Source organism: Franzmannia pantelleriensis (genome assembly GCF_900102875.1).
In the GTDB taxonomy this organism is placed as follows: domain Bacteria; phylum Pseudomonadota; class Gammaproteobacteria; order Pseudomonadales; family Halomonadaceae; genus Franzmannia; species Franzmannia pantelleriensis.
The window spans coordinates 1-55,363 of sequence record NZ_FNGH01000011.1; the positions used below are offsets into that span (position 1 = coordinate 1).

The 55,363-nt window shown below is 65.4% G+C and carries 54 protein-coding genes (1 of these 54 cut by a window edge); 28 read left to right on the forward strand and 26 right to left on the reverse strand.

The genetic code is table 11. From position 1 onward, the window contains the following. From BLT16_RS14145 to pqqA, 7 genes are all read right to left on the reverse strand, one after another. Positions 1-1,049: S-(hydroxymethyl)glutathione dehydrogenase/class III alcohol dehydrogenase (locus BLT16_RS14145; protein WP_089659164.1), on the reverse strand; the 1,049-nt coding region annotated here is incomplete at its 3' end. A gap of 191 nt (positions 1,050-1,240) precedes the next feature. Beyond that, complete coding sequence (locus BLT16_RS14150) at positions 1,241-3,688, reverse strand: insulinase family protein (RefSeq protein WP_176817242.1); 2,448 nt, start codon at positions 3,686-3,688, stop codon at positions 1,241-1,243. Positions 3,689-3,701: 13 nt separating this feature from the next. Further along, positions 3,702-4,853: a pyrroloquinoline quinone biosynthesis protein PqqE gene (gene pqqE, locus BLT16_RS14155; protein WP_089659166.1), complete on the reverse strand. Its 1,152-nt coding sequence runs from the start codon at positions 4,851-4,853 to the stop codon at positions 3,702-3,704. Next, positions 4,846-5,133, reverse strand: coding sequence for a pyrroloquinoline quinone biosynthesis peptide chaperone PqqD (gene pqqD, locus BLT16_RS14160; RefSeq protein WP_089659167.1), 288 nt, complete (start codon positions 5,131-5,133; stop codon positions 4,846-4,848). Before pqqD ends, pqqE begins: the two co-directional genes overlap by 8 nt. Then, positions 5,130-5,909 carry a pyrroloquinoline-quinone synthase PqqC gene (pqqC, locus tag BLT16_RS14165; RefSeq protein WP_089659168.1) on the reverse strand — a complete coding sequence of 260 codons (780 nt, stop codon included), beginning with the start codon at positions 5,907-5,909 and terminating at the stop codon, positions 5,130-5,132. The genes pqqD and pqqC overlap by 4 nt, the downstream gene beginning before the upstream one ends. A 60-nt stretch (positions 5,910-5,969) precedes the next feature. Continuing rightward, positions 5,970-6,899 carry a pyrroloquinoline quinone biosynthesis protein PqqB gene (gene pqqB / locus BLT16_RS14170; protein WP_089659169.1) on the reverse strand — a complete coding sequence of 310 codons (930 nt, stop codon included), beginning with the start codon at positions 6,897-6,899 and terminating at the stop codon, positions 5,970-5,972. Between the two features lie 154 nt (positions 6,900-7,053). Next, positions 7,054-7,125: a pyrroloquinoline quinone precursor peptide PqqA gene (gene pqqA / locus BLT16_RS20690; protein WP_076750166.1), complete on the reverse strand. Its 72-nt coding sequence runs from the start codon at positions 7,123-7,125 to the stop codon at positions 7,054-7,056. 387 nt (positions 7,126-7,512) lie between these two features. Here pqqA and BLT16_RS14180 point away from each other — a divergent pair, with 387 nt between their 5' ends. The 8 genes from BLT16_RS14180 (at position 7,513) to BLT16_RS14215 (ending at position 15,453) form a co-directional block, all read left to right on the forward strand. Next, on the forward strand, positions 7,513-9,345 hold the full coding sequence (locus tag BLT16_RS14180) for a methanol/ethanol family PQQ-dependent dehydrogenase (RefSeq protein ID WP_089659171.1): 1,833 nt from the start codon (positions 7,513-7,515) through the stop codon (positions 9,343-9,345). A gap of 165 nt (positions 9,346-9,510) precedes the next feature. Then, positions 9,511-10,056, forward strand: a complete 546-nt coding sequence (locus tag BLT16_RS14185; RefSeq protein ID WP_089659172.1) for a c-type cytochrome — start codon at positions 9,511-9,513, stop codon at positions 10,054-10,056. A gap of 55 nt (positions 10,057-10,111) precedes the next feature. Next, the gene (locus tag BLT16_RS14190; protein WP_176817243.1) at positions 10,112-10,963 is read left to right on the forward strand and encodes a quinoprotein dehydrogenase-associated putative ABC transporter substrate-binding protein; all 852 of its coding nucleotides are present in this window, start codon (positions 10,112-10,114) and stop codon (positions 10,961-10,963) included. Next, positions 10,960-11,610 carry a hypothetical protein gene (locus BLT16_RS14195; protein WP_089659174.1) on the forward strand — a complete coding sequence of 217 codons (651 nt, stop codon included), beginning with the start codon at positions 10,960-10,962 and terminating at the stop codon, positions 11,608-11,610. The genes BLT16_RS14190 and BLT16_RS14195 overlap by 4 nt, the downstream gene beginning before the upstream one ends. A gap of 60 nt (positions 11,611-11,670) precedes the next feature. Further along, positions 11,671-12,900 carry an ABC transporter substrate-binding protein gene (locus BLT16_RS14200; protein ID WP_089659175.1) on the forward strand — a complete coding sequence of 410 codons (1,230 nt, stop codon included), beginning with the start codon at positions 11,671-11,673 and terminating at the stop codon, positions 12,898-12,900. Next, the gene (locus BLT16_RS14205; protein ID WP_089659176.1) at positions 12,888-13,892 is read left to right on the forward strand and encodes a PQQ-dependent catabolism-associated beta-propeller protein; all 1,005 of its coding nucleotides are present in this window, start codon (positions 12,888-12,890) and stop codon (positions 13,890-13,892) included. The genes BLT16_RS14200 and BLT16_RS14205 overlap by 13 nt, the downstream gene beginning before the upstream one ends. Then, entirely contained in the window at positions 13,889-14,653 is a 765-nt protein-coding gene (locus BLT16_RS14210; RefSeq protein ID WP_089659177.1) for an ABC transporter ATP-binding protein, read from the forward strand. Before BLT16_RS14205 ends, BLT16_RS14210 begins: the two co-directional genes overlap by 4 nt. Further along, complete coding sequence (locus tag BLT16_RS14215; RefSeq protein WP_089659178.1) at positions 14,650-15,453, forward strand: ABC transporter permease; 804 nt, start codon at positions 14,650-14,652, stop codon at positions 15,451-15,453. The genes BLT16_RS14210 and BLT16_RS14215 overlap by 4 nt, the downstream gene beginning before the upstream one ends. A gap of 6 nt (positions 15,454-15,459) precedes the next feature. On the opposite strand, the gene BLT16_RS14220 is transcribed toward BLT16_RS14215, so the two are convergent. The 6 genes from BLT16_RS14220 to BLT16_RS14245 all read right to left on the reverse strand — a co-directional run bounded on the left by BLT16_RS14220 (position 15,460) and on the right by BLT16_RS14245 (position 18,778). Beyond that, a complete protein-coding gene (locus BLT16_RS14220) occupies positions 15,460-15,849 on the reverse strand; it encodes a c-type cytochrome (RefSeq protein ID WP_089659179.1) in 390 nt (129 codons plus the stop codon). Between the two features lie 20 nt (positions 15,850-15,869). Beyond that, positions 15,870-16,238 (reverse strand): hypothetical protein, encoded by a 369-nt coding sequence (locus BLT16_RS14225; RefSeq protein WP_245701681.1) that lies wholly within the window; start codon positions 16,236-16,238, stop codon positions 15,870-15,872. A 111-nt stretch (positions 16,239-16,349) separates the two neighbouring features. Then, positions 16,350-16,697: a hypothetical protein gene (locus tag BLT16_RS14230; RefSeq protein ID WP_089659180.1), complete on the reverse strand. Its 348-nt coding sequence runs from the start codon at positions 16,695-16,697 to the stop codon at positions 16,350-16,352. A gap of 73 nt (positions 16,698-16,770) precedes the next feature. Beyond that, entirely contained in the window at positions 16,771-17,079 is a 309-nt protein-coding gene (locus BLT16_RS14235) for an AzlD family protein (RefSeq protein ID WP_089659181.1), read from the reverse strand. Then, positions 17,076-17,786: an AzlC family ABC transporter permease gene (locus tag BLT16_RS14240; RefSeq protein ID WP_089659182.1), complete on the reverse strand. Its 711-nt coding sequence runs from the start codon at positions 17,784-17,786 to the stop codon at positions 17,076-17,078. The genes BLT16_RS14235 and BLT16_RS14240 overlap by 4 nt, the downstream gene beginning before the upstream one ends. Further along, on the reverse strand, positions 17,783-18,778 hold the full coding sequence (locus BLT16_RS14245; protein WP_089659183.1) for an LLM class flavin-dependent oxidoreductase: 996 nt from the start codon (positions 18,776-18,778) through the stop codon (positions 17,783-17,785). Before BLT16_RS14245 ends, BLT16_RS14240 begins: the two co-directional genes overlap by 4 nt. 219 nt (positions 18,779-18,997) lie before the next feature. On the opposite strand from BLT16_RS14245, the gene BLT16_RS14250 reads away from it, so the two are divergent. Both BLT16_RS14250 and BLT16_RS20695 read left to right on the forward strand, forming a co-directional pair. Beyond that, positions 18,998-20,629: a BCCT family transporter gene (locus tag BLT16_RS14250; protein ID WP_089659184.1), complete on the forward strand. Its 1,632-nt coding sequence runs from the start codon at positions 18,998-19,000 to the stop codon at positions 20,627-20,629. A 109-nt stretch (positions 20,630-20,738) separates the two neighbouring features. Next, on the forward strand, positions 20,739-20,918 hold the full coding sequence (locus BLT16_RS20695; RefSeq protein WP_143025080.1) for a hypothetical protein: 180 nt from the start codon (positions 20,739-20,741) through the stop codon (positions 20,916-20,918). Between the two features lie 2 nt (positions 20,919-20,920). Here the strand turns inward: BLT16_RS20695 and BLT16_RS14260 are convergent, their stop codons facing one another. Together BLT16_RS14260 and BLT16_RS14265 are read right to left on the reverse strand one after the other, a co-directional pair. Further along, complete coding sequence (locus BLT16_RS14260; RefSeq protein ID WP_089659186.1) at positions 20,921-22,894, reverse strand: aconitate hydratase; 1,974 nt, start codon at positions 22,892-22,894, stop codon at positions 20,921-20,923. Between the two features lie 40 nt (positions 22,895-22,934). Next, a complete protein-coding gene (locus BLT16_RS14265; RefSeq protein WP_089659187.1) occupies positions 22,935-23,576 on the reverse strand; it encodes a GntR family transcriptional regulator in 642 nt (213 codons plus the stop codon). A gap of 310 nt (positions 23,577-23,886) precedes the next feature. Here BLT16_RS14265 and BLT16_RS14270 point away from each other — a divergent pair, with 310 nt between their 5' ends. The 8 genes from BLT16_RS14270 (at position 23,887) to BLT16_RS14305 (ending at position 32,017) form a co-directional block, all read left to right on the forward strand. Beyond that, complete coding sequence (locus BLT16_RS14270; protein ID WP_089659188.1) at positions 23,887-24,618, forward strand: haloacid dehalogenase type II; 732 nt, start codon at positions 23,887-23,889, stop codon at positions 24,616-24,618. 14 nt (positions 24,619-24,632) lie between these two features. Then, positions 24,633-25,553 carry a LysR family transcriptional regulator gene (locus BLT16_RS14275; RefSeq protein WP_089659189.1) on the forward strand — a complete coding sequence of 307 codons (921 nt, stop codon included), beginning with the start codon at positions 24,633-24,635 and terminating at the stop codon, positions 25,551-25,553. A gap of 222 nt (positions 25,554-25,775) precedes the next feature. Next, the gene (locus BLT16_RS14280) at positions 25,776-26,768 is read left to right on the forward strand and encodes a TAXI family TRAP transporter solute-binding subunit (protein ID WP_089659190.1); all 993 of its coding nucleotides are present in this window, start codon (positions 25,776-25,778) and stop codon (positions 26,766-26,768) included. Positions 26,769-26,870: 102 nt separating this feature from the next. Further along, on the forward strand, positions 26,871-28,829 hold the full coding sequence (locus BLT16_RS14285; protein ID WP_089659191.1) for a TRAP transporter permease: 1,959 nt from the start codon (positions 26,871-26,873) through the stop codon (positions 28,827-28,829). Then, positions 28,826-29,749 carry a D-2-hydroxyacid dehydrogenase family protein gene (locus BLT16_RS14290; RefSeq protein WP_089659192.1) on the forward strand — a complete coding sequence of 308 codons (924 nt, stop codon included), beginning with the start codon at positions 28,826-28,828 and terminating at the stop codon, positions 29,747-29,749. The genes BLT16_RS14285 and BLT16_RS14290 overlap by 4 nt, the downstream gene beginning before the upstream one ends. Positions 29,750-29,760: 11 nt before the next feature. Continuing rightward, on the forward strand, positions 29,761-30,165 hold the full coding sequence (locus BLT16_RS14295; protein WP_089659193.1) for a carboxymuconolactone decarboxylase family protein: 405 nt from the start codon (positions 29,761-29,763) through the stop codon (positions 30,163-30,165). 42 nt (positions 30,166-30,207) lie between these two features. Continuing rightward, entirely contained in the window at positions 30,208-31,197 is a 990-nt protein-coding gene (locus BLT16_RS14300) for a TAXI family TRAP transporter solute-binding subunit (RefSeq protein WP_089659194.1), read from the forward strand. 121 nt (positions 31,198-31,318) lie between these two features. Continuing rightward, on the forward strand, positions 31,319-32,017 hold the full coding sequence (locus tag BLT16_RS14305; protein ID WP_089659195.1) for an extensin-like domain-containing protein: 699 nt from the start codon (positions 31,319-31,321) through the stop codon (positions 32,015-32,017). 100 nt (positions 32,018-32,117) lie between these two features. Here the strand turns inward: BLT16_RS14305 and BLT16_RS14310 are convergent, their stop codons facing one another. The 5 genes from BLT16_RS14310 to BLT16_RS14330 all read right to left on the reverse strand — a co-directional run bounded on the left by BLT16_RS14310 (position 32,118) and on the right by BLT16_RS14330 (position 38,150). Next, positions 32,118-32,915, reverse strand: coding sequence for a helix-turn-helix transcriptional regulator (locus BLT16_RS14310; RefSeq protein WP_176817244.1), 798 nt, complete (start codon positions 32,913-32,915; stop codon positions 32,118-32,120). A gap of 26 nt (positions 32,916-32,941) precedes the next feature. Beyond that, entirely contained in the window at positions 32,942-34,045 is a 1,104-nt protein-coding gene (locus BLT16_RS14315; RefSeq protein ID WP_089659197.1) for a class II histone deacetylase, read from the reverse strand. An 11-nt stretch (positions 34,046-34,056) separates the two neighbouring features. Continuing rightward, a complete protein-coding gene (locus BLT16_RS14320) occupies positions 34,057-35,514 on the reverse strand; it encodes a Na+/H+ antiporter NhaC family protein (RefSeq protein ID WP_089659198.1) in 1,458 nt (485 codons plus the stop codon). 87 nt (positions 35,515-35,601) lie between these two features. Beyond that, the gene (gene aguA, locus BLT16_RS14325; RefSeq protein WP_089659199.1) at positions 35,602-36,717 is read right to left on the reverse strand and encodes an agmatine deiminase; all 1,116 of its coding nucleotides are present in this window, start codon (positions 36,715-36,717) and stop codon (positions 35,602-35,604) included. 8 nt (positions 36,718-36,725) lie between these two features. After that, positions 36,726-38,150 carry an aminotransferase gene (locus tag BLT16_RS14330; RefSeq protein ID WP_089659200.1) on the reverse strand — a complete coding sequence of 475 codons (1,425 nt, stop codon included), beginning with the start codon at positions 38,148-38,150 and terminating at the stop codon, positions 36,726-36,728. A gap of 150 nt (positions 38,151-38,300) precedes the next feature. On the opposite strand from BLT16_RS14330, the gene BLT16_RS14335 reads away from it, so the two are divergent. Then, on the forward strand, positions 38,301-39,536 hold the full coding sequence (locus BLT16_RS14335; RefSeq protein WP_089659201.1) for a M20 family metallo-hydrolase: 1,236 nt from the start codon (positions 38,301-38,303) through the stop codon (positions 39,534-39,536). Between the two features lie 68 nt (positions 39,537-39,604). Here BLT16_RS14335 and BLT16_RS14340 read toward each other — a convergent pair whose 3' ends face one another. Both BLT16_RS14340 and BLT16_RS14345 read right to left on the reverse strand, forming a co-directional pair. Then, positions 39,605-40,576: a Bug family tripartite tricarboxylate transporter substrate binding protein gene (locus tag BLT16_RS14340; protein ID WP_245701683.1), complete on the reverse strand. Its 972-nt coding sequence runs from the start codon at positions 40,574-40,576 to the stop codon at positions 39,605-39,607. A gap of 190 nt (positions 40,577-40,766) precedes the next feature. Next, a complete protein-coding gene (locus BLT16_RS14345) occupies positions 40,767-41,591 on the reverse strand; it encodes a response regulator transcription factor (RefSeq protein ID WP_089659203.1) in 825 nt (274 codons plus the stop codon). A 126-nt stretch (positions 41,592-41,717) separates the two neighbouring features. Between BLT16_RS14345 and BLT16_RS14350 the strand changes: the two genes are divergently transcribed. Together BLT16_RS14350 and BLT16_RS14355 are read left to right on the forward strand one after the other, a co-directional pair. Continuing rightward, on the forward strand, positions 41,718-42,659 hold the full coding sequence (locus BLT16_RS14350) for a cobyrinic acid a,c-diamide synthase (protein ID WP_089659204.1): 942 nt from the start codon (positions 41,718-41,720) through the stop codon (positions 42,657-42,659). Positions 42,660-42,700: 41 nt separating this feature from the next. Next, complete coding sequence (locus BLT16_RS14355; protein WP_089659205.1) at positions 42,701-43,915, forward strand: toxic anion resistance protein; 1,215 nt, start codon at positions 42,701-42,703, stop codon at positions 43,913-43,915. Positions 43,916-43,918: 3 nt separating this feature from the next. Here BLT16_RS14355 and BLT16_RS14360 read toward each other — a convergent pair whose 3' ends face one another. Then, the gene (locus BLT16_RS14360) at positions 43,919-44,212 is read right to left on the reverse strand and encodes a sll1863 family stress response protein (protein WP_089659206.1); all 294 of its coding nucleotides are present in this window, start codon (positions 44,210-44,212) and stop codon (positions 43,919-43,921) included. A gap of 111 nt (positions 44,213-44,323) precedes the next feature. Between BLT16_RS14360 and BLT16_RS14365 the strand changes: the two genes are divergently transcribed. Further along, complete coding sequence (locus BLT16_RS14365; protein ID WP_089659207.1) at positions 44,324-44,734, forward strand: VOC family protein; 411 nt, start codon at positions 44,324-44,326, stop codon at positions 44,732-44,734. A 2-nt stretch (positions 44,735-44,736) separates the two neighbouring features. Here the strand turns inward: BLT16_RS14365 and BLT16_RS14370 are convergent, their stop codons facing one another. Together BLT16_RS14370 and BLT16_RS21045 are read right to left on the reverse strand one after the other, a co-directional pair. Continuing rightward, complete coding sequence (locus BLT16_RS14370; protein ID WP_089659208.1) at positions 44,737-45,972, reverse strand: GGDEF domain-containing protein; 1,236 nt, start codon at positions 45,970-45,972, stop codon at positions 44,737-44,739. Further along, the gene (locus tag BLT16_RS21045) at positions 45,972-47,375 is read right to left on the reverse strand and encodes a substrate-binding periplasmic protein (RefSeq protein ID WP_089659209.1); all 1,404 of its coding nucleotides are present in this window, start codon (positions 47,373-47,375) and stop codon (positions 45,972-45,974) included. The genes BLT16_RS14370 and BLT16_RS21045 overlap by 1 nt, the downstream gene beginning before the upstream one ends. Positions 47,376-47,616: 241 nt before the next feature. Between BLT16_RS21045 and BLT16_RS14380 the strand changes: the two genes are divergently transcribed. The 3 genes from BLT16_RS14380 (at position 47,617) to BLT16_RS14390 (ending at position 51,695) form a co-directional block, all read left to right on the forward strand. Continuing rightward, entirely contained in the window at positions 47,617-48,969 is a 1,353-nt protein-coding gene (locus tag BLT16_RS14380) for an MFS transporter (protein WP_245701685.1), read from the forward strand. Beyond that, complete coding sequence (locus BLT16_RS14385; RefSeq protein WP_089659210.1) at positions 48,966-49,697, forward strand: sulfite exporter TauE/SafE family protein; 732 nt, start codon at positions 48,966-48,968, stop codon at positions 49,695-49,697. The genes BLT16_RS14380 and BLT16_RS14385 overlap by 4 nt, the downstream gene beginning before the upstream one ends. Before the next feature lie 141 nt (positions 49,698-49,838). After that, the gene (locus BLT16_RS14390) at positions 49,839-51,695 is read left to right on the forward strand and encodes a bifunctional diguanylate cyclase/phosphodiesterase (protein WP_143025081.1); all 1,857 of its coding nucleotides are present in this window, start codon (positions 49,839-49,841) and stop codon (positions 51,693-51,695) included. Here the strand turns inward: BLT16_RS14390 and BLT16_RS14395 are convergent. Further along, the gene (locus tag BLT16_RS14395) at positions 51,679-52,293 is read right to left on the reverse strand and encodes a flavin reductase family protein (protein WP_089659212.1); all 615 of its coding nucleotides are present in this window, start codon (positions 52,291-52,293) and stop codon (positions 51,679-51,681) included. The two genes, BLT16_RS14390 and BLT16_RS14395, sit on opposite strands and share 17 nt — an antisense overlap. A 175-nt stretch (positions 52,294-52,468) precedes the next feature. Between BLT16_RS14395 and BLT16_RS14400 the strand changes: the two genes are divergently transcribed. From BLT16_RS14400 to BLT16_RS14410, 3 genes are all read left to right on the forward strand, one after another. Beyond that, positions 52,469-52,990, forward strand: coding sequence for a retropepsin-like aspartic protease family protein (locus BLT16_RS14400; RefSeq protein WP_089659213.1), 522 nt, complete (start codon positions 52,469-52,471; stop codon positions 52,988-52,990). Positions 52,991-53,019: 29 nt separating this feature from the next. Beyond that, entirely contained in the window at positions 53,020-53,997 is a 978-nt protein-coding gene (locus tag BLT16_RS14405) for a YihY/virulence factor BrkB family protein (RefSeq protein ID WP_245701687.1), read from the forward strand. Between the two features lie 90 nt (positions 53,998-54,087). Next, positions 54,088-55,363, forward strand: partial view of a VRR-NUC domain-containing protein gene (locus BLT16_RS14410; protein ID WP_089659214.1) — the 5' portion only. The gene runs 434 nt beyond the window's last position; only the first 1,276 of its 1,710 coding nucleotides appear in the window; the start codon lies at positions 54,088-54,090; its stop codon lies off the right edge, out of view.

Below are 55,363 nucleotides of genomic sequence, written 5' to 3' on the forward strand. Positions count from 1 at the left end.
ATCTGCTCGAACGGCATGTCGTGGGTGACGAACTCATCGATCTTCAGCTCGCCGTTCATGTAGCGCTCCACGTAGCCCGGCAGCTCCGTGCGACCCTTGACCCCGCCGAACGCCGAGCCCTTCCAGACCCGCCCGGTGACCAGCTGGAACGGCCGCGTCGAGATCTCCTCGCCGGCCCCGGCCACGCCGATGATGATCGACTCGCCCCAGCCCTTGTGGCAGCACTCCAGCGCCGAGCGCATCACGTTGACGTTGCCGATGCACTCGAAGGAGTAGTCGACGCCGCCGTCGGTGAGGTCGACGATCACCTGCTGGATCGGGTCCGCGTAGTCCTTGGGATTGACGAACTCGATGGCGCCGAACTGCTCGGCCAGCTTGAACTTGTCGGGATTGACGTCGATGGCAATGATCCGCGAGGCCTTGGCCATCTGCGCGCCCTGGATCACCGCCAGGCCGATGGCGCCGAGGCCGAACACCGCGACGGTGGAACCCGGCTCGACCTTGGCGGTGTTGAGCACCGCGCCGATGCCGGTGGTCACGCCGCAGCCGAGCAGGCAGATCTTGTCCAGCGGCGCCTGCTTGGAGACCTTGGCCAAAGAGACCTCGGGCAGCACGGTGTACTCCGAGAAGGTCGAGCAGCCCATGTAGTGGTGCAGCATCTGGCCGTCCAGCGAGAAGCGGCTGGTGCCGTCGGGCATCAGCCCCTTGCCCTGGGTGGCACGCACGCTGCCGCACAGGTTGGTCTTGCCGGAGAGGCAGAACTTGCACTTGCCGCACTCGGCGGTATAGAGCGGGATGACGTGGTCGCCGACGGCCAGCGAGGTGACGCCCTCGCCGACCTCCTCGACGATGCCGGCCCCCTCGTGGCCGAGCACCGCCGGGAAGTTGCCCTCGGGGTCGGCGCCGGACAGGGTGTAGGCGTCGGTGTGGCAGACGCTGGTGGCCTTGATGCGCACCAGCACCTCGCCGGCCTTGGGCCCTTCGACGTCGACCTCGGTGACCTCCAGCGGCTTGCCGGCTTCAAGTGCGACTGCGGCGCGTGACTTCATTGGCGGACTCCTGTTGTTGTTATGCAAGGGGGCGAACGACCCATATAGAGTGGCTAATGCAGCAGTGAACGTTGATCACAGTCTAGGTGAGCTTCGGAGGGGGGATTGTGCGGCAGCGGAATAACTGCGTTGCCGAGGGGCAATATTGCTGACTGGCAATAGTGGTGGGGGATCAGCCGTGCTGGCCAGGCTCAGTCGGCCGGGCGGTGATACCACCAGCGTCGCGGCAGGCGGCCCGCGCGCAAGGCCTCGGCTGTCCCGAGCAGGTCCTCGGGGAGCACGTCGGCAAGGCGCTGTGCTGCTTGCTGCCAGGGGCTGCCGAGGTGCCGTGGCAGCACCGATTTGCCCGCCGGGGGCGGTGCTTGGCGCAGCGTCTGCCATACCTGCTCGAGGGCGGCCGGGTAGGTCTCGGGTGGGCCATGGCGGGCCAGCAGTCCGCGGCGCTGGACGTCCAGCGCCGCAACCGAGATATTCGCCAGCGGTACCGCCTCGGCGCTAATGAAGGCGTCGATGGCGGCGCGCAGCGTGTCGCTATCGGCATGTGGCGACTGCACCACATAGCCGAGTCGCGGCCAGCCCGCCGCCTCGCGGTAGCGCACCGCGGCGGCGTAGCCAAGCCCCTGGCGCTGGCGCAGTGCCTGCTGGAAGGCGGCATCATGGCACTGACCGAGCAGGCGCAGTAGCCAGCGGCTGCGCGAGCTGGCATCCATGCCCATCACCTCGAGCATCACCGCGTGATCGCTGGCCTGGGGAGCGAGCCAGATCGTGTCGCTCGGTTCGGCGGGCGGCTTCGGCGTGCCCGGCAGTGCCGGGCACCGCGCCAGCAGGTCGCCGGGGCTGGCGGCGTCACTGGCCCAGCACAAGGGCGCGAACGCCGTGTGGTCGTTGGCCGGCGATGGGGCGCTTTCCAGCCGGCCGAGCAGTCGCTGAGCAATCAGCCCGACGGTGGGTGAGTCGGCGGCATGGTCACGCTCGTCAGCCGGCCAGGCGGCCAGGGCCTGCTCGGCCAGGCCGCGCACCTGGGCCGGCGTGCCGCTGGCGATCAGCCAGTCGCCGAGGCGGTCGCCGCCGAGCTGCAGCCTTGCGCCCTGTGCCCTGGCCGCCTGCCCCAGGGCCAGGCAGCGCCGACGCCAGTGGGTCAGTCGGGGGGAGGAGTCGGGCGCTGGCCAGCTCAGGGCGCAGTGGCTGATGGCTTGGGCCTCGCGTTCGGCCACTGGCCAGGGCGGCCGACCGAGCCAGTATGCGCCGCTGGGCGTGCCGGCTGGCGCTACGTCGAGTCGCGGTGCCTGGCGCGGCGCTGGGGCGAACGCTGGGCTGGCCGCTGGCAGCACGAGGCGCGCGACCCGTGTGGCGGTCTCCTCGAGGAGGCGCCAGTCGGATGCCTGCCGTGCTACCGCCGGCCGCTGCCACAGCAGCCGGCACTGATCCGGCGCCAGCCAGGCGGCCAGGGCTGCCTGGCCGTCACTTCGCACCGAGGCCGGTGGCTTGGCGGCCTGCCCGGCGAGGCGCCGGGCTTGGCGTCGCGGCCACTGGTCGAGTGCTGCGGTGCTGTTAGCGGCAAGGCAAGTGGTGGGAGAAAGGGGATCCCGCAGGGCTGCGTTCAGAGCCGGGTAGAGGCAAGCCAGCAATTCGCTCAGTGGCGGAGGAGGAGAGGCGAAATCCAGACGTAGCGACAGCGCCGGGCCACTGCCGGCCGGCTCGCTGGTGACCTGCATATCCCGCAGCGTTGCTGCCTGGCCAAGGGTCTCGGCCAGGGCGCCGTCGGCGAGGCGTGCTGCCACGCCGTCGAGGTAGGCCCGGTAGGCGTTGGCCAGGTCGGCAGGCAGCGGCCATAGCAGCTCTAGGCAGTGGTGCGAGTGGTCCGCCTCTGCGGCTGGGACGGGCAGCTGCCAGGCCATGCCGCCCGGTTCGGCCCAGCGCCACTCGCGTGCTGGTGTCGGGGGTGGAGCGCCATGGTCGAGCGTGGCGGCATGCTGCGCCAGCAGCGCGAGCTGCTCCTCGAGTGGCTGAGGGCCGAGCATCGCCAGTGCCATGCGCCGGGGGCGGTAGTGGCGATGCAGCGCGCGCAGCTCGGCGGCCAGGCCTTCGCCGCTTCCGGCCAGGCTGGCAGCGTGGCCGGCGTGGCAGCGCCGGGCGCTATGTCCCGGTCGGCACAGCTCGCCGAGTGCCGCCAGCCGGTGCAGCTCGGGGTCGGCTAGCCGGGCGTGAAACTCGGCGTCGAGTACCGCCACTTCGCGCTCGACCAGCGCCGGATCGAAGCAGGGCCTGGCCAGTAGCTCGCAGAGGTGCGCAAGGCCCGCCCCGGCAGCAGCAGGCGGCAGCTGCAGGTGCACGTCGGTGGCGATGTCGCCGGTATAGGCGTTGTAGCGGCCGCCCTGCTCGCCGACCCAGCGGCTCAGGGCATCGGGCTCGGGGCAGCGCTGGCTGCCGAGGAACAGGCTGTGTTCGAGCAGGTGAGCGAGGCCGGGACGCGTCGCGGGCTCGTCGAGATAGCCGAGATCGACGGCGCCGACCAGGCGGGCAAGGTGGGCGCTGGGCACCTCGGCGGCGATCAGCCACAGGCCGCTGGCGTGCCGCTGTACGCGGCACCGGCTACCCACTGGCAGGCCCTGGCTCAGGTCGCTGTCATTCTGTCGCATGCTGCATCCTCGCCTAGGTGCGACAGAATACCTGCGACTCCCGTGCATTGCGCAGCGTCAGCGCCTGCGCCGAGCGGCTGTCGTCGGCGGCCTCGCGGCGCGCCGCTTCGATCAGGTGGTGGTCCGGCGACAGGTCGCAGACCGGATCGGTGGCCGCCGGATCGCCGGTCAGCATATAGGCCTGGCAGCGGCAGCCGCCGACGTCCTTGTGGCGCTCGTCGCAGCTGCGGCAGGGCTCCTGCATCCAGTCGTCGCCGCGATAGCGGTTGAAGGCGGCGCTGTCGTACCAGATCTCCTGCAGCGGGTGTTCGCGGGCGTTGGGGAAATCCATCGGCAGCATGCGGGCGCTGTGGCAGGGCAGGACCGCACCGTCGGGGGCGACGGTCATGAAGATCGAACCCCAGCCGCCCATGCACGCCTTGGGGCGATCGGCGTAGTAGTCGGGCACCACGAACAGTAGGCGCATGTCGCGGTCGCGCTCGGCGAGGCGCTGCCGCCAGCGGTTAGTGGTGGCCTCGGCGGCCTCGAGCTGGGCCTGGCTCGGCAGCAGCCCGGCGCGGTTGAGGTGAGCCCAGCCGTAGAGCTGGCAGTTGGCGAGCTCCACGGCGTCGGCGCCCAGGTCGTCGCACAGTGCGATGATGGTGTCGAGTTGGTCGATGTTGTGGCGGTGCAGCACCACGTTGAGCACCATCGGATAGCCGGCCTCCTTGACCGCTCGGGCCATGGCCAGCTTCTTGGCGTGGGCCTTGGCCGAGCCGGCCACTGCGGCGGCGACGTCGGGATCGGAGGCCTGCAGGCTGATCTGGATATGGTCGAGGCCGGCGTCGCGCAGGGCGTGGATGCGCGCCTCGTCGAGCCCCAGCGCCGAGGTGATCAGGTTGGTATAGAAGCCCAGCCGCCGCGCTTCGGCGACCAGCGTTTCGAGGTCTTTGCGCACCAGCGGCTCGCCGCCGGAGAAGCCCAGCTGCACCGCGCCCATGGCCCTCGCCTGGGTCAGCACGTCGATCCACTCGTCGGTGGTCAGCTCCTGCTTGACCGCGGCGAAGTCCAGCGGGTTCGAACAGTAGGAGCACTGCAGCGGGCAGCGGTAGGTGAGCTCGGCGAGCAGCCACAGCGGTGCGCCGGGGCTACCGTTGGCAGTGGCGGTATCGGTGTGATCAGTCATGCTGGATCCAGCCCTGTTGCTGGGCGTCGACGAGAAAGGCGTGTACGTCCTCGGCGATCGCCCCATCGGGAGCCTCGGGGAACTGCGCCTGCAGCCGCTCGATCAGCGTGGCGACATCGCGTTGGCCATCGAGCTGGCCGAGAATTGCGCCGGCGCTGTCGTTGAGTTTGACCATGCCCTCGGGGTAAAGCAGCACGTGGCGCTGCTGGGCCTCTTCCCACTGTAGTCGCCAGCCGGGGCGCAGGCGATAGACGAGCGTGTCGATGCCGGTCTGATTCATGACAGCCCCCGATGATAGACGCGCTGGTCGGTGACGGTGTGGTAGGGCGGCCGCTCGAGCTGATAGGCCAGGGTCATGGCGTCGAGCATGCTCCACAGCACGTCGAGCTTGAACTGCAGGATCTCCAGCGCGCGCTCTTGTGCAGCGCGGGTGGTGCATACGGCGAGTGCCACCTCGAGACCGTGGTCGACATCGCGGCGGGCTTCCTTGAGGCGCTTGCGGAAGTAGCCGTAGCCGGCCTCGTCGATCCACGGGTAGTGGGTCGGCCAGGTATCCAGGCGGCTCTTGTGGGCCTCGGGCGCGAACAGCTCGGTGAGCGACGAGATCGCCGCTTCGCGCCAGTCGGCGCGGCGCACGAAGTTGAGGTAAGCGTCCACCGCGAAGCGCACCCCGGGCAGCACGTGCTCCTGGGACCATAGCTCATCCCGCGACAGGCCGACCGCCTCGCCGAGGGTCAGCCAGGCCTCGATACCGCCGCCGTCGTCATCGTGGCCGTCGTGATCTAGCAGACGCTGGATCCAGCGGCGCCGGGTCGCGGCGTCCGGGCAGTTGGCCAGCAGCGCGGCGTCCTTCTGGGGAATATTGATCTGATAGTAGAAGCGGTTAGCCACCCAGCCGCGCAGCTGTTCGGGCGTGGCGCGGCCCGCCGCCATATCGACCTGGTAGGGGTGATGGATATGGTAGTAGTCGCCCTTGGCCAGCAGCGCCTGACGAAAGGCGTCGGGGCTCATGGCCTCAACTGACGTGTCGCTTAGCGGCGATGCGATGGCGGTCATAGACGGCTCCCTGGCATGATCAACAGCGTTGTTATTGTGACGCGGCTCGCGGGCGTGGGTTCACACCTCCAGGCGCATGCCGTCGAAGGCGACCTCGATGCCCTGTGCGGTAAGAGCAGCGCGCTGCTCGGAGCGCTCATCGAGAATCGGGTTGGTGTTGTTGATATGGATCAGCACGCGCCGGGTGGTCTCGGGCAGGGCATCGAGCTCGCCGAGCAGGCCATGCTCGCCGGACAGTGCCAGATGGCCCATGTCGCGGCCGGTGGCGCGGCCGACCCCGGCTTGGATCAGCTCATCGTCCTGCCACAGGGTGCCGTCGACCATGATGCAGTCGGCGTGCTGCAGGTAGCCGCGGGTGCGTTCGTCGAGTTCGCCGAGCCCAGGGGCGTAGAACAGCCGCGTGCCGCGGGTGGTGTCTTCGACCATCAGGCCAATATTGTCGCCCGGCGTGGGTGCGCCGCGACGCGGCGAATAGGGCGGCGCGTTGCTGGTCAGGGCCACGGCGGTAAAGGTCAGCCCCGGGCAGGCCGGCACCTTGAACTCGGCCTCCCAGTGGCCGTCGTCGATGCCGATGCGCTGCCACGCGAGCCCGCCCTGCCAGTGCTCCAGCATGCGAAATAGCGGGAAGCCGGTGCTCAGGTCCTGATGCACATTGGGCGTGCACCATACCTCGAACGGGCAGCCCTCACGCAGCGATAGCAGGCCGGTGGCGTGGTCGATCTGGGCATCCATCAGCACCACCCCGGAGATGCCGCTGTCGCGCGGGATACGCTTGGGGTGCAGCTCGGGGTTAGCGGCCAGCTGGGCACGAATGTCGGGGGAGGCATTGCACAGCAGCCAGTGCTCTCCATCACTGCTGATGGCGATCGATGACTGGGTACGCGGGGTCGCCTTGATGCTGCCATCGCGTACGCCGCGGCACATCCGGCAGTTGCAGTTCCACTGCGGAAAGCCGCCGCCTGCCGCCGCCCCGAGTACCAGTATCTGCATGCCGCCTCCTAGCCTATTCCTGCGTGCTTCACCATCATTCAAGCGGTGCGCCGTCGTTATGGTGTTTTATAAGGTAATCATCAAATGTCGCCATTTAATACCCACCAAAAGCAAGACGCCCCGAAACTCGGAGCGTCTTACCAGTAGGCCGTGATCAGCGGTTGGCGATGTAGAGCGTGACTTCGAAGCCTAGGCGCAGATCCTGGTAGGTCGGTTTGGTCCACATAGGAACACTCCTGTCGACAGTGGGTTGGCACTTCCAATGACCAGTAAAGCACGTCATGGGTTCCGCGCCTTGCTACCTAAGTCGCATATGGCGTCATCGGGGCCGGCTAGCGAATGCGCCACATGGTGTGCTATCCCGGTATTGCTTATAAAGCATGGCATTACGGCGATTTTCCGGTGAGGCGGGATACTTTTCTTCGATTATGCCGCCACAGCAAAAGTCTTTTGACCATTTTGGGAGACGAAAACCCACCCGGTAGCACCGGTGCAAGGCCGGTTCTTGTGCTAGACCTTCAATGTGCTGTTAGGAAAACCATAACAATGAAAGATGCATCCGTGGCCCAGTCCCGGGCGAGGGGATGCACCTTCAGTGCTAGGAGACAACGCCATGCATCTCAAGACGAGCTGCGCACTCGCAGCTGCGGGGCTTCTGGCTGTTACAGCGGCGACTACCCACGCCAATGACAGCCTGATGGAACTACTCGAAAATGATGACCTATGGGCCACCCAACTCGGTAACTACCACGGCCACCGCTACAGCAAACTCAGCGATATCAACCGCGACAACGTCAGCAACCTGCGACCTGCCTGGCAGTTCTCAACCGGCGTGCTGCGCGGCCATGAAGGCGGGCCGCTATACGTTGGCGACGGGCGGCTCTACATCCACACGCCTTTCCCCAATAAGGTATTTGCGCTCGATCTGGAACAGGACGGCCGGCTGGTCTGGTCTTATGAGCCGGATCAGGATTCACGCGTCATTCCGGTAATGTGCTGCGATACCGTCAACCGCGGCGTGGCCTACGCCGACGGCAAGATCTTCCTCAACCAGGCCGACAACACCGTGGTGGCGCTCAACGCTGAAGATGGCGAGGTGCTGTGGGAAGTCAGTAACGGTGACCATACCCAGGGCGAGACCATGACCATGTCGCCACTGGTGGTGCATGACAAGGTTATCGTCGGGGTCAGCGGCGGCGAGTACGGCATCCGCGGCCACCTCACCGCCTACGACATCGAGACCGGCGAGATGGCCTGGCGTGGCTACTCCCAAGGGCCTGACTCCGAGGTGCTGATCGACCCCGAGACCACCCTGATGATGGGCGAGCCGATTGGCGAGGCCGACCTCGGCGTAACCACCTGGCCTGACGGCGAGTGGGAACGCGGCGGCGGTGCGCCCTGGGGCTGGGTGACCTACGACCCCGAGCTTGATCTGATCTACTACGGCACCGGCAACCCGGGGACCTGGAACCCCGATCAGCGCGCCATCGACGGCGAGCCGGCGGATAACAAGTGGGGCATCACGGTGTTCGCCCGCGATCCCAGCACCGGCGAGACCAAGTGGGTCTACCAGAAGGTGCCCTTCGATGAGTGGGACTACGACGGCGTCAACGAGAACGTGCTGATCGACGTCGAGGTCGACGGCGAGATGCGCAAGGGCCTGTCGATCATCGACCGCACCGGCTTCGGTTTCCTGATGGATCGCGAGACCGGCGAACTGATCACCGTCGAGAAATTCGCCCCGGAAACCAACTGGGCCACTCACTATGACATGGAGACCGGGCGTCCGGTCGTTGATGAGGAGTTCAGCCCCTTCACCCAGGGGGTGAATGTCAACACCACCGATATCTGTCCCACCGCGATGGGCGCCAAGAACATGCAGCCGAGCTCGTTCTCGCCGGAGACCGGGCTGATCTATGCCGGTATCAACCGCATCTGCATGAACTATGAGCCCTTCGAGACCGACTATGTGGCGGGCCAGCCCTACGTCGGTGCGACCCTGACCATGATGCCGGCACCGGTGGAGAACGGTGGCATGGAAGGTCGCATGGGCAGCTTCATCGCCTGGGACCCGGTTGCCGGGGAAGTGGTGTGGGAAGTCGACGAGCGCTTCGCGGTCTGGAGCGGCGCGCTGACCACCGCCGGTAATCTGGCCTTCTACGGGACCCTCGAGGGCTACGTGAAGGCGGTCGACATCGACAACGGCGAGGAGCTGTGGCGCTTCAAGACCCCGTCCGGGATCATCGGTAACGTCAACACCTTCCGCCATGAGGGCAAGCAGTATATCGCCGTGCTCTCCGGGGTTGGTGGCTGGGCCGGTATCGGGCTTGCAGCAGGGCTCGAGGATCCCGAGGAAGGCCTCGGGGCGGTAGGCGTGTTCTCTGCTCTGTCGGACTACACCGAACTGGGCGGCGTACTGACCGTGTTCGAACTGCCTGACGCCTGAACGGAGTGATTGCCATGGCGCCTCGGCGCCATGGCAGCTCTCCCCTGCAAGGAGCGGCAAGTCCCTGACAGCAATACAGTGACAATTGGCGCCGGGCACTACCCGGTCAGATAACGAGCGCTGCCGCGACTCTCGCGACAGCGCTCGAACAGTAAGGGCACGCACATGATGAGAGTCTTCACGTCACGCCAGACGTCCCGTTTTGCCACACCCTCGCTGGTCGCCGCCCTGATGGCAGCCGGCCTGAGCATATCCACGTTGGCCCTGGCCGGCGGTGACAACGATAAAGAGAACGGTGACACCGTCGATACCAGCGCCGCCGGGGAGTATCTGGTCGAGGACGGTAAGGTCGACCCCGACACCTACGACGGTTATATCGCCTATACCCGCTCCTGTCAGGCTTGCCACGGGCCCGATGGGCTGGGTTCCTCCTTTGCACCCAATCTGGTGCGTGCTTCGGAGCGGCGTGATTTCGCCGAGTTTGCGCGGACCATTGCCGGTGGCCGTGAAGTGCAGCCGGGTCAAGTCATGCCGGCGTTTGCCGACGATCCTTACGTGCTGGGCAATCTCGAGAACATCTACAGCTATATGCGTGGCCGTGCGGCGGGCGACATCGGCCGCGGGAGGCCGCAGATCATCGAGCGCCTGGAAGAGCAGGTCAGCGATGAGACGCTGGAGGCCGAAGAAGAACGCGAAGACGAGGAATCTTGACGCGGCGGGCGCTGAGACCGCCATCCCACCTGCACCCTGGCAAGCGGAGAGCGTCATGAGGTTACGCGGTTCACTGATATGTGTGACGGCAGCCGCCTGGCTGCTGTTCCAGGGCATCGGTGCGGTCTATGCCGACCTGCCCGAGCTGTACGAGCGCGACCAGCTGCGGGTCTGCGCCGACGGCAACAACCTGCCGTTTACCAATAGCGCCGGTGAGGGCTTCGAGAACCGCATTGCCGAGCTGATGGCCGACGATCTGGGCGTGCCGCTGCGCTACGTCTGGGCGCCGCAGGTCATGGGCTTCGTGCGCAATACCCTCGAACTGCGCGTCTGCGATGTAATGATCGGGGTGGTGGCGGGCTACGAGCACCTCCAGAACACCAATGAATACTACCGGTCGGTGTATTCGCTGGTGGTGCCGGAGGATTTCGAGCATGAGATCACCCGCCTCGATGACCCGGCACTCGAGGGGCTGGATATCGGCGTGGTCGCCGAGACGCCGCCCATCGTGCCGCTGCGGCGCAGCGGTGCCACGGTGCGCAACTACCTGCTGCAGGTCGATACCCGCGAGCGCGCCCCAGTGCGTGATGCGGTCGATGATGTGGCCAGCGGCACTTTGGATGGCGCGGTGATCTGGGGGCCGATGGCCGGCTACTTCGCCGCGCGTCACGATCCCCCTCTCAAGGTACTGCCGCTGCATGAAGATGACAGCGATGTGCGCCTGGACTTCCGCATTACCATGGGCATCCGCCGCGGCGAGCCGCAGTGGAAGGACTGGATCAACGACTTCATCGCCCGCCATCAGGACGAGATCAATGCCATTCTGGTGGAGTATCAGGTGCCGCTGCTCGATCGTCGCGGGGCGCTGATCGATCCGACCACGCTTGACGCGGAGGAGGCATCATGAACAGCTCCCGTCCCTCCGCACTGATACTCAGCCTGCCGTTGGGCCTGCTGCTGGCGCTGGCATCGCCGCCCCCCGCTGAGGCCCAGCGTGCCGCTACCGGTCCTCCCGACTGGCCCTGCGTACAGCGCCTGGTGCCGGAGCTGGCCTGGGGCACTATCTGGACCGGACCTTCGCTGGATGAGGTCGAGGAGGCGTGGTACGACGACGAGGAGGTGGGCCGCGTGGTGCGCTATGCCATGGCCCGCGAGACCCGCAGCGACGACGCCATGCAGAGGGTAAGCGAGTTCGTCGATAGCCTCGCCGCCGACGACCCCGCCGAACGCGAGGCGCGCCTGACGCTGCTGTTCTCGGGCCTCTTCGAACTCACCCAGCGCGAGCGTAGCCGCACCATCGAGCGTATTCGGGGCGCGTCCCGCGCTCAGGTCGCGCGGCTCGAGAAGGTTGCCGAAATGGTCGACGAGCTCGAGGCACTGCGCGGCGAAGATGACATGGATCTGCAGCAGGAGGAGGAGCTTTCCAAGGCGCTGTTCTGGGAGCAGCGTACTTTCCAGACACGCCAGCAGTCGCTGCCGGCGCTGTGCGAGCAGCCCTATCTGCTCGAGGAACGGCTCGGCCAGATGGTACGCATCATCGACGCCGGGATGTAAGGCCGCCAAGGCGCGCTAACAACGACAATAGACGCGGGCGATCCCCGCTAGGGAGTGCATATGTGGGCTGATAACGTAGGGGCTCGCCCGCTGGCGGGCTGGCTGGTGGCGGGCTCGCTGGCCGCCAGCGTGGCGCTGGCGGGGCCGGTGCTGGCGCAGGACGAGGAGGTCGCCACCATCACCCTGGGCTACCTGGGCATGGAGCGACCCGACGATCTCGAGCCGCTCTCGGTGCTCGACCCGGTGATCGACGATGACGGCGTGCAGGGCGCGCGCCTGGCGGTCAATGATAACAACGCCACCGGCCAGTTTCTCGGCCAGGAGTTCGTGCTGGTCGAGGCGATGGTGGAGCCGGGCGGGGATGTGGCCGCCGGCCTCGAACAGCTGATCGAACAGGGCGCCGACTGGATTATCAGCGGGTTGAGTGCCGATGATCTCGGCACTGTGCTCGAGCACCAGTCGCTCGGCGAGCGGGTGGTGTTCAACGCCGCGGCACGCGATAACCACCTGCGCGGTGAGTCGTGCCACCCTCAGTTGTTCCACAGCGTGCCCAGCCGGCGCATGCTGGCCGATGCCCTGTCGCAGTTCCTTGGCTACAAGCAGTGGGACCGCTGGGGGCTGGTCTACGGCAACACCGATCAGGATCGGCTGTTCGCCGAGACCCTGCGCGAGTCCGCCGAACGCTACGGCCATGAGGTGGTCAGCGAGAAGATGTGGCCCTACGAGGCCATGGCGCGACGCTCCGAGGGCGGCTTTCACGATATCCAACGCGAGATTCCGGTGTTCCTCCAGGAGTTCGCCGAGCACGACGTGCTGGTGATCTCCGACGAGACCGACTACTTCGGCGAGTTCTTCCCCAACCAGACCTGGCTGCCGCGGCCGGTGGCCGGTACCCAGGGGCTAATGGCCACCGCCTGGCACCGCTCCCATGAATCCTGGGGGGCGGTGCAGCTGCAGCGGCGCTTCGAGCGGCTCGCCGAGCGCTGGATGACGCCTCAGGACTTCGGCGCCTGGCTGGCGGTTCGCTCGCTGGGCGAGGCCGCCGCGCGCACCGGCTCGGTGGAACGCGCCGAGGTGATCGACTATATGCTCAGCGACGAGTTCGAGCTGGCCGGCTACCTGGGCTTCCCGGTCAGCTACCGCACCTGGAACCACCAGCTGCGCCAGCCGATCCTGATCAGCGGGCCGCGCATGGTGGCCTCGGTCTCGCCCCAGGAGGGCTATCTGCATCCGCGCACGCCGCTGGATGCCATGGGTGTCGACGAGGGGGAATCACAATGCCAATTCTAAGCCGCGAGACTGCCGCCATGTTCAAACCGACGCTCCTCGGGCTGGCGCTGGGCGCCCTGGCGCTGACCCCGCTGGTCGCCAGCGCCGAGCGTATCTTCGTCTCCAACGAGAAGGACAACACCATTTCGGTGATCGACGGCGCGAGCCTCGAGGTCATCGAGACCATCGACGTCGGCCGCCGGCCGCGCTCGATGGCCTTCAGCAGCGACGGCAGCGAGCTGTTCGTCGCCGTGGGCGACGACGAGGCGATCGACATGATCGATCTCGAGACGCTGCAGGTAGTGCGCAGCCAGGCCTCCGGCGAGGATCCCGAGGTGATCCGCGTCGACCCCAACCGACCCTACATCTACGTCTCCAATGAGGACGACAACATCGTCTCGGTGCTCGACTACGAGCGGCGCACCCTGGTTACCGAGATTCCGGTGGGCGTAGAGCCGGAGGGCCTCGGCATCAGCCCCGACGGCCGCTGGCTGGTCTCCACCACTGAGACCTCCAACATGGCGCATATCATCGACACCGAACTGATGGAGACCGTGCACCACCGGCTGGTGGGAGCGCGTCCGCGCCACGCCGAGTTCACCCACGACGGCAGCGAGGCCTGGGTCTCGGCGGAGATCGCCGCCACGGTGTCGATCATCGACATGGTCGACAGCTTCGACGTCGAGCACACCATTCGCTTCGATGTGCCCGGCGTGCCGCGTGAGACCGTGCAGGCGGTGGGCATCCAGCTTACCTCCGACGGTCGCTACGGCTTTGTCGCGCTGGGCCCCTCCAATCGCGTGGCGGTGGTCGACCAGCAGACCTACGAGGTGCTCGACTATATCCTGGTCGGTCAGCGGGTCTGGCACCTGGCGCTCAACGAGGACGAGACGCGGCTCTACACCACCAACGGCGTCAGCGGCGATGTCACGGTGATCGATGTAGAGAGCCTCACCGCGCTGCAGTCGATACCGGTAGGGCGCTTCCCGTGGGGGGTGATCGTCCAGCCATGACGGTGGGCGAGAGCACAGAGGTTCCCGCGCTCGAGGTGGAAGGGCTGAGCTTCAGCTACAGCGGCAAGCCGGTGTTGCAGGAGGTTGGCCTGCGCCTCGAGGCGGGGCAGTTCACGGTCTTGCTGGGCCCCAACGGGGCCGGCAAGACCACCCTGTTTTCGCTGATCACGCGGCTCTACGACCGCCGCGTGGGCAGCATTCGCGTCGGCGGCTTCGAGCTGCGGCGGGATGCCGTGGCGGCCCACGCGCGGATGGGCGTGGTGTTCCAGCAGCCGACCCTGGATCTCGATCTCACGGTGCGACAGAACCTCACCTATCACGCCGCCCTGCACGGCATGGGCCCTCGTGAGGCGCGGCGGCGTGCCGAGGAGCAGTTGCAGCGGGTGGGGTTGGGCGAGGCGCTCAAGACGCGGGTGCGCCAGCTCTCCGGCGGCCAGCGGCGGCGGGTGGAGATTGCCCGTGGCCTGCTGCACCGACCGCGCCTGCTGCTGCTGGATGAGCCCACCGTGGGGCTGGATATTGCCGCGCGCCGCGATCTGGTCGAGCGGGTCCACCGGCTGTGCGTGGACGAGGGCGTGGCGGTGCTGTGGGCCACCCACCTGATCGACGAGGTCTACCCGGACGACCGTGTGGTGGTGCTCGACGCCGGACGGGTGCGCGCCAGCGGCAGCGTCAGCGAGGTGCTGGCATCCAGCGGTGCCACCAGTATCGGCGAGGCCTTCGACACCCTGACCCGCGGTCCCACCGAGGTGGCCACATGAACCGCTACCTGCACTGCCTGCGCGGCGTGGTCAGCCGCGAATTGCTGCGCTTCCTGCACCAGCGCACGCGCTTCGTGGCGGCGCTGGTGCGGCCGCTGATCTGGCTGTTCGTGTTCGCCGCCGGCTTTCGCATGGCGCTGGGCGTGGCGATGACCGACCCCTACAAGACCTACATCCTGTATGAGGTCTATATCATCCCCGGCCTGGTGGGCATGATTCAGCTGTTCAACGGCATGCAGAGTTCGCTGTCGATGGTCTACGACCGCGAGATGGGCAGCATGCGCGTGCTGCTAGTCAGCCCCTTCCCGCGCTGGTACCTGCTGCTGTGCAAGCTACTGGCGGGGACCATGGTGTCGATCGTGCAGGTCTATGTGTTCCTGACTATCGCCTGGTTCTACGGCATCAAGGCGCCGCCGATGGGCTACCTGTGGATCCTGCCGGCGCTGGTGGTCACCGGCTTCATGGTCGGCGCCCTGGGCATGCTGCTGTCGACCTTCGTCAAGCAGCTGGAGAACTTCGCCGGGGTGATGAACTTCGTAATCTTTCCGATGTTCTTCCTCTCCTCGGCGCTCTATCCGCTGTGGCGGATCCGCGAGGGCAGCTATCTGGTCTATCAGATCGCTTCGCTCAACCCCTTCACCTACGCTGTGGAGATGATTCGCTTCGCGCTCTATGAGCAGCTCAACGTTGATGCGGTGCTGATCGTGGCGGCCACGACCCTGGTGCTATTGGCGCTGGCGATTCTGGGCTATAACCCGGCACGGGGCATGATGGCGCGCAAGGGTGGCGGCGGAGAGTAAGAGTGACTATTGCGCTTCCTGCTGGGCTTCGAGATAGCGGATCACCGCCTGGCGCGGGGCCTCATCCAGCCCCCACAGCACCATGCGGTTACCCGGCAGCAGCCCCTCGGGGTCGGCCAGGAAGGCGTCCAGCATCTCGGCATCCCAGTGGAAGTCTTGCGCGTCCAGCGCGGTGGAGTAGTCGAAATCCTCGAGGCCGCCTACCGGGCGGCCGATCACCTCGAACAGGCTTGGGCCGGCGCGATGTACGCCCTCCTGCAGCGCATGGCAGCCGAAGCAGTGGTTGCGGAAGACGCGTTCGCCTTCGCGAACATCGTCGGCCAGCGCCGGCAGCGCTGCGCTGGCGGTCAGCACGGCAAGCGGCAGCCAGGCACCCGGGCAGCGGGATAGGGGCATCGCGTCAGCGCTCCTTGGGGTCAGAAGCAGCGCAGGTCGGCTTCGGCCTGGGCACTGCGGAACTGGCGCACCTGATCCTGTAGGCCGCGCTCGGTGCGGAATAGCACGCCGAGCTCGCCGCGCTGGTCGTTCATGCGCATCACGGTTTCGACGGACTCGTACTCTTCATAGGGAATCAGCTCGGCGATCACGTCGATGCTGCATGAGCACTGTTGCATTACCAGATGGTTCTGGCCGTTGGCGGCCATACAACCGAGCACGTAGTCGACGCGGGTCGAGGTGGGATAGTCGTTGGCCATTGCCAGCGGCGCGGCAAACAGCAGCCCAGCAAGCAGCGCGAACGCTGCAGGCCGTGATGTGGCGTGGCGCATCTTGTTGTTATGGCGCATGCAGTACCTCGGGTGAGTGGCGTGATATCACCCTTTAACGTTATGTCAGGCGCGGCGCTTTCGCCAGCGTCGATCACTCACCGAGGAGACCTGGCGCTTAGGCACTATCGCCTAGCGTGACCGCCGCTGCTCGGGCGCGTCCTTGACCTCGTAGTCGCCCTCCAGCACCTGCTGATGGTGCGTATGCCGTTCGGCTCGGCCGCTGCCAATGTCCTGGGCCTGTTCGGCGCGCATGCGCTCCATGCGTTTCTTCATGCGGTGGCGCATAAACGGCAGCATGGCCCAGCCGACCAGCAGGAAGAACAGGCCGATGACGGTACCCACGATCATCAGGGTGCCGAACAGCAGCCAGGTGAAGAACAGGCGCAGGCCGCTGGGCCGGCCCTGGCGGGCGCGTTCCCGCCACTGCTGGGCGGCCTGCCAGGCGGGGTTGTCGCGCGGGTCTCGAGAGTTGGGCATTAGCGGCTCCGGAAAAGCATCAAGTTGAGCGTGTGGCTATTGGAAGTCACCCGCCGCGGATCGTTCCGCACAGCTAGATAAGCCGCCAGCCGGCGGCGGTGGCGATACCGGCGGCAATCGCCAGCAGCGGCTTGCGACTGGCGAGCATCACGACGAAGGTGGCAACCAGCGCCAGCCGGGCGCCCCAGTCGCCATAGACGGCCATCGGCGTGATCACCGCCACCAGCACCGAGCCAGCCATGGCGTTGATAAAGCGCTCGACCCGCGGGCCGATGGGCACCCGCGACATCACCAGCACCCCGCCGCTACGTGTTAGGTAGGTGACCAGTGACATGATCAGGATGGCCAATATGGCGCCGAGTGGCGTTAGCGGCAGGCTCATGGCGAGCCCTCCTTGGGTTTGCTGCGCGGCGGTATCAGCAACCCGGCGATGCCGCCGGCCAGGGCGCCGACGATGACATGGGAGTTCTCAGGCAGCCAGGCCAATGCAGCGAGGGCGGCCAGCGCCGCAGCAGCCCAGGGCACCAGCACGCCGAGGTCGAGCTTGCCGCCCACCAGCATCGCCAGCAGGAAGCAGCCCATGATCACGTCGAGGCCGAAGCGTTCGGGCTCGCTGATACCGCTCCCGAACACCACGCCGAGCAGGGTGCCGAGCATCCACGCCAGCCACAGCGCGATACCGCCGCCCACCAGCATGCCGACATTGGTCTCGCCGCGGCGGTAATCGGCGGCGGCCATGGCCCAGTTGGAGTCGCTCATCAGTGCCAGGCTGGCGTAGCGCTGGCGCACCGGCAGATGACGCAGCCAGGGGTAAAGGGCGGCGCCCATCAGCAGGTGGCGGGCGTTGATGGCGAAGGTTGAAGCGATCAGTGCGATCAGCGGAATCTGTGGCCCCCACAGCTCGAGGGCGGCGAACTGCGAGGCGCCGGCGAATACCATGCCGCTCATCAGCAGCGTCTCGAGTCCTGACAGCCCGCGCTGGATCGCTGCCACGCCAAACGCCAGGCCGAAAGCGATCACGAACAGCGACAGCGGCGCCATGCGCTTAAGGCCCTTGAGGGTGCCCGGCCAGTCGAGCCGGGCGCTCATGCCTGCCAGGCCTCGGCGACCAGCGACAGGCTGTGCAGGCGGTCCTCCTGGGCGTAGACATCGGTGGTCATGATCAGCTCGTCGGCGCCGGTGCGGGCGACGAACTCGCTGAGCTGCTCGCGGACTGTCTCGGGGCCGCCGATCACCGCGGCCCCCAGGAACTGGCTCACCTGGGCCTGCTCCATGGGCGACCAGTCGAGCTGCTCCTGGGGTGGCTGGGCGCGAGTGCTGCGGCCGCGGATCAGATTGAGGAACTTCTGCCGCGCGGTGCTGGCCAGGTAGTCGGCATAGGCGTCGCTCTCGGCGGCGATCACCGGCAGACCAACCATCGCGTAAGGCGCGTCGAGCACCGCCGAGGGGCGGAAGTTGTCGCGGTAAAGGCGCAGTGCCTCGTGCAGGTAGCCGGGGGCGAACTGCGCGGCAAAGGCGAACGGCAGCCCCAGCTTGGCGGCCAGCTGGGCGCTGTAGCCGCTGGAGCCGAGCAGCCACAGCGGTACCCGGGTGCCCTGACCGGGAATCGCCCGCACCCGCTGGCCGGGCTGGGCGTCGTCCAGGTAGCCGGCGAGCTCTTCGAGGCGCTGAGGGAAGTCGTCGACCCCGGCGTGGGAGTGGCGGCGCAGAGCGGCCATGGTGGCGCCGTCGGAGCCCGGCGCACGGCCCAGCCCGAGGTCGATGCGCCCGGGGTAGAGCGTCTCCAGGGTGCCGAACTGCTCGGCGACCACCAGCGGCGGGTGGTTGGGCAGCATGATGCCGCCGCTGCCGACGCGGATGTGCTGGGTCGCCCCGGCAATATGACCAATCAGCACCGCGGTCGCGGCGCTGGCGATACCGTCGATGCTGTGGTGTTCGGCGAGCCAGTAGCGGGTGAAACCGAGCGCCTCGGCGTGTCGGGCGGTGGCCACGCTGTCCGCGAAGCTGTCGGCGATGCTGCCGCCGTGGCGAATCGCCGCCAGGTCGAGCACCGAGAGGCGGGTGGTGGCGAGTTGGCTCATGGGTCCCCCGGGAAAGTCATTAGCGTGCTTGCTATCTATTACCTCCTTATGGGGGTGGCCGATATATTTTGCAAATGCTTTGTGTCTCGGCCTGCCCCTGGCGTCCCTCGCGCGATTGGCCGGGGACGACTTCTTGCGGCACCTCGGCGGCGGGTGTTACTGCTAGAGGGGTATGCTAGGTTGTACAGAAATGTGACAAATCGATAGGGAGTGTCGTATATGGCCAACCCCGGAGGGCAGCGGGTCTTCTCGGTGTCAGCGGTAATCATCGTTGCGCTGGTGGCGGTGGGCGCCATCTTCCCCGAGCGATTTGGTGCCGGCGCTGAAGCGGCGCTGGCCAATGTGACCCAGCTGTTCGGCTGGTTCTATCTGTTTTCTGTATTCGGTTTCGTGGTGTTCCTGCTGGGGCTGGCGTTCAGCAAGTATGGCAAGATCCGCCTGGGCCCTCAGGACAGCTCGCCGAGCTATACCTTCTTCTCCTGGGTCAGCATGCTGCTGGCCGCCGGCTTCGGCGTCGGCCTGGTGTTCTACGGCATGGCCGAGCCGATGTTCCACTATATCGACCCGCCCTACGGTGACGTCGAGGCCGAGACTACCGACGCTGCGCGCTATGCCATCCAGTACAGCTACTTCAACTGGGGCATCCACCAGTGGGCGGCCTTCTCGCTGGTCGGCCTGATCATCGCCTACTTCCAGTTCCGCAAGGGGCAGGCCGGGCTGGTCTCGTCGGTGCTCTCCTCGGTGACCGCCAAATATCCCAAGGCTCGGCCCTATGCGCCGGCACTGGATGTGTTCGCGGTGGTGGCCACGGTGATGGGCGTGGCGACCTCGCTGGGGCTTGGCGTGCTGCAGATGAACGGTGGTCTGAATGCGGTCTTCGGCCTGCCCGAAGGGGTGCTGTGGCAGTTCATCATTCTATTGGTGATGTTCCTAGCCTATATGGCGTCGACCTGGTCGGGTCTCGACAAGGGCATCAAGCGGCTCTCCAACCTCAATATGATCCTGTGCATCGGGCTGATGTTGTATGTGCTGGTCACCGGCCCGACCCTGGCGATTCTCGAGACTATCACCCTGGGCATTGGCGACTACCTTCAGAACTTTATCGGCATGAGCTTGCGCATCTCTCCCTACAGCGATAACACTTGGGCGAGCTCCTGGACGATCTTCTACTGGGCCTGGGTGATCGCCTGGTCGCCGTTCGTCGGCACCTTCGTGGCGCGGGTGTCTCGCGGTCGTACCATCAAGGAGTACGTGTTCGGCGTGCTGCTGGTGCCGCCGCTGCTGGCCTGCCTGTGGATCGGCGTGTTTGGGGGCGCGGCGCTCAACATGGAGCTCGGCGGCGATGTCGGTCTGGCTGCGGCGACTGAAGCCAACATCACCGTGGCGCTGTTCGAGATGTTTGCGCTGATGCCGTTTACCCCGGTGCTGTCGATCATCGCCATGTGCCTGATCTTCATCTTCCTGGTGACCTCGGCGGACTCGGCGTCCTATATCGTTGCTCAGATGACCGACAACGGCTCGATCAATCCGCCGCTCTACAAGCGGGTGGCGTGGGGCGTGCTGATCGCCGCTATCTGTCTGACGCTGATCGCCGCCGGTGGTCTCACTGGCCTGCAGTCGGCCGCGGTGCTCTCGGCGCTGCCGTTCACCTTTATCCTCTACGGCATGGTCTATGTGCTGATCAAGGAGCTTCGCGCCGACCGCAAGGCGCTGCTGACCCAGCTCTACCGCCGCCACGGCGAGACGCCGGTAGGCGCCGACGCCTTCGAGGCCGAGATGCTCAGCGAAGAGGAGCGCGTACGCCGGGCACCGAACGTGATCAATCGTCGTATCAATACCCGCGATAACTGAGAGGAGCGTGATGGGTGCCGCGCTCGCGTCTGACATGGCAGATGCGAGCGCGGCGTTTTATGATGGTGCTCGGAGTCATTACGACAATAACGGGAGCACCGCGCTGACCATGCCGCTGTTCAGGAAGCGCCGCTTCGGCTCGCGACGCTCACACGGGGCAACGCCGCGATTGATGCCAATGCGGCGTCATTCACGCTTCGACGACTGGTTGAATCGCTGCGTCGACATCGCCGTCACCCTGGCGCTGCTGGTGGGAGGCGTGGCGCTGGCGGTACACCTGCTGCTTTGACATCATCCGCTGCGCCTATCCGCAGGCCGTGCCTTGAGATAGTTGATCACGCCGCCGGCAGCCAGCAGTGCGCGCTGCCGCTGGCTGAGCCCATGGTGCAGCCGTATCTCGCCCTTGCCGACGACCTCGGCGGAGAGCGTGGCGCTGGCGGCCAGCTGGGCATGCAGGTCACGGATGATAATGCGGTCATCCTGCGCCAGGCGCTCGGCGTCTGCGTCGTCGATGAAGGTCAGCGGCAGCGCCCCAAAGCACACCAGATTCTGCCAGTGGATGCGTGCGAAGCTTCTGGCCAGTACCACCTGCAATCCCAGGTAGCGCGGTACCAGGGCGGCGTTCTCGCGACTCGAGCCCTGGCCGTAGTTGTGGCCGCCGACGATGGCATGGCCGCCGCGCGTGCGGGTCGCCTCGGCACGCGCCGCGTAGTCGGGGTCGACCGCCTCGAAGGTGAACGGCGCCGAGGCGTAGACGCTGCTCCAGTAGGGCATCACCCGCTGGCCCGCCGGCATGATGTCGTCGGTGGAGATATTGTCCCCAGTGATGAGCAGCACCGGCACCTCCAGGGTGTCGGGCAGCGCAGCGAGCTCCGGCAGCGCCGGGGTGTTGTCGGTCTTCTGCAGCGGCTTGAGGCGTGCCTCGGCGGGTGGCAGCGGCGCCGTGAAGAGGTCGCGATTGATCACCATGCGCGGCGGTTCGGCGATTCGCGGGTAGGCCATGTCGAGGCTGCGTGGATCGGTGATCACTCCTGCCAGGGCCGAGGCGGTGGCGGTCTCGGGGCTGCACAGGAAGACGCTGTCCTCGCGGGTGCCGGAGCGGCCCGGGAAGTTACGCGGCACGGTGCGCAGGCTATTAAGGCCCGCCGCCGGGGCCTGGCCCATGCCGATGCAGCCGTTACAACCGGTCTGATGGAGGCGCGCGCCGCAAGCGACCAGGTCGGCCAGGTAACCCTCGTTAATCAAGGTGGTCAGCACCTGACGCGATGACGGGTTGATGTCCAGCGAAACACCGTCGGCGACGCGGCGTCCGCGCACCATTTCTGCCACCACCGCGAAGTCACGATAGCCCGGATTGCCCGAGGAGCCGATGTAGGCCTGGTGCAGCGGCTCGCCGGCTACCTCGCGCACCGCTACCACCTTGTCGGGGCTCGAGGGCAGCGCGATCAGTGGCTCCAGGCTGGACAGGTCGAGGGTCTCCTCACGGTCGTAGGTGCAGCCCGGCTCGGCGGCGAGCGGTTGCCAATCCGCCTCGCGTCCACGCGCTGCCAGGAAGCGGCGGGTCTCTTCGTCGCTGGGAAATACCGTGGCGGTGGCGCCCATCTCGGTCCCCATATTGGCCAACACGTGGCGGTCCATGGCGGAGAGATGCGCCAGGCCCGGCCCGTGGTATTCGATGATGGAGTTCTTGCCGCCGGCCACGCCGTGGCGGCGCAGTAGCTCGAGCACTGCATCCTTGGCCGAGACCCAGTCGGGCAGGCGCCCCTCGAGGCGGATACCCCAGATCTCCGGCATGGTCAGGTAGAGCGGCTCGCCGGCCATGGCCATGGCCACCTCGATGCCGCCAGCGCCGATGGCCAGCATGCCCAGCGAGCCGGCCGCCGTGGTGTGGCTGTCGCAGCCGACGATGGATTGGCCCGGCACCCCGAAATGCTCCATGTGTACCGGATGGCTGATGCCGTTGCCGGGGCCGGAGTACCAGACCCCGAAGCGTTCGCAGGCGCTCTTCAGGAACAGGTAGGTCTCGGCGTTGAGCTGGTCGGCCTGGACCAGACCGTGGTCGATGTACTGCACGCTAGGCGAGGTGTGTACTCGATCCAGGCCCATGGCTTCGAGCTCGAGCATCACCAGGGTGCCTAGCACGTCCTGCAGCAGGGCCTGGTCGATGCGCAGTGCGATCTCGCTGCCAGGCGTCAGGTCGCCTTCGATGAGGTGGGCGTGAATCAGCTGTTGGGCGAGGTTGAACGGGGAGTGGGGTGTGGTCATGGACGCTGCCTCTGGCGTGTTGTTGTCGTGGTTGATTGGTCTAGCGCGCTGGTGGGTGCAACTGTGCGGCGCGGGCGGCAAGGATGTGCGCACGCATCACCGATGCAGCCCATTCGCCGTCGCCGGCGGCCAGTGCGCGGATGATCTCGCGGTGGTGGCGCATGCTGCTGTGAAGCTCTTCACCGCTGTAGTGATGGAAGCTGCGACGTGACACCGGGACTTGGACGATGGCCTCGAGCAGGCGCTGCAGTCGCGGGCTATCGGCGGCGGTGATCAATTCCGCGTGAAAGCGATTGTTGAGTCCCGCGATCTCGTCGATGGCCAGGTCGTCGCCACGCTCGCACAGCTGCTCCATGTGGCAGGCCAGCTCGCCCAGCGAGTCGAGCCGCGAAGGATCGATGCGCGAGGCCGCGCGCCTGACCACCTGCGGCTCGAGCAGCACTCGCAGCTCGAAGACCTCTTCCACGTCGCGCTGGGTCCAGGACACCACTCGCGCGCCATGGTGGGGGATCACCTCGACCCAGCCGTCAGACACCAGCCGGCGCAGGGCTTCGCGAATCGGCGTACGGCTGAGTTCCAGCTCCTGGCCGATAGTGGCCTCACGGATATAGCTGTTGGCGGGATACTGCCCATCCAGGATGCGCTGCTTGATGATGGCGTAGACGCGGTCTGCGGCGGTCATGGGCTGACTCTTTTCAGGGCACGGGACGACGAGGGCGAAAACTGACGGCGCTCGCCGATCTTACGTGCATAGCCTAAGGTCGTAGCGGTAATTGTGTACCATTATTTGAAATATCGCACAATATAGGCCTATATTGGCGTCGAAACGAGAAGAGTTGTATACCATTTTAGGTTAAGCCCGATCTCTTCCATAACGATAACGCTGAGACCGCCATGACCACGTGCCCCACCCGAGTCGTCACGCTCGTGCCCAGTCCCAGAGCCGCCACCCGTGCCGATATGCCGGCCATGCGGTGCGCCGGAGATAAACCATGAGCCTATCTGCCGCGGAATTGGCAGGGGTCAGGGCGTTGACCTTCGATGTCTTCGGCACCGTTGTCGATTGGCGCAGCAGCGTGATTCGCGAAGGCCAGGCGCTGGGCGCGGCGCGGGGGTTGAACGTCGACTGGCCCGCCTTTGCCGATGCCTGGCGCGGTGGCTATGCGCCGGCCATGAACCGCGTGCGCCACGGTGAACTGCCATGGACGCGCCTCGATGAGCTGCATCGCATGACGCTCGACAGGCTACTCGACGAATTTTCTATCCACTCGCTGAGTGAAGCCGACAAGCAGCATCTCAACTGCGTCTGGCACCGGCTGACGCCTTGGGATGATAGCGTCGAGGGCCTGCATCGCCTGCGCCAGGGGTTTGTTCTCGCCACCCTCTCCAACGGTAATGTGTCGCTGCTGGTCAATATGGCCAAGCATGCTGGCTTGCCGTGGGACTGCATCCTCTCGGCGGAACTGGCCGGGCACTATAAGCGCGATCCCGAGGTCTATCAGATGGCGGCACGCTTGCTCGACCTGCGCCCCGAGCAGATCATGCTGGTCGCCGCCCATCAGGACGACCTGCAGGCCGCCCACCATGAAGGCTACCGTACCGCCTTCGTGATGCGCCCGCTGGAGCACGGCCCCGACGCTGAGCCTGATCTGAGCATCGATCCAGTGTTCGATTACGTGGCGCATGACTTTCACGACCTGGCTGACCAATTGATGCGGGTCTGAAGCGAGACACTGCCATGAAGCTTGATACCACCTCACTCAAGCTGTTCGTCAGGGTCGCCGAAAAGGGCACTATTGCCGGTGCTGCCGAGGCCGAATTCATCGCCACCTCGGCGGTGAGCAAGCGCATCAGTGAGCTGGAAGAGGTGTTCAATACCCCGCTTTTGACACGTACTAACAAGGGTGTAGAGCTGACCGCGGCGGGTATCGCCTTGCTCAATATGGCACGAGGCGTGCTGCATAATCTCGATGATATTTTCGTTCAGATGCGTGAGTATTCCAGCGGTTTGCGCGGCAATGTGCGCGTCTATGCCAACATGTCGGCCATTACCCAATACTTGCCCGGCGAGATACAATCTTTTTTTCTGGAACATCCAGAAATCAATATCCACCTGGAAGAGAAAGTCAGCCCTATCATTACCCGTGAGGTGGCCAGTAACGGTGCAGATGTGGGCGTGTGTGCCCTGCTTCCGCACGGTCATAGCCTGGAAACTTTTCCCTATCATACCGACGAGCTGGTGGTAGTGGCCCCCCGTGATCACCCGCTGGCGATCCATGACAGCATCTATTTCGACGAAACCCTGGGGCACGCCTATGTCGGGCTTCAGTCGGCGAGTGCCATCAATCTCGAACTGATCAAGGCCTCCAGCCTGGCCAATCGGCCGCTGAATATCCGCATTCAAGTGACTAGCTATGACGCCCTTTGTGTGATGGTGGAAGCGGGCTTGGGGATTGGTGTGGTGCCGCGAGGTGCGCTGCGCCCATATGCCGGGGGGATCGGGATAAAAGTGATTTCCCTGCGCGATGAGTGGGCAAGACGCAAGCTGGCCATCTTCGTCAATTCATTCGAATCCCTGCCCATGGCGGCACGTCTTTTTGTCAAACATTTGATGGAATCTTCACAAAAAAGTCAGCATATGGCGCTGAATAGTGTCTGACCGTTCTTGCCATCGTATTTCGCGATGGCAGGGTCATCAATCACTATTGCCTGAGGGCCATTCTTACTTTCAACTGCCCAATGAGCTCCACTATATTCTGGTCTAGGGCAGGTCGCTGCCCAAGGAGGCATTCACGCCAAACAGAATGGACGTCGAGGCAATACTACGGCATGGATCCCACTACTGTACGTGCCTTATAACAACACAATCGAGGTAATCCGGATGAACGCTACGCTCAAGACCTTCCGCAAGGCCCGCCGGCTGCTACCGATTTCGGTGCTGGCGATCGGCAGTATCACCGCTGGTTTCGCCCAGGCCCAGGAGTCACTCAACATCGGCGCCGTACCCACCGGCACTGGCTGGTTCTTTGGCATCTCTGAAGGCGCCCGGGTGATAAGCGCCAACACCCCCTACGAGATCTCCGTTCGCGAGACGGGCGGCACCCGCGAGAATGCCATCCGCCTGGGACGTGATGAACTGGACCTGGCCTTCACTGAGGCACTGGTCGGCTACGAGATGTACAACGGCGTTGGCCGCTTTGAGGATACGCCCAACGAGAATGCCCGCCTGATCTACTGGATTGCGCCCTCGACCATGCACTGGGCGGTGCGCCAGGACTCCAATATCGAGACCTTCGAAGACCTCAATGGCCAGCGCTTCAACCCCAGCAGCATCGGCGGCGGCGGTGAGTACATCACCGAGCTGGTGTTCGATATCCTCGGTGTCGAGCCTGACTTCCAGCGCATGCGCATCGACGACGCCGCCGAAGGCGTGATCGATGGGCGTCTGGTGGGCTTCAGCTACAATGGCGTGCCGCCGATCCCGGCCTTCACCGAGGTGCATTCTTCGCGGCCGCTGCAGCTGCTGTCGCTGTCTCAGGAGCAGCTCGACATGGTCACCGAGGAGCTGCCGTTCCTGGCACCGTCGGTGATTCCGGCCGGTACCTATCGCGACATGGAAGAGGCCACCTCGTTGGGCATCTACATGGGTGTGGCCGCCAATGCCAGCCTCGGCGACGATATCGTCTATGAGATCACCAAGGCTTACTGGGAGAACCATGAGCAGGTGGCGTCGTCCTTTGCCCCCGCCGATGGGGTGACCCCACAGGACGTGATCGACAATGCGACCTTCCCGCTGCATGCCGGCGCCCTGCGCTACTATCAGGAACTCGGGCTGGAGATCCCTGATGAGGTGATCCCACCCGAGGCGCAGTAAACGCCACCACTGCTTCGTCGACGGCATGGCCGTCGGCGGGGTTCGCTTGATCACATCCATTCGTCGTCGGCGGCCCAGGGCCGCCGGCGTAGGAGTTGGTTAATGGATACGCCTCGAGAGCAGCAGGTTGTCGAGAAATATTCCGAGGATTCCGGTAAGCGCAAGCTGACCGGCATCTGGTTCCTGGTCATGCGCATCACAGCCGTGTCCATGGCACTGTTTCATCTTTATGCGGCGGTCACCGGTGCCGTCAATACCCAGAATGCCATCCACTTGATGTTCGCCATTCCGCTGATTTTCCTGGCCTACACCTGCCGGGTGAGGGACAGCGAGCGGCTACCATGGTATGACGTGATCCCGGTGGTGATGGGGGTGGCGATCAGCGCCTACTACATCTATCACTTTGACCGCATTCTCTACGATCTCGGCTATTTGATGCCGACGACTGCGGATCTGTTCTTCGGTATCGCCGCCATCCTGTTGCTGCTGGAAGCGTGTCGGCGGGCCATCGGGCTGGCATTCCCGATACTGGTGCTGGTAGCGCTTGCATACGCTTATTTCGGGCGCTATCTGCCCGGCGTGTGGGGCCACGGCGGCTACGGCTGGGCAGACCTGGTGGCGACCTTCTACATGAGTCCCACCGGCATCTACGGCAGCTTGATGCGCACCTCGTCGACGGTGATCGTGATCTTCATCATGTTCGGCGCGCTGCTGGTCACCACCGGCGGCGGCGATACCTTCATGCGCCTCTCCAATGCCGCCACCGGGCGCATGTCCGGTGGGCCGGCCAAGGCGGCGACCCTGTGCAGTGCGCTGTTCGGCAGCATCAGTGGCAGTACCGCAGCCAACGTGGCCACCACCGGGGTGTTCACCATTCCGCTGATGAAGAACAACGGCTATAGCCCGCGCTTTGCCGCGGCCACCGAGGCGTCGGCGTCCACCGGCGGGCAGATCCTGCCACCGATCATGGGCGCGGCGGCCTTTGTCATGGCCGACGTGATCTCCACCAGCTACCTCGAGATCATCGGCGCGGCACTGATCCCGGCGCTGCTGTTCTATCTGGCGATCTGGATGAGCGTGCACTTCGAAGCCAAGCGGCTGGGCCTCAATCCGGTTCCCAAGTCGCAGCGGCCGACCCTGCGCGAGGGGCTGTTCAATATCGAGACCCTGGTGGTGCCGATTGCCGTGCTGGTGACCATGCTGGTGCTGCGCTATACCCCGACCACCGCGGCAGTGGCCGCCTACTTCACGGCGGTGTTCATCTATCTCTTCTCGTGGCGCAGCCCGGGCACGCTATGGGAGCGCATCAAGTCGCTGCCGGCGGCACTCGAGGCCGGGGCAATGACCGCAGCCATGATCGCGGTGATCATCGGCAGCGTGGCGATCATCGCCTCGGTGATCAGCCTTACCGGCCTGGGGCTCAAGGTCTCCTCGGTGATCCTGGTGGTCAGCGGCGGCGATGTCTTGATCACCCTGGTCCTGGCGATGGTGGTGGCGATCATTCTCGGCATGGGGCTACCCACGGTGGCTGCCTATATGCTGGCGGCCTCGGTAGTGGCGGCGGCGTTCATCGAAGCCGGCTTGCCGAGTCTCTCGTCTCATCTGTTCATCCTCTACTTCGCGATTCTCTCCGGGGTGACGCCGCCGGTGGCGTTGGCGGCCTATATCGGCGGGGCGATCGCGGGGTCGCACTGGTTCAAGACCGCGCTGACGGCCACCAAGATCTCGCTGGGCGGCTTCCTGATTCCCTATATGTTCATTTACCACCCGCCGCTGCTGGGCAACGGCACGCCGCTGGAGATCGCGCTGGCGGTTGGTTCCGGGGTATTGGGGATCATCGCCCTGGCCGGCTCGACCATCGGCTACTTCCTGCGGCCCTGCAGTTGGCTCGAGCGCGGGCTGCTGTTGGCCGCGGCGCTGATGTTGATCACCGGCCAGCTGGTCACCGACGTGATCGGCATCGTGCTGATCGTTGGCCTGTTTGGCTGGCAATATCGCCACCATCGGGCGACGCTATCTCGCTCCTCCTCACCAGCAGCCGGCAAGGAACCCGCGCAATGAAGATCGTGATCCCCGACGACTATCAAGACGTAGTACGCACCCTGAACGCCTTCGGCAAGCTCGAGGGCCATGAGGTGACGATCCACCACGACACCCTGACCGATCTCGATGCGTTGGCCGAGCGCTTCAAGGACGCCGAGGCGCTGGTGTTGATCCGTGAGCGGACCTGGATCACCGAGGCGCTGCTGGCCAGGCTGCCCAAGCTGCGCTACATCAGCCAGACCGGCGGTGGGGCGGCGCATATCGATCAAGACGCCTGCGCGCGCCACGGGGTCAAGGTAGTGACCGGTACCGGCTCGCCGGTGGCCGCTGCCGAACTGACCTGGGGGCTAGTGATGGCGGCGACACGGCATATTCCGCAAGAGGTCGAGAACCTCAAGGCGGGGCGCTGGCAGCGCACCCTGGGCACTGGCCTCAAGGGGCGCACCCTGGGTATTTTCGGCTATGGCAAGATTGGCAAGCTGGTGGCTGGCTACGGCCAGGCCTTCGGTATGCCCGTGCTGGTGTGGGGCCGTGAGGGCACCCGCCAGCGTGCCGCCGAGGCGGGGCTCGAGGTTGCCACCAGCCAGGACGAGCTGTTCGCCCGCAGCGACGTGCTCAGCCTGCATCTGCGTCTCAACGACGACACCCGCGGCATCGTCGGCGCGGAGCATCTTGCGCTGATGCCCCCCGAGGCGGTGTTGATCAACACCAGCCGCGCCGAGCTGATCGCCTCCGGGGCGCTGGAGGCAGCGCTGCGCGCTGGCCGTCCCGGACGCGCCGGCATCGATGTCTTCGAGCAGGAACCGCTGTTCGAGCATCCCATGCTGGCCCTGCCGGGGCTGGTGGCCACGCCGCACCTGGGCTACGTCGAGAAGGATAGTTACGAGCTCTACTTCGGCGATGCCTTCGACAACCTGCTGGCCGCCGCCAACCAGTGAGGAGGGGCACCATGAGCCATCGCAACGACCGTCTCGATCCCCAGGGAATCGCCGCACGCCGCGAGGTGCTGGGGGATGCCTACGTCGACCGTTCGCTGGACGGCGCCGACGACTTCAGCTGGCCGCTGCAGGAGTTGGTGACCCGCAACTGCTGGGGCGACATCTGGACCCGTGAGGGCCTGCCGCGGCAAACCCGCAGCCTGGTCAACCTGGGCATGATGGTGGCCCTCAATCGCCCCCATGAGCTCAAGATTCACCTCAAAGGCGCGCTCAATAACGGCTGCACGCCAGCGGAGATCCGCGAGGTGCTGCTGCAGAGCGCCGCCTACTGTGGCTTCCCGGCGGCCATCGACGGCTTTCGGGTGGCCCGCGAGGTACTCGCCGAGGAGGGCATTGAGTTTCGCGACGGTGAGTGATCTAGTGCGTCTACAACAACCAACGCTAATAGGAGATCGCCTATGCACCTCACAGCATTCCCGCAGCGGCTACGTCGCCACCTGGGCACGGCGCTGATGTCCACGGCCCTGGTCGCCGCTACGCCGGCGCTGGCCGGCGAGTCATTGAGTATCGGCGTGGCGCCCAGCGCCAGCGGCTGGTACTTCGGCTATTCCGAAGTGTCGCGTATCGTCAGCGCTGCCACCGACCACGAGATCTCGGTACGCGAGACCGGCGGCTCGCGGGAGAACGCCATTCGCCTGCTCGGCGGTGAGATCGACCTGGCGCTGATCGATGCCATTGGCGCCTACGAGGGCTATCACGGCGAAGGCCAGCAGACCGACCACCACAACCCGGACATGCGGGTGATCACCTGGGTGGCACCCTCGACCATGCACTGGGCGGTGCGCCAGGATCGCAATATCGACACCTTCGAGGACCTCGAGGGCGAGCGCTTCAACCCCAGCAGCATCGGCGGCGGCGGCGAGTACATCACCGACATGGTGTTCGAAGTGCTCGGCATCCAGCCGGATTTCCAGCGCATGCGCATGGATGATGCCGCCGAGGCGGTGGTCGACGGGCGTATCGTCGGCTTCAGCTATAACGGCGTGCCACCGATCCCAGCCTTTACCGAGGTGCACTCGTCGCGGCCGCTGCATATCCTGTCGTTCAGCGACGAACAGCTCGAGGCGGTAACCGAGGCGCTGCCGTTCCTGTCACCGGCCACCATCCCCGCCGAGACCTATCGTGACATGCCCGAGGCCACTACCCTGGGCACCTTTATCGGCATCGTCGCCAACAGCAGCATGAGCGAGGAGACCGCCTACGACCTGACCCGTGCCTACTGGGAGAACGTCGAGGCCATCGCCGAGAGCTTTGCGCCGGTGGAGGGCATGACCGCGCAGATCGCCCTCGACAACACCACCACACCGCTGCACCCCGGTGCGCTGCGCTACTATCAGGAGGCCGGTCTGGAGATTCCCGACGCGGCCATGCCTCCCGAAGCCCAGTAAGCTGCTCACCTCCCGTCGACCGCAGCAGGCCGCCTTTGGGCGGCCTGCTGCTATCCGGGGTTATCGCAGCGGGTCGATGTAGCGCTTAGGCTTGTCGCAAGCGTCTGGCCGGTAGGGAAGCATGGGCAAGTTCATTGTGTTGTTGATCATCGCTGTGGCGGTGTCCGCGGTGCATCAGCGCGTCTGGGAGGCAGTGCCTGCGCACTGGGCGCCTTGGGATCCCCTGGCGGTGGATGATCCGCTGACGCCGGTCAGCAAATGGAAGCTGCGCCAGCTGGCCGACGACCGCCAAGGCTGCCTGGCGGCGCTGGAGACGGTGCCGGATGGCGAGTTCGCCTATACCGCGCTGGACGATCATGAGCCGGTGGAGGGGTGTCCGCTGGAAAACGTGGTGCGGGTACAGAGCAGCAGCGTCGACTTCAATGCCAGCTTCGTGGCGACCTGTCCGTTGGCGCTGGCCTGGGTGATCTATGAGCGGCAGCGACTGCAGCCCGCCGCCGAGGAGGTGTTCGGCAGCCAGCTGACCAGTGTCGAGCACTACGGCAGCTACAGCTGCCGCAACGTCTACGGCCGCGAAACCGGGCGCCTGAGCGAGCATGCCACCGCCGAGGCGCTCGACGTGGCAGGATTCGGGTTTGCCGATGGGCGACGAGTGACGCTGCTAGGCGACTGGGACGACGACGACGAGGCGGGGGCCTTTCTGCGCGAGGCACGGGACGGCGCCTGCGACATCTTCGGCAACGTGCTGGGGCCGGACTACAACGCCGCGCATGCCGACCATTTTCATTTCGGCATGCGCGGCTTCCGGCTGTGCCGCTAGGGCGATCCTAGCGGGGGTTACTGGCGGAGATCGATATCCTCCTTGCTCATGGTGTGCCCTCTACACCTTTGAGGAGATTAAGCGGCGAGACAATGAACGATCACGCCGGCGGCTGCTGAAATAGCATGAACTGGCGGAAGAGCTCTGCCTGGCTGCTGATGTTGAGACGTGTGTAGAGGCGCTTGCGGTGGTTCTTGACCGTGCCCTGGGTAATGCCCAGCTGGCGGGCGATTTCCGGTGAGCTGTGCCCCCGCAGGATCAGCCAGGCCACCTCGCGCTCACGGTCGCTGAGCACGTCGCGACCGAAATCGTGCAACTGGCTGGGCGCCTGGTCGTCGGCGCTTGGGAGATGCAGGCTGCTGGCCAGCCAGAACTGCCCGATCAGCGACTCCAGCAGGGGGAAGAGATAGGTCAGCAGGGCCAGGACCTCTTCCGCTGCCGGCGCCGGCGACGGACGATAGAAGCCGAACGAGAGCGACAGGCACGCCTGTTCGGTGAGTGGAAAGAAGGCACCCGCCTCGTCGTGGAGGCCCAAATCCCGATAGTAGGTCGCGAAGTAGTCGCTGTCGCGAAAGCCGCTGGGGGCCAGCTCGTCAAGCGACCATACGCCACTGGCGCGGTGCCGCTCCCAATGCTGGAAGATCGGATCAAGCAGGTACATGCGCTCCACGTAAGGCACCAGCACGCGCTGATAGCGGGTGGCCTCCAGGTTATGAGCCAGTATCGAGGGGCGGCCCTGGGCGGAGAAGTGGAACACCGCATGGCTGATGCCGGGGAAGTAGGCGGCCAGTACCTCGCCAAGACCGTCGAGAAAGTCCGGCGAACGCACCTGTGCCGCCAGCTTGGCGACGGGGGCCAGGCTGGCGGGCGGCGTGGCCGGGTGACGGGAGGCGTTCATGGCGCCTGCAGGGGGTAGCCCGGCATCTAGCGAATGTCCTCGAGGAGCGCGGCGGCCTGGTCGAGCCATGCTTGCTGGTGCGTCTGCAGCGTCTGTTGCCCCCAGCGGGCGATTTCGTCGTTCATCGGGTCGTGGGCCTCGGTCTGACTGCCGGCCAGGGTCTGGATGACCGCATGGCCGCAGAAGGGCACATAGCCTGCCGAATAGCCGCCCTCATGGACCATGACCAGGCGCCCGGCGCAGAGGCGTTCGGCGCTATCCAACAGCTTCTGGGTCATGGTCGCATAGGTGCTGCTATTGAGCAGCATGCAGCCGAGGGGGTCCATGGCGCTGGCGTCGAAGCCGCAGGCCACCACGATCAGCTCGGGACGATAGCGCTCCAAGGCCGGGATCACCACCTGGTCGAGGGTGGCCAGGTAGGTGCCGATGCCGCTACCCGCGGGCAGCGGCACGTTGAGGGTATAGCCGACCCCGGCGCCTTGGCCGCGCTCGCTGCGGTGACCGCTGTCGGGAGGGTAGTTGTTGTCGTGGTGCAGCGAGATGGCCAGCACGTCGTCGCGTGCCCAGAAGGCCTGCTGGGTGCCATTGCCGTGGTGAACGTCCCAGTCGATCACCGCTACCCGGCGCAGCGGATGGCGCGCCATCATCGCCATGATCGCCACCGGGATATTGCCGAGCAGGCAGAAGCCCCGACCGCGGTCGCGCTCGGCATGGTGGCCGGGGGGGCGGCACAATGCATAGGCGTTGTCGCAGCGGCCGCTGAGCACCGCGTCCATGGCGATCATCGCCTGCCCGGTGGAGCGCCGGGCGATGGTATAGCTGTCCTTGCGCAGCGGAGCACAGTCGCCGGCATCGCCGAAACCGTGGTCGCTCATTTCCGCCAGGCGGTCAAGGTAGGCGGGAGTATGGAAGCGCAGCAGGTCCTCCTCGCTGGCCGGCTCGCCCTTGAGCGGCACCAGCTCATCGATCAGGCCGCTCATTTCCAGCAGGTTGCGCAGCCGCCGTTTGGTTTCCGGATGCTCGGCGGCCGGCGCGGGTTGCACGAACTCTCCCGGGGAATCGAAGATCGCGCTGGGGCCAGCATCGTGCCACATGCAGTGTTCGTGAAAGGCAAATCCGGTGCGTGGCATGGTGGGGCTCCTCAAGCCAGAACGATGAACAGCAGCGCGCTAATGGCAGCGGCAATCAGCACGTAGGGCAGCTGGGTCAGGGCGTGCTGCAGGGGCGTCACGCTGCAGCCGCGGGCGCTGAGTACCGTGGAGTCGCCGAAGAAGCAGGCGTGGGAGCCGAAGGCGCCGGCCGAGATCATGGCGCCCAAGGTCAGCGGCAGCGAGGCGTCGGTGGCGAGCGCCAGCGGCACCACGATCGGGAAGGCGATGGCGTAGATGCCCCAGAACGAGCCGGTGGCGAACGCGATGCCGGCCAGGATCAGAAAGGTGATCGCCGGCAGCCATTGGCCGGCCATGATCGGCATGACCCAGTCGATCAGCGTCTCGGCCAGGCTCAGCTGCTCGTTGACATCCTGCAGGATGAAGGCGGCGAAAACGATGCCCAGCGGCACCAGCATGAACTGCAGGCCCTTGATGATCTCGTCGAACAGGCGGTTGAGCGGTGCCATGTCCTGGGCCACGTAGAGCCCGAGGGTTACCAACAGGGCGAAGGCCACGCCGATCAGGGCGTCGATCTCGAACCACCAGGTGGCGAAGATCAGCGTTGCCATCGGCAGCAGGAAATTGACCAGGCGGGCGGGACGCTGGGTGAACTGCTCGGGATTCTGCTCTTCGTTGCTTTCGGGCACACGCTCTTCGTCGCCCTGTTCGGCACGCTTCATCTTGCCCAGTGCCGGGACGATGCCCGCCGCGACCAGCAGCACCACGATCAGCGCCACCCAGGGGTAGAAGAGATAGGGAATCAGGGTCAGGTAGTAGCTGAAGCCTTGACCGGTCTCGGCGACATCGTGGCTCTCGAGCAGCCCCGAGAGATAGATCGCCCAGGTCGAGAAGGGGATGATCAGGCAGATGGGAGCCGCGGTGGAGTCGACGATATAGGCCAGCATCGAGCGCGAGATCTTGAGCTTGTCGGCCAGTCGCTTCATCGCCGCGGAGACGGTCATGGCATTGAGGTAGTCATCGATGAAGATCAGTATCCCGAGCCCGACGCTGCCGAGCAGCGCGCTGCGGCGGGTGGTGAAGTGGCGTCCGGCGGCGCGACTGAACGCTTCCGTACCACGCGCGAAGTGCAGCAGGCCGATCAGGCTGCCGAGGAGGCCGCAGACCAGGATGATCCAGCCCATGGTGGGATCCTGCATCACGTTCAGGCCGCTGACCGCCATGTCCTGCACGGCGGTCGTCGGCGACAGCATGATGAAGCCGCTCAGCGCACCGGCCAGCAGGGCCTCCAGGGTGCGCCGCGTCAGCAGCGCCATGCTGATGACCACCGCGGTGGGCAGTAGGCTGTAGAGGCCGTAGTCGCTGTCGTCGATCAGTACGAAACCGCTGAGGCTTGCGGCCAGCACCACCGCGAGGAACAGCAGGCCGCCCTTGGTGGCACCACCGAAGGGTTGGGAATGGGCGGCAGGGCCCGAGGGGGAGTGTGACATGATGAATTACCTTTGTTGTTGTCGATAGCCCTATTGGTAGCACCGCAGCAAACTGCCCTGCATTGTCCCCAAGGGGATAATGTGAGGTCAGGGGCGCGGCTGCTGCTGGGTGATGCAGTGGATATTGCCGCCGCCGAGCAGGATTTCCCGGGCCGGCACGCCGATCACCCGCTTATCGGGGAAGCGTCCCTGGAGGATCGCCTTGGCCGCTTCGTCATGAGCGGGGTCGAGCAGTGGCATCACGACCGCGGCATTGGCGATGTAGAAGTTGACGTAGGAGGCTGCCATGCGGTCGCCTGGACGCCGCGGGTGCGAGCTGTCGAGATGGTCCAGGCCGCTGGCTTCATCCTCGGCGATACGCAGCGGGCCGGGCTGGGGTAGCTTGTGCACGGTCAGCGGCCGGCCCTTGGCGTCGCTGGTGCCCTCCAGCACCGCTAGCGCCTCGCGGCAGATGGCATGCATCGGGTCGCGGGTATCGTCGCACCAGCTCAATGCCACTTGGCCCGGGGCGACAAAGCAGCAGAGGTTGTCCACATGGCCGTCGGTTTCGTCGCGATGACAGCCCCGCGGCAGCCAGATCACCTTGTCGACGCCCAGATAGTCGTGGAGCACCTGGGCCATCTCCTGTTGAGTGAGTTCCGGATTGCGGTTGGGGTTGAGCAGGCACTCTTCGGTGGTGATCAGGGTGCCCTCGCCGTCGACGTGCAGGGCGCCGCCCTCCAGCACTACCGGCGCGATGAAGCGCGGAATGCCGAGCATCTCGGCGATCTTGGCGCGGATGCGCTTGTCCTTGTCCCAAGGAAAGTAGAGGCCGCCGTCGAGCCCGCCCCAGGCGTTGAAGTCCCAGTCGACCATGGCCAGGCGCCCGTCGGCGTGGGTCACGAAGGTCGGTCCAACGTCACGCATCCAGGCGTCGTTGCTGGAGAGCTCCACCACACGGATGTGGGCGGGAAGCTGGTGGCGGGCATTCTCGAACTGGTCGTCGTTGACACCGACGAACACCGTCTCACTTTCGGCAATCGCGCAGGCCACCTCGACGAAGGCGCGCTGGGCGGGCTTGGCGCCGAAGCGCCAGGTATCGGGGCGCTGGGGCCAGAGCATCCAGCAGGCGTCGTGGGGGGCGAACTCGGCGGGCATGCGAAACCCCAGGGCAGCCGGTGGCGTGGTCTCCAGGGTGCGCTGTTTGGATAACGCGACGTTCATGTTGCACCTCACAGGTAGCCGTCGGCCTTGAGTGATGCCGTGACGGCGGTGAAGGCCTCGTCGAGAATGGCCACCACCCGATCCACGGTGGCGCGATCCCAGATCAAGGGGGGTGAGATGATATTGAGGTGGCCCACCGGACGGATGATCAGGCCGCGCTTCTGGGCCTCGGCGGCGACCCGGTCGCCGACCCGCGCCTCCACCGGCAGCAGCGCCTTGGTGGCCTTGTCGGCGACGTTTTCGATGGCCAGCATGAAATGGCTGCCTCTCACGTCGCCGACGGTGGCATGGCCCGAAAGCGTCTTGAGCTGCTGCTCCAGATAGGGGCCTACCTTGCGGACGTTGTCGCAGATGCCCTCGCGCTCGATGATCTCGATATTCTTCAGCGCCGCCGCGCAGCTCACCGGATGGCCGGAGTAAGTGAAGCCGGTGCTTAGCACGCCGCCCTTGCCCTGGGGCTTGCTGAGCACCTCGAAGAGGGCGTCGGAGATCAGGGTGGCGCCCAGCGGCGCATAGCCCGAGGAGAGGCCCTTGGCGCAGTTGATGATATCCGGCTGGGTATCGAAGACTGCCTCGGAGGCGAAGAAATGCCCCAGGCGACCGAAGCCGGTAACCACCTCGTCGGCGATGTACAGGATGTCATTGGCGCGGCACACCGCCTGGATGCGGGCGTGGTAGCCCTGTGGGGCCATCAGCACGCCGCCGGCGCCCATGATCGGCTCGGCGATGAAGGCGGCGATATTGTCGGCGCCGATCTCGTCGATGGTCTCCTCGAGCTCCTTGACCAGGTGATCGCAGTACTGTGCCTCGCTCATCCCCGCCGGGCGGCGATAGAGGTTGGCCTCGCTGAGATGGGTGACCAGGTGGTCGAGGGTATCGAAGTCCCAGTTGTTGCTTTCGATACCGGTCAGGCTCGCCGCCAGGTAGGTGGTGCCGTGATAGGCGTTGTTGCGCGACAGGATGCGCTTCTTGTTGGGCTTGCCCAGACGGTTGAAGTAGTAGTGCACCAGGCGAACGGTGGCGTCGTTGGCCGCCGAGCCGCCGCAGCTGTAGAAGACGTGGTTGAGGTGGGCCGGGGCCAGCTCGGCGAGCTTGGCGGCCAGCTCCGCCGCCGGGGCGTTGGAGAGGTTGTTGAAGGTAGAGAAGTAGGCCATGCGGGTGGCCTGGTCGGCCATGGCCTGGCCGATCTCGGCGCGGCCGTGCCCGACGTTGACGCACCACAGCCCGGCGATGCCGTCGATGAAACGGTTGCCGTGGACGTCTTCCACATAGATACCGTCGCTGTCGGTGATCAGGTCGCAGCCCTTCTCATGGAACAGGCTGTAGTCGGTGAAGGGGTGGATGAAATGATCCCTGTCCTTCTGCCACAGCGCCTGGGCATCGAGTGCCTGGTGATGGCGCTCGTGGCGGACGCGAGTCGGTGTCGTGGGCATGGTCGTGGCCTCGTCTGTTGTTATCGATACAAAGCAACAGACTATCCACGGGCGACCTGGCGGGAATATATCCCGATTGGGGTATGGTGACAGAAGAGGCCATCTTTCTAAGCTGGCGACACCCTATAACCACAATGCAGCGAGGCAAGCATGACGTATTCCATCGATGGGCAGCGACTGTGGGATTCGCTGATGGCCATGGCCGAGATCGGCCCCAGCCCCAATGGCGGCAGCCACCGCCTGGCGCTCACCGAAGAGGACGCCGCCGGTCGGCGCCTGCTGATCGAGTGGGCCGAGGCGCTGGGCCTTTCGCTGCGCGTCGACGGCGTCGGCAATATGTTCCTGCGCCGCGCCGGCCAGCGCGACGACCTCGATCCGATCGCTGTTGGCAGCCACCTGGATACCCAACCCAAGGGCGGGCGTTTCGACGGCGTGCTGGGCGTGCTGGCCGGCCTCGAGGCACTGCGCACCCTGGACGACCACGGCGTGGTTACCCAGCGGCCGCTGGAACTGGTGGTGTGGACCAACGAGGAGGGCAGTCGCTTCGCCCCGGCCATGGTCGCCTCCGGCACCTATGCCGGCGCGTTCAGCGTCGACTCGACGTTGGCGCGTCGCGACCGCGACGGCGTGACCCTCGGCGAGGCGCTCGCCGCCACTGGCTTCGAGGGCGACCTGCCGGTGGGCGAGCCGCGCCTGGCGGGCTTTCTCGAGCTGCATATCGAGCAGGGCCCGGTACTCGAGGAGAATCACGAGGCGATCGGGGTGGTCACCGGCGTGCAGGGCATGCGCTGGTTCGACGTTACGCTGCGCGGCCAGTCGTCCCATGCCGGCCCCACACCGATGAGCTACCGGCGCGACGCCCTGGCCGCTGCGGCCAGGCTTATCGACCGCCTCCAGGCCCACGCCCTGGCGGACGACAGCGGCCATACCAAGGTCACCTGTGGCACCCTTGAGATCGATGCCCCATCCCGCAACGTGGTGCCTGGCGAGGTGCGCCTCACCATCGACCTGCGGCATATCGACGAGGCCGAGCTCGACGCCCTTGAAGCGCGCTTCGAGGATGAACTGGTCGCCGCCGGCGAGGCCTTCGGCGTGGCGGCGCAGGGCGAGCGCATCTGGGCCTCGCCGGTGGTGGCCTTCGATGACGCCTGCATCGCTGCCGTCGAAGCCGCCGCCAAGGCCCGCGGGCTATCATACCGGCGCATGCTGAGCGGTGCCGGCCACGACGCCGTCTATGTCTCGCGGGTTGCTCCCACCTCGATGATCTTCATTCCCTGCCGCGATGGCATCAGCCATAACGAGGCCGAGTATTCGAGCCCGGAGCAGTGCGCCTTGGGCGCCCAGGTGCTGTGCGATGCGCTGATCGAGCTGGCCGACAAGGCATAGGCGCCCTAGAAGTGAATCGCCCCGGCATCTGCCGGGGCGCTTTACGTGTGCGGTATAGCAGTACTTCCTCAGTTCTGGAAATCGATGTTCTCGGCAGCCGCAGCGAGCGCCGCTTCGTTTTCGGCAAGAAATTCGCGGTATTCGTCACCGGCCAGGAAGTGAATGACCGAGCCGAACTCGTTCTCGATACGACGCTGGATCGCTTCGTTTTCAATCGCCTTGGCATAGGCGTCGGCGACGGTATCCAGGACCTCCTGGGGCGTGCCTTTAGGTGCGAAAATGCCTCGGTTGGTGGCGCTGGTGAGATCGACGCCGAGCTCTTGCAGGGTCGGTATCTCCGCATAGTTACTCAGGCGCTCGGCATGCGATACACCTAGTGGCTTGAGGATGCCCTCCTCGAAGAACGAGGCGCTCGATGGCATGTCGGCGTTGACGAAATCTATCTCCTCGGCCATCAAGGCGGAGATCTGCTCGGCGGTATCCTGGTAGCCGATGAAGCGGATGTCATCCATATCGACATCGAGGACGTCGAAGAGACGTGCCCAGTAGAAGTGGTCAACCGAAGATGGGGTCATGCCGAATCGCACCTGGCCCGGATTGTCGCGGATGTATGCCTGCATGTCGGAGGCGTCTTCGACCGGGTGGTCAGTATAGGTGATAGGCACCACTACGGTCTGCGTCAGCAAGGCTACCGGCTCGAAGGCGTCGTAGGAGTAGTCGACGGTTCCGGCCAGCTTGGACAATGCGATGGTGTCGTGGCTGCCGAGTAGGGTATAGCCGTCGGCCGTGGCTTCCTTGACGCTGCGCGAGCCAATCGTGGCACCGGCGCCCGCCATGTTGACCGGTACGATGGAGACGCCCAAGTGCTTCTCGGCTTCCTGGGAGACCAGCCGAAAGATCACATCCGTCGCCCCACCAGGCCCATAGGGGATGATCAGGCGGATATCCTGCTCTGGGTAGTCGGCTTGAGCGCTGCTGGCAATTGCCATGGAAGCCGTGATACCAACGGCAGCAAGCGTAAGTGTCAGTTTAGAAGGCATGATGTCAGTCCTTTCTTGGGTTTTAGTAGCGTGAGGATGACGTGGCCTATGACGCTGGAGACGCGTCGGCGGCGTTCGCTCTACGGGTCGGCATCTTGGCCGCCCTAGTTATTGTCGAGTCTCGATGCTACGAGCACCCGCAGCGCGAGTGGTATATCCCTATTGGGGTATGCAATGGGATGCGTGGCGTTTAGCCGCCGCGCTGCCGCGACACCAGCGCCACGTGGTCGAGGAACAACCGGAACAGCTGGGTCTGGCTGGAGACCGCCAAGCGCTGGTAGATGTGCTTGCGATGGACCTTGACGGTGCCGTCGCTGATTTCCAGCATGCGCGCCGCCGACTTGGTCGAGTGGCCAGCCAGCAGTAGCCGCACGATCTCCTGCTCACGGGCGGTGAGCGCCTCGCGGCCGAAGCTGGCAAAGGCCGCCTCCACCGGCTCGCGCTCGGCGAGATGCTGCTGGAACTGCCCGCCCTGCCACTTCCAGTACTCTTCCAGCAGGGCCTCGACCAGCGGGGCGAGGTGGCGCAGCGCCTGCAGGCCGCGGCGCGTCAGCGGCGGCGAATCGGCGGCGAAGCCCAGCGAGACCGCCATCACCACCTGCTCGTCGACCCGCGCGAACAGCCCTACCTCGTCATGTAGGCCCAGGGCGCGGTAGTAGCGGTGGTAGTAGTCGCTGGATTCGAAGCGATCCGGGGCCAGTTCGCGCAGGCGCAGGGCGCCGTGGTCGAGGCCGTCGCTCACCGCAGTAAAGAAAGGGTCGAGCAGGTAGGCTTCGCTCAAGTAGCGTTCGATGCCCTGTTCGCGCTTGGCCTCGGGGTAGTCGTCGTGAATCAATAGTGGCCGACGACGGCCGCGATAGGCGTTGATCAGGATGGTGTCGAAGCCCACCAGGTCACGTAGGCAGCGCTCCAGCGCCAACGGGAAGTCAGCGGCTGCCGCGCCGCGCAGCAGGCGCGCCAGCTGCTGATGCCAGGCGAGGCTGTCGGGGTGGGCGAGCAGGTCGATGTGGGGCATGTCGGGTCCGAGGGAGCACGTGAAGACGAACCTCGAGCGTACCACGACGGCGCTGGCCTCTTATCCTGGCGACACGCTTACTCTACACTCGAGACTGCTTGCCCGAGGGATAAGGACCACGAGCCGATGCTGGGATTTCTGCAGGGGTTTTCCTATGGACTGTTCATGACCTGCCTGCCATGGCTGTTGGTGGGGCTGGCCAATCCGCGTCTGGCGGTGCCGCTGGCGTCGCCCAATCGCTGGCAGGTCATCGCCCGCTACTGCCTGCTGTTCCCGTTCGTGAGTGTGCTGCTGTGGCTGACCTCGCTGTGGGGCGGTTTTTCACCGAGCTTGCTGGGCTGGCTGACGGGGCTGGGCGCCATCGCCGTGTCGCTGCCGCTGGAGCGTCGCCTTCGCGGCTGGTGGGCACGGCGTGGCGAGCGACGCCGCCAGGCCCAGTTGGCCCGTGAGGCCGAGCGCCAGCGGGCCGAGCAGGAGCGTAACGCCTATGAGAGCGGGGTCGCGGTGCTCGATCCGGCGCGGCCGCCTGCCGACGCCGATGATCTGGTGCGCGCGCTGTGCACGGCCAAGCAGCGTCTGCTCGACGTACATCGCCCGGATCTGGCCATTCAGGCAGACCGCCTCTTCAGCCGTTATCGTCATGTGATGAGCGTGCTTGGTGGGCGCTTCGAGCCTGGGGAGCTGGCCTTTGAGCGCTCCCGCGGTCTGGTCAGTGAGGTGTGCCTGGGGGCGGTGGACAACCTGACCTCGATGGCCTCCCAGGCCAGCGGCGTGGTAGGGGTGGATGAGGCCTTCGTGCGGCGGCGGCTGGCCAAGGAGGCGCAGCTCAGCGTCGAAGAGCGCGTGGCGCTCAAGCGGCGCCTGGAACTGCTCGAAAGCACCGAGCGGCGGCTCAAGCAGTTGGCCGCCCGCAACGAGTCGGCGCTGACCGTACTCGACGACACCGCCGTGGCCATGGCGCGCATCGAGACCCAGCGCCCCCAGGCCTCGCGCGGTACCGATCAGGCGCTGGAGGAACTGCGCCGCTTCGTCGACCGCGCCGAGCGTTACGGGCGCAACGCCGAGTGAGGTAATCTAGGCTGATAGCCGAGACGCAAGGAATGACCGCCATGAGCGAGCAAGACCCGCAGCGTTCACCGCTTTCCCTACCGCCGCTGGCCGACATCGAGCGCGAGCTCGACGAGGCCGAGACCCTCGATGCGGCACCCGGTGCCGAGGAGGCGCCGGCTGACCCTGAGCTCGAGGCCATGGCCGCGGCATTCGTCGATGACGTGCTGGCCGACGGCGAGGAGGCCGACCTGGCGCGCAAGCGACATGCCGTGGATGAGATGGGCCGCGAGCTGCAGCAGCAGGCCGCGCATCAGAGTGCCATGCTGCAGACCCCGCTGCGCAAGCTGGCCCACCAGGGCGATGACGGCGGGCCGGTGGCTCAGGCGCTTGTCGATCTGCGTGGCCGCATGCAGAGCCTCGACCCGTCCCAGCACCGCCTGGCGGCGAGTCCGCTGGACCGTGTTCTGGCGCTGGTACCCGGCGCCGGCAGCCGCCTGCAACGCTACTTCCGCAAGTTTGAGAATGCCCAGCAGGCGCTGGACGCGATCATTGCCGACCTCGAGGGCGGTCGCGACATGCTGTATCGCGACAACCTGACGCTGGGCGATGACCAGGAAGCGTTGCGTGCCTCCCTGGGCCAGCTCAACCGCCAGGTCGAGCTGGGCAGATTGATCGATGCGCGGCTGCAGCGGGCCATCGCCCAGCGCGATGCGCAGGACGAGCAGCGGCGCTTCGTCGAGGAGGAGCTGCTGTTTCCGCTGCGCCAGCGCGTCGTCGATCTCCAGCAGCAGCAGGCGGTGTGCCAGCAGGGCGTGCTGGCGCTGGAAGTGATCATCCGCAACAATCGCGAGCTGATGCGCGGCGTCGACCGGGCCATCAACGTCACCGTCTCGGCGCTGACGGTGGCGGTCACGGTCGCCCTGGCGATGGCCAACCAGCGGCTGGTGCTGGACCGCGTCGAGGCGCTCAATACCACCACCTCGCAGATGATCAGCGGTACCGCCAAGGCGCTGCGCCAGCAGGGCGTGGATATTCAGACCCGAGCGTCCTCGGCGATGCTCGACATGCAGGCGCTGGAGGAGGCGTTCGGGGATGTGATGGGGGCCATCGACGACCTTTCGCGCTATCGGCGTGAGGCGCTGCCGGCCCTCGATGCCCAGATCGACCGACTGGCACAGCTGGCCGAGCAAGGCGGTGCGGCGGTCTCGCGCTATCAGCGTGGCAACCGCGCCCAGCCGGGGGATGAGACGAGCGCCGACCCTGACGGTCCCTGAGCGTCAGCCTTGCCGGAAGTGCGCTCGGGCGTCGTGGAACGCCTTGCGAGCGAGCCCAGCGCCCTCCTCCAGGCCGCGGGCCAGTGAGTTGAACGTTGCCTCGCCGGCCCAGCGCAGGGCATCCAGGCGTACTTCCAGTTCTACCCGGCGGCGCTTGAGGCGCTCGAGGTCGTCGGCATAGCGGGTGCGGGCCTCGTCGCCGGCCTGGCGCGCCTTGGCGGCGAGAGCGTCGATCTCGGCATCGAGTCGTGCCAATGCCGCTTTCAAACGCGCGAAGAGGTCGTCCTCGGGGTGCATGATGGTGCTCCTCTCGATGTGAGCGGTCATATTGAGTTTAGCGTGTCCCCTGGCCTGCCTGCCATCGCCGAATGGCGCGCTCTATCATCGTGGTTCACACAGGAGATCCCCATGCTTGCTATCGAAGGGCTCGATCATCTGGTGCTGAGGGTGGTAGACCTCGAGACCATGCGTCGCTTCTACTGCGAGGTACTGGGCTGTGAAGTAGCTCGCGACAAGCCAGAGATCGGGCTGCTGCAGCTGCGCGCCGGCGATGCGCTGATCGACCTGGTGCCGGTGGATGGCCCGCTGGGCCGCCAGGGCGGCGCCGCGCCAGGCCGCGAAGGGCGCAACCTGGCGCATTTCTGCCTGCGCCTGACGCGCTTCGATGCCGCCGAGCTGAGCGCTCATCTGGCGGGTTATGGCGTCGAGCCCGGTGAGGTCAAGACCCGCTTCGGAGCCCGCGGGGAGGGGCCGTCACTGTATATCGACGACCCTGAAGGCAATACCGTCGAGCTCAAAGGGCCGCCCGATCCGGCCTAGCTTCACGCCTGAGGCTCGCCGCTGACGATGCGGTCGCGGCCGGCATGCTTGGCGCGATACAGCCGCTGATCGGCCAGGGCCAGCAGCTGCTCACGGTCGAGGGTACCCTCGACCGGCATGGCGCTGGCGATGCCGATGCTGGCGGTGACCCTCTCCGCTTCGGGATGCGGAAGCGCCAGGGCGTGAATCGCCTGGCGAATGCGCTCGGCGACCCGTTGCGCTGCCTCGAGGTCGGTATTGGCCAGCATGCACACGAACTCCTCACCGCCGTAGCGCGCCACCAGGTCTCCCGGCCGCGTGACTACCTCGGCCAGGGCGCTGGCCAGGGCGCGCAGGGTGTCATCACCCACGGCATGGCCGAATTGGTCATTGTAGGTTTTGAAGTGATCGACATCGAGGAAGATCACAGCCAGTGGCGTGCCCTCGATACGGCTCTTTTCCCAGCTGGCGGCGTAGACGTCATCGAAGCAGCGCCGGTTGGCGATCCCGGTGAGCCCATCGCGGGTCGAGATCTGGTGCAGTTGGTCGCGCTGCTCGAGACCGCGCTGAAAGGCGTTCAGCAGCTCATCGAGACTCTCGACCAGCTCTCCGAGCTCATCGTTGTGATGATGGCCGAGCGCGGGTTTCGGCCAGTCGCCGGGGCGCCGCGGGTCGGTGGCGGCAATCGCCGTATGCACCTTGAGCAGCGGCCGGGTGATGAAGACATGGAACACCGCTACCACCAGGGCGGCGATAGCGAAGGCCTTGATCACGCTGAGCAGGAACACCACCCGGCTGCGTTCGACGAAGGCGCTGCCCAGGCTATCCATCGCCAGGCGCAATTCGATTTCTCCCACGTGGCTCGCCGGGCTGCCCTGGCCGAGGTCGTAGTCGAGGCTGGCGCGGTAGTGAAGGATGTCGCCGAACAGGCGCTCGATCAGCCAGCCGGTCTGGCTGTCGCGGTTCAGCTCACGGCTGGCCATGACCCGCTCGAAGTCGTCGCGGATCACCACCTGCTGGACATTGCCGGCGGCAAACAGGCCATCGATGACCTGTGCGGCCAGGTCGGGATTGAGCTGGAACGCGGCTTCTGCGGCAGTGCCGTTGACCAGTTGAAGGCTGTATGCAGTCTGCTCGCGGACTTCGTCGCGCAGCGTGCGTACGTCCGAGGCCAGTTCCAGGGCGCCGGCAATGATGCTCAAGAAAATGGCGATCAGCAGGGTGAGACCGGCCTGCTTGGCGGTCAGACTGCGGCGCATCACGGTGCGACTCCCAGGGTATCGAGCACCTCGGCTTCGATGCGTGCATTGACCCCGGCACGGCGCTGATCGTCCAACGTGCGCTGCAGGTCGGAAAGGAAGGTGGCGGAGACAGACGGATGGCAGGCCAGATAGAGCTCGACGTCGTGGAAGTCGAACAGCTTGCGCAGTTCGACGTTGGCTTCGGCGGCAAGCACTCGGCCGGTGAGTTCGCCGGTGACCCAGACGTCGATTAGGCCCGCGGTGAGCCGCTGGATGTTGTCGCGCTCCTGGCTAGCCACGGTGATGGGGATACCGCGGGCCTCGACGTGCTGACCCACCGCGTCTTCACGAAAGCTGCCGACGGTCAGGCCGGCGAGCTCATCGAGGCCGTCGGCCATCAGTGGACTGTCGATGGTCACGAAGGCCGCCCAGCGATTGCTGGCCAGCGGGCCGACCCAGTTGAACTGCGCTTCGCGAGCGGGTGTGCGGCTGGTCGAGTAGGCACAGTGGTTGTCGCGCAGGCGCGCTTCGGTGATGGCGCGTGCCCAGGGCATTAGCCGGAAGCTGGCGCTGTGGCTGGTGTCGGCCAGGGCACGCTGCAGGATCCGTGTTGCCAGACCGTCGATCTGGCGGTCGCCATCCAGGTAGTTGAACGGCGGGTACTCCTCGGTGGTGAAGGTCACCTCGCTGCCGGTGAGCCGTGCCAGCTGGCCTTGCCGCTCGAGGGCGTCGAGCGCCGTTTGCATGGCTTCGACCAGGGCCGAGTCGGTGTCGCGGTGCACGGCGAAGTAGAGATCGGACTCGCTGAGGGTATACACCGGCTCGAAGTAGCGGGTGTCGATGTCGTGCTGTTCCATCAGCCAGAAGGCCACGTTCTGGCTGTAGGCCCACAGGTCGACGCGGCCGTGCTCGAGCATCTTCAGCGCGCTAAGATTGGAAATCGCCGGGCGCAGCTGGTCGTCGCTCACGCCACCTTCGATCAGGCGCTGGGCGCCGATGTCCTCGCGAATCACCGCGATACGGTAGTCCTGGGCGGCCAGGGCGTCGAGGTCGTCGAGGCGAATGCCGCTGTCGCGCCGTGCCAGCAGGGTGACGCTGTCGCGGGCGATCGGGCCGACCCATTGGAACAGCGCCTCGCGCTGTTCGGTGCGGGTCGTAGAAAACAGCACCGTATCCGGTTCGGTGAGAGCGATATCGTAGCCGCGTGCCCAGGGGAAGTAGCGCACGGCGTCGCGGTCGAGTGGGGTGTCGGTGGCCTCGAACAGGGCCTCGAGTACCTCGATGGCGATCCCCTCCAGGCGACCGTCATGGCGATAGTTGTAGGGCGGATACTCTTCGGTAATGAAGGTCAGCCGCTCCAGGGCGAGAGCCGAAGTGAGCGGCAGTATCAGGCACAGTGCCAGTATCAGCCTTGCTATCATGGGCGCGGTGTTCCCTGTCCGAGACGCATCCTGAAAGATGATGGCGGTCGCCATGTTCAGTCGGGCCGTCAAGCAAGGCCGACCACTTATAAAGAATATCGGCAGCTAGGCTCCAAGCTAGAGGAAAACCGGCAGCATGTCACTCGATCGGTCGTATCGCTGCATCGGTCTTAGCGCTGCGTAGTGGCGAGCGCCACTCTGCTGGTAGTCTTGTCGAGCCACGCTCACAAAGGAATGCCCCATGAGCCATACCGGCGTCGTGCCCCGCAGCCGGGCTTCGCGCAAGGAGATACTGGGCTGGGCGATGTTCGACTTCGCCAACCAGGCCTACACCCTGCTGATCATCACCGTGGTGTTCGGCGAACTGTTCACCACGGTGATCGTCGGTGACCGCGGCGACGATTATCGCCTGGCCAACCTGCTGTGGAGCCTGGCGCTGGCGCTCAGCTACCTGATGGTGGTGGTCAGCGGTCCGCTATGTGGGGCGGTGATGGACTACTCGGCGAGCAAGAAGCGCTTTCTGTTCATCAGCTATCTGGCCACCATCGCCACTACCGCGATGCTCTATTTCGTGGCGCCGGGCTATGTGCTGCTGGGCTTCATCCTGATCACTCTGTCCAACTATGCCTACTCGATGGGCGAGTCGTTCATCGCCGCTTTCCTGCCTGATCTGGGGCCTCCTCGAGATCTGGGCAAGATCTCCGGCTTCGGCTGGGCGCTGGGCTATGTCGGTGGCCTGTTCGCCGCCGGCTTCACGCTGGTGGTGCTCGGCGAAGCCAGCGCCGAGAACTTCGAGCGCATTCGCTGGGTCGGCCCCTTCGCCGCGGGCTTCTTCCTGGTGACCGCCATCCCCACCTTCCTGTGGCTCAGGGAGCGCGGCACGCCCCAGGCGCTGCCCGCCGGCATGAGCTACTATCGCATCGCCCGTCAGCGGGTCACCCAGACCCTTCAGGATCTGCGCCGCTTCCGCGATCTGGGGGTGTTCCTGGTGTCGCTGCTGTTCTCCATGGCCGGGGTCTACATCATCATCGCCTTCGCCTTCATCTACGGTGCTCAGGTGATCGGCTGGGACGAGTCGATCCGCAATATCATGTTCATCATCGTGCAGATCACTGCCGCCGCCGGTGCGCTGGGCTTCGGTATGATCCAGGATCGCATTGGCGCCAAGGTCACCTATATCGGCACGCTGCTGCTGTGGGTGGCGGCGATCTTGGCGATCTGGGCGACCCCGGAGCTGACGGCCTGGCTCAACGCTCAGCTGGGGCTCGACTGGGAGGCGCAGCATCTGTTTCTGGTGGTCGGTTGCCTGGCGGGGCTTAGCCTGGGCTCCAGCCAGTCCGCCAGCCGCGCCCTGGTGGGGCTGTTTTCGCCGCTGGAGAAATCGGCGGAGTTCTTCGGCTTCTGGGGCTTGGCCAACAAGCTGGCCGGGGTGTTCGGCATCATCTGCCTGGGGCTGCTGCAGTCGGTGGTCGGCCTGCAGGCCTCGATCCTGCTCTGCGCGGGGCTGTTCATCGTCGCCATCCTGATCTGCCTGGCGGTCAATCAGGGCCGTGGGCAGCGGGTGGCCGAACAGTGGCAGGCCCCGGGTCGATGAGCGAGCCGCTGACGCTGCTGGTCATCGCCCTGACCTTTCTGCTGGGCGGTGCGGTCAAGGGAGTGATCGGCATGGGCATGCCGACCATCGCCTTGGCGTTGCTCACCGCTAGCGTCGGCCTGCCGGCGGCGGTGGCGCTGATGCTGGTGCCGACCTTCGTCACCAACGTCTGGCAGGCGCTGGTCGGCGGGCAGCTGCGGGTAATCGTGGCCCGGCTATGGCCGTTCTTGATCGCGGCACTGGTGGCGATCTGGCCCGGTGTCAGCCTGCTGGCGCGGCTCGACCCGAGCTGGTTGGCGGCCCTGCTGGGGAGCTTGATCGTGACCTATGCGCTACTCAACCTGTGGCACCGCCACGGCTGGCAGGTGCGGCGTGAACGCCGTGCGGGGGTCGCCTGCGGTGTGCTCAACGGCCTGTTGACCGGCATGACCGGCTCCTCGGTGTTCCCCGGGGTGCCTTACCTGCAGGCGCTGGGCCTGCCCCGGGATGTCTTGATCCAGTCCATGGGCGTCCTGTTTACCCTCTCGACCTTGGTGCTGGCGATCTCGATGGGGGGCCAGCAGCTGCTCGATGGCGAGCTGCTCGGGCTCTCGGCCATGGCCGTGCTGCCGGCACTGCTGGGCATGCGCCTCGGGCGCCGGCTGCGGCCGCGGCTCTCCGAGCAGGCCTTTCGGCGCTGCTTCTTCATCGGGCTGTTGCTGTTAGGCGGCTATTTGATATTTGGCTAAAGAAGGCGTGAAAAGGGCCGATAACCGTTACAAGCGACTTCACGACTGAAGTTCGTGATCGGCCAGCCGCGAGGGATTGCCCGTCTCCATTTAGGCGGAACAGCAGGTCACTAGCATTCCGTTTGCTGTGGAGGTCCCACTTTGACGCGCTCCCCACCCCCTTCTTCCCTTTCCATGGATGCCCCGGGCCTGACGCCTGATGCATCGGTGCCTTGGCAGGATCAATCACTCTTCGAGCTCATCGATACCGGGTCAGAAAGACGTTTCGACCGTTTGACGGGCCTGGTCGCCGATATTCTTGGCACTCCCATTTGTCTGGTCACGCTATTCGATGCCCAGCGCGCCTGGATCAAGTCCGCGATTGGCATCCAGCCTGACTGCGAGCGCCCTTACGGGGCCTGGTTCTGCCAGCCCACGCTGCAGAACGGCTTTCATGAAGTCAGCAAACAGGGCAATGAGGCCTTCTTCGAGAAGGTGTCGAAAATGCTCTGTCACGACGGGCTAGGCTTTTATGCAGGCCACGCATTACGAGATTCGCAAGGACAGGCGGTGGGAACATTGTGTGTCCTCGATCAGCGGCAGCGACAGTTGGATGATCAAGAGAGACAGCGATTTGCACAGTTGGCAGAGCTGGTCGAGCACGAAATCCTGTTTACTGACCGCTTGAAACTCACTCAGGCCGATCTAGTCGAGCAGGCCTTGTTTGACCCAGCAACGTCACTACCGCGTCAGCTGGTCGGACACGATTGCCTACTCTCGGTAATTGAATCTGCTGATCAGCGTCACGCCAAGGTCGGGCTAGCGGTCGTGCATTTTATTCAGTATGACGAAATGGCAAATGCCTATGGAGAAAAAGCGCGCGATGAGGCAATGAACCTGTTCAGCGAGAGGTTGAAAGCCATCAGCGGACAGCATGGCATGGTATCGCGCCCCCTACCTGATCGGCTGCTGATAGCAAGAGGCGATATTTCTTCGATATCGACGGCTCATCAATGGGCTGAGCGCATCTACCATGAAGCAATTCGTCCTTACGACATTGCTAACGGCAAGCGTAGTGCCCAGGTGGCGGTTGGCGCCTGTCTATATCCTGATCAAGCCGCAGGGGCCGAGGAGTTGTCGCGTCGTGCCAATATTGCCAAGCCGAGTCAAGGCGGGTTCAGCTTCTATGATGATGGCGATGAATCGCGTGTGCTGCGTCGTGATCAGATGACCCGGGCTTTCATCGAGTCACTGGCCAAGAGTCGATTGAGTCTGGTTTTTCAACCCATTGTCAGCTATAGCACAGGGCGTGTGGTCGCCTGTGAGGCCTTGGCGCGCTGGGAGGATTCGACCCTTGGGACGGTGAGTCCCGGCGAGTTCATCCCGATTGTCGAAGATAATCCCATGCTATGCGAAGAGTTTACGCGCTGGGTTTTGTTGCGTGCCTGCCAAGCGGCTCGCGTGTGGAACGATGCGCTGGAAGAGCCAGTAAAGGTCAATGTCAATATCTCCGCCACAGAGCTCTATCGCGAGGGGTTGATCGGCGATATAGATGCTGCCTTGTCATCAGCGGGTCTGGCGCCTGAGCTGCTGGTCATCGAGGTGACCGAACAAGCCCTGATCCAACGTATTGACCGTGCGGTCCAGGCGCTTGAAATGCTGAAGTCACGCGGCATCAGGACGGCATTGGACGACTTCGGTACGGGCTACTCCTCGCTTAGCTACCTGCGTCAACTGCCACTGGATACGCTCAAGATTGACCGTAGCTTTATCATCGACCTGGCAACAGACTGCACCGCCCGCGAAGTGACGCGAGGTATTGTCAATATTGGCGGTGCGCTGAAGATCAATGTCGTGGCGGAGGGCGTCGAAACGGAGGCTCAACAGGCGGTACTGGGTGATATTGGGATTGAGCAGGTACAAGGATATCTCTGGCATCGTCCAATGGCCTGCGAGGCACTGGGTGAGATACTCATGCGAGCCAATGCCTGCCGTGATGTGATCAGCCCGGGCGGCTGAGGGCAAAGCGATCGCTGGCGCGCAGGTAGTCGCTGCCCGCCAGGCGACCGATTGGCTTGAGCGTCTCCAGGTCGACGTGACGGCCGTTCCATACTGTCGGGTCGGCGTGGATTGCCACTACCTCGGCGATCACCAGGTTGCCGGCCATGGGGCCTTCGCCGAAGCGCATGATGTCGCGTACCCGGCAGCCGAAGGCCACCGGCGCTTCAGCGATCCGCGGCACCTGCAAGGGCGGCATGGCGAGCTTTGCCAGCCCGGCATGCGCGAATTCGTCCTGATCCGGGGCCAGGCTGGCACTGGTGGCGTTGAGCGCCTCGGCCAGTGCCTCGCCGCCGATATGGATCACGCACTCGGGCACGGCATCGAGGTTGTTCAGGGTGTCCTTGGCCTCGGCCTGGCCGTTGAGTAGCGGCGAGAATACCAGCACCGGCGGCGCCACGCTGGCCACGTTGAAGAACGAGAAGGGCGCCAGGTTGGCGGTCCCGGCGGCGTCCACGCTGGCGACCCAAGCGATCGGTCGCGGCGCGATGCTGCCGGTGAAGAGTCGATAGAGGCGGCCAGCGTCCCATGCGTCGGTGGGCAGGGCAGTATCGGTCATTGGGCGTGTCTCCAGGCGATGGCGAGCGGTAGGTCATGTATCCCACCATTGAATCGATGCGCGGTAAAGTGGCCAGATGCCGCGTGTGCGCCGAGGTGTTGGTAGGCTGGAGGGAACCGATCGCCGTTTGCGGCGACTATGTATGGGTGAGGCGGCTGCCGGTGGAGGTGAGTCAATGGACGATCAGGACAGAGGCGTGCGGCGCACCGGGCTCGGCATGATGCTGCTGTTCTGGCTGCTGGTGCTGGCCATGGGCAGCTGGTGGTTCCAGGGCGTGCTCGATGAGCGGCGTAACCCTAACGCCGGCCTGGTGCACATGACCGAGGGCGACGAACCGGTGACCCTGACCCGCAACGCCTCGGGGCACTTCGTCGCCACCGGGCGCATCAACGGCGAACCGGTGGAGTTTTTGCTCGATACCGGGGCGACCTACATCGCAGTGTCCAATGACCTGGCCGAGCAGCTGGCTCTCGAGGCGGGTCGCACCGCCAGCTTCCAGACCGCCAACGGCCGCGTCGACGGCTTTATCACCGAGCTTGACCGCGTCAGCCTTGGCGGCCTCACCGCGCGCCAGGTGCGCGGCTCGATCAATCCGGGCATGGAAGGCGACAGGGCGCTGCTGGGCATGAGCTTTCTCAACCGCTTCGATATTCGGATCAGTGGTGATCAGATGGTGCTCAGTCGTCCCGAGCCCTGATTGTGTTTGCCAAGTTTAAGGAGCCGCACGTGACCGAGGACGGGTCGAACACCCCCCGTGGCCGTCGCGCCGAGCAGCCGGGCCAGATTGGGGGCCTCGGCTGGCTGGATATTGTCTGGCGGGTCAGGCGCGAGATGAGCGATGACAACATCACCATGCTCGCTGCCGGGGTGGCCTTTTACGCCTTGCTGGCGGTATTTCCAGCGCTGGCGGCCATCATCTCGATCTGGGCGCTGGTGCTGGACCCCCACGATATGGCGCGCCAGATCACTGAGCTGAGCCGTTTCATTCCTCCTGGCGCGGCGGCGATCATCGAATACCAGGCCAACGAGATCAGCGAGAACACCGACGCCGGGCTCAGTGTGGCGGCGTTGGTCAGTCTGGTGATAGCACTTTTTGTCGCCTCCAAGGGCGTACGCGGGCTGATCCTGGGGCTGAACATCGTCTACGGCGAGCATGAGCAGCGTCGCTTCGCCCACAAGGCTACGGTGGTCTCGGCGTTGACCGTGGGGCTGATCGTGCTGACCCTGGTGACCATCGTGTTTATCGCCGGACTGCCGCTGGTGATCGGCATGCTGGGCCTCGACAGTACCCTGGTGACGCTGATCAGCCTGCTGCGCTGGCCGCTGCTGGTACTGATCATGATGCTGGTGATCGCGGTGCTGTATCGGTTTGCGCCTTACCGGCGCGCGCCACGTTGGGAGTGGCTCAGCGTTGGCACGGTGACGGCGACCCTGCTGTGGCTGCTGGGTTCACTGGGGCTGTCGCTATACGCTCGCCACTTCGCCAGCTTCAGCGAGCTATACGGCTCGCTGGGGGCGGTGGTGGTACTCCTGCTGTGGTTCTGGCTGTCGGCCTTCATGGTCCTGGTTGGTGCCGAACTCAACGGCGAAATGGAGCGTCAGACCCGCCGCGATACCACTATCGGCGAGCCGCGGCCGATGGGCGAGCGCGGCGCTCGCGTGGCGGATACCCTGGGCAAGGCGCAGCCCTGGCGCAAGCGCTGAGACGGTCATACGGAAGGCCCTTCAGCGCAGCGTCGCGAGCGGGTGAGGTCGATCTGGTCGCCGGCGTAGGGTGCCTGCTATCATGGATAAATGAACAGTAAATGGCCCGCCGCTCCGACGGCGGCTTCTCTCGACGATCCGCGCTACTATCTGGCCAACTTCCGCTGCCTGCTGGAGTGGGTCGCGGCGTGCTACGACGACCTGCTTAGCGACGCCGAGCGTGCCTTCATGCGTGACGTACTGGACCTGCCGGTGCCGGCCCAGGCACTGCTGGTGCGCATGGTAATGCGCCGTGGCGAGACCTTCCGTGCCGCGCGCCTGGACTATGCCGAGATCGGCGATACCGCCGCGGCGCTGGCGCCGCTGGTCGTCAGCGGCTGGGTCGAGGAGGACCCGCTGCTCTCCCTCGATGAGCTGTTTCGCCACTGGCGCCTGGCCGAGCTGCGTACCGCGCTGGCTGGGGACATCCGCGCGGCGGGGCTGCCCGCCTCGACCGGCAAGGCGCGGCTGCGCGAGGCGCTGGCGGCACGGCTGGTAGAGCCGCGACGGCTCACCCAGTGGTGGCCCGAGGCACCGGATCGGATCGTACGCATCACCTGCATGGACCACTGCGAGCGACTGCGGCTGATGTTCTTCGGCAATCTGCGCCAGGACTGGGCCGACTTCGTGCTCGCCGAGCTTGGTATGCAACGCTACGAGCGGGTGCCGCTGGATCCCGCCTCGCGGGCGTTTCAGCGGCGTGCCGAGGTCGATGCCTATCGGCATCTGCACCAGTTGCGCGAGCGGCTCGACGTGGGCGAGAGCGCCGATTCGCTATGGCCCGAGGTGGCGGCGAGCGGTTCGGATGAGGTTTGGGACAGCCCCTGGCTGGCCACGCGGCGCGCCCGGCTGCTGTTTCAGCTGGGCCGTGAGGCCGAGCGCCACGGTAACCAGACACTGGCTCTTGAGGCTTACACCGAGTCTGCTCGAGATCCGGGCGGTGGCGGCGAGGCGCGCATTCGTCGCCTGCGCCTGCTGGAGCGCCTGGGCGAATCGCGCGACGCGCTGACGCTGGCCGAGGCGCAGCCGTCGCGCAGCGACGCCGAGGGCCAGGCCCTGGCACGGCTGGTGCCGCGGCTGCGACGGCGACTGGGGCTGGCCGTCCAGCCGCCGCCGCCGGCGCCCGATATCGAGCACTGGACGCTGACGCTGCCGGAGCCCGCTGTCGGTGTTGAAGTCGCGGTACGCGACCACCTGCAGCGCACGGAGTGTCCGGTCCACTACGTCGAGAACGCCTTGATCGGCGGGCTGTTCGGCCTGCTGTGCTGGGAGGCGATCTTCGCCCCGCTGCCCGGCGCTTTCTTCCACCCTTTCCAGCGCGGGCCGG

Bases quoted from the DNA above. Each gene is read 5' to 3' on its own strand.
- BLT16_RS21045 (WP_089659209.1), bottom strand. From the start codon at position 47,375: ATGATAGCAAGGCTGATACTGGCACTGTGCCTGATACTGCCGCTCACT.
- BLT16_RS14180 (WP_089659171.1), top strand. From the start codon at position 7,513: ATGCATCTCAAGACGAGCTGCGCACTCGCAGCTGCGGGGCTTCTGGCT.
- BLT16_RS14320 (WP_089659198.1), bottom strand. From the start codon at position 35,514: ATGTCACACTCCCCCTCGGGCCCTGCCGCCCATTCCCAACCCTTCGGT.
- BLT16_RS14305 (WP_089659195.1), top strand. From the start codon at position 31,319: ATGGGCAAGTTCATTGTGTTGTTGATCATCGCTGTGGCGGTGTCCGCG.
- BLT16_RS14215 (WP_089659178.1), top strand. From the start codon at position 14,650: ATGAACCGCTACCTGCACTGCCTGCGCGGCGTGGTCAGCCGCGAATTG.
- BLT16_RS14380 (WP_245701685.1), top strand. From the start codon at position 47,617: ATGAGCCATACCGGCGTCGTGCCCCGCAGCCGGGCTTCGCGCAAGGAG.
- BLT16_RS14260 (WP_089659186.1), bottom strand. From the start codon at position 22,894: ATGACCACACCCCACTCCCCGTTCAACCTCGCCCAACAGCTGATTCAC.
- BLT16_RS14345 (WP_089659203.1), bottom strand. From the start codon at position 41,591: ATGCCCCACATCGACCTGCTCGCCCACCCCGACAGCCTCGCCTGGCAT.
- BLT16_RS14240 (WP_089659182.1), bottom strand. From the start codon at position 17,786: ATGAGCGCCCGGCTCGACTGGCCGGGCACCCTCAAGGGCCTTAAGCGC.
- pqqB (WP_089659169.1), bottom strand. From the start codon at position 6,899: ATGCAGATACTGGTACTCGGGGCGGCGGCAGGCGGCGGCTTTCCGCAG.
- BLT16_RS14280 (WP_089659190.1), top strand. From the start codon at position 25,776: ATGAACGCTACGCTCAAGACCTTCCGCAAGGCCCGCCGGCTGCTACCG.
- aguA (WP_089659199.1), bottom strand. From the start codon at position 36,717: ATGAACGTCGCGTTATCCAAACAGCGCACCCTGGAGACCACGCCACCG.
- BLT16_RS14275 (WP_089659189.1), top strand. From the start codon at position 24,633: ATGAAGCTTGATACCACCTCACTCAAGCTGTTCGTCAGGGTCGCCGAA.
- BLT16_RS14295 (WP_089659193.1), top strand. From the start codon at position 29,761: ATGAGCCATCGCAACGACCGTCTCGATCCCCAGGGAATCGCCGCACGC.
- BLT16_RS14200 (WP_089659175.1), top strand. From the start codon at position 11,671: ATGTGGGCTGATAACGTAGGGGCTCGCCCGCTGGCGGGCTGGCTGGTG.
- BLT16_RS14150 (WP_176817242.1), bottom strand. From the start codon at position 3,688: ATGCGACAGAATGACAGCGACCTGAGCCAGGGCCTGCCAGTGGGTAGC.
- pqqE (WP_089659166.1), bottom strand. From the start codon at position 4,853: ATGACTGATCACACCGATACCGCCACTGCCAACGGTAGCCCCGGCGCA.
- BLT16_RS14190 (WP_176817243.1), top strand. From the start codon at position 10,112: ATGAGGTTACGCGGTTCACTGATATGTGTGACGGCAGCCGCCTGGCTG.
- BLT16_RS14220 (WP_089659179.1), bottom strand. From the start codon at position 15,849: ATGCCCCTATCCCGCTGCCCGGGTGCCTGGCTGCCGCTTGCCGTGCTG.
- BLT16_RS14250 (WP_089659184.1), top strand. From the start codon at position 18,998: ATGGCCAACCCCGGAGGGCAGCGGGTCTTCTCGGTGTCAGCGGTAATC.
- BLT16_RS14310 (WP_176817244.1), bottom strand. From the start codon at position 32,915: ATGAACGCCTCCCGTCACCCGGCCACGCCGCCCGCCAGCCTGGCCCCC.
- BLT16_RS14350 (WP_089659204.1), top strand. From the start codon at position 41,718: ATGCTGGGATTTCTGCAGGGGTTTTCCTATGGACTGTTCATGACCTGC.
- BLT16_RS14290 (WP_089659192.1), top strand. From the start codon at position 28,826: ATGAAGATCGTGATCCCCGACGACTATCAAGACGTAGTACGCACCCTG.
- BLT16_RS14285 (WP_089659191.1), top strand. From the start codon at position 26,871: ATGGATACGCCTCGAGAGCAGCAGGTTGTCGAGAAATATTCCGAGGAT.
- BLT16_RS14335 (WP_089659201.1), top strand. From the start codon at position 38,301: ATGACGTATTCCATCGATGGGCAGCGACTGTGGGATTCGCTGATGGCC.
- BLT16_RS14370 (WP_089659208.1), bottom strand. From the start codon at position 45,972: ATGCGCCGCAGTCTGACCGCCAAGCAGGCCGGTCTCACCCTGCTGATC.
- BLT16_RS14235 (WP_089659181.1), bottom strand. From the start codon at position 17,079: ATGAGCCTGCCGCTAACGCCACTCGGCGCCATATTGGCCATCCTGATC.
- BLT16_RS14225 (WP_245701681.1), bottom strand. From the start codon at position 16,238: ATGCGCCATAACAACAAGATGCGCCACGCCACATCACGGCCTGCAGCG.
- BLT16_RS14270 (WP_089659188.1), top strand. From the start codon at position 23,887: ATGAGCCTATCTGCCGCGGAATTGGCAGGGGTCAGGGCGTTGACCTTC.
- BLT16_RS14330 (WP_089659200.1), bottom strand. From the start codon at position 38,150: ATGCCCACGACACCGACTCGCGTCCGCCACGAGCGCCATCACCAGGCA.
- BLT16_RS14385 (WP_089659210.1), top strand. From the start codon at position 48,966: ATGAGCGAGCCGCTGACGCTGCTGGTCATCGCCCTGACCTTTCTGCTG.
- BLT16_RS14205 (WP_089659176.1), top strand. From the start codon at position 12,888: ATGCCAATTCTAAGCCGCGAGACTGCCGCCATGTTCAAACCGACGCTC.
- BLT16_RS14195 (WP_089659174.1), top strand. From the start codon at position 10,960: ATGAACAGCTCCCGTCCCTCCGCACTGATACTCAGCCTGCCGTTGGGC.
- BLT16_RS14185 (WP_089659172.1), top strand. From the start codon at position 9,511: ATGATGAGAGTCTTCACGTCACGCCAGACGTCCCGTTTTGCCACACCC.
- BLT16_RS14245 (WP_089659183.1), bottom strand. From the start codon at position 18,778: ATGAGCCAACTCGCCACCACCCGCCTCTCGGTGCTCGACCTGGCGGCG.
- BLT16_RS14230 (WP_089659180.1), bottom strand. From the start codon at position 16,697: ATGCCCAACTCTCGAGACCCGCGCGACAACCCCGCCTGGCAGGCCGCC.
- BLT16_RS14400 (WP_089659213.1), top strand. From the start codon at position 52,469: ATGGACGATCAGGACAGAGGCGTGCGGCGCACCGGGCTCGGCATGATG.
- BLT16_RS20695 (WP_143025080.1), top strand. From the start codon at position 20,739: ATGCCGCTGTTCAGGAAGCGCCGCTTCGGCTCGCGACGCTCACACGGG.
- BLT16_RS14210 (WP_089659177.1), top strand. From the start codon at position 13,889: ATGACGGTGGGCGAGAGCACAGAGGTTCCCGCGCTCGAGGTGGAAGGG.
- BLT16_RS14365 (WP_089659207.1), top strand. From the start codon at position 44,324: ATGCTTGCTATCGAAGGGCTCGATCATCTGGTGCTGAGGGTGGTAGAC.
- BLT16_RS14315 (WP_089659197.1), bottom strand. From the start codon at position 34,045: ATGCCACGCACCGGATTTGCCTTTCACGAACACTGCATGTGGCACGAT.
- BLT16_RS14340 (WP_245701683.1), bottom strand. From the start codon at position 40,576: ATGCCTTCTAAACTGACACTTACGCTTGCTGCCGTTGGTATCACGGCT.
- pqqC (WP_089659168.1), bottom strand. From the start codon at position 5,909: ATGACCGCCATCGCATCGCCGCTAAGCGACACGTCAGTTGAGGCCATG.
- BLT16_RS14300 (WP_089659194.1), top strand. From the start codon at position 30,208: ATGCACCTCACAGCATTCCCGCAGCGGCTACGTCGCCACCTGGGCACG.
- BLT16_RS14395 (WP_089659212.1), bottom strand. From the start codon at position 52,293: ATGACCGATACTGCCCTGCCCACCGACGCATGGGACGCTGGCCGCCTC.
- pqqD (WP_089659167.1), bottom strand. From the start codon at position 5,133: ATGAATCAGACCGGCATCGACACGCTCGTCTATCGCCTGCGCCCCGGC.
- BLT16_RS14265 (WP_089659187.1), bottom strand. From the start codon at position 23,576: ATGACCGCCGCAGACCGCGTCTACGCCATCATCAAGCAGCGCATCCTG.
- BLT16_RS14355 (WP_089659205.1), top strand. From the start codon at position 42,701: ATGAGCGAGCAAGACCCGCAGCGTTCACCGCTTTCCCTACCGCCGCTG.
- BLT16_RS14360 (WP_089659206.1), bottom strand. From the start codon at position 44,212: ATGCACCCCGAGGACGACCTCTTCGCGCGTTTGAAAGCGGCATTGGCA.